General features: G+C 64.4%; 41 protein-coding genes. 26 read left to right on the forward strand and 15 right to left on the reverse strand.

Annotation, left to right across the window (positions count from 1 at the left end; all coding sequences use genetic code 11):
• On the reverse strand, positions 1-451 hold a 451-nt coding region (locus tag QOH60_RS24410; protein WP_526424461.1), incomplete at its 3' end, for a TetR family transcriptional regulator.
• A gap of 340 nt (positions 452-791) precedes the next feature.
• Here QOH60_RS24410 and QOH60_RS24415 point away from each other — a divergent pair.
• Genes QOH60_RS24415 through QOH60_RS24440 form a run of 6 tightly spaced genes read left to right on the forward strand, consistent with a single transcriptional unit; the run spans position 792 to position 7,018 of the window.
• Positions 792-1,589, forward strand: a complete 798-nt coding sequence (locus QOH60_RS24415; protein ID WP_526424462.1) for a glycosyltransferase family protein — start codon at positions 792-794, stop codon at positions 1,587-1,589.
• On the forward strand, positions 1,586-2,245 hold the full coding sequence (locus tag QOH60_RS24420; RefSeq protein ID WP_526424463.1) for a PIG-L deacetylase family protein: 660 nt from the start codon (positions 1,586-1,588) through the stop codon (positions 2,243-2,245). Before QOH60_RS24415 ends, QOH60_RS24420 begins: the two co-directional genes overlap by 4 nt.
• Positions 2,246-2,267: 22 nt before the next feature.
• Positions 2,268-3,371 (forward strand): NAD-dependent epimerase/dehydratase family protein, encoded by a 1,104-nt coding sequence (locus QOH60_RS24425; protein ID WP_526424464.1) that lies wholly within the window; start codon positions 2,268-2,270, stop codon positions 3,369-3,371.
• 1 nt (position 3,372) lies between these two features.
• Positions 3,373-4,947: a sugar transferase gene (locus QOH60_RS24430; protein WP_526424465.1), complete on the forward strand. Its 1,575-nt coding sequence runs from the start codon at positions 3,373-3,375 to the stop codon at positions 4,945-4,947.
• Between the two features lie 43 nt (positions 4,948-4,990).
• Positions 4,991-6,226, forward strand: a complete 1,236-nt coding sequence (locus tag QOH60_RS24435; protein ID WP_526424466.1) for a class I SAM-dependent DNA methyltransferase — start codon at positions 4,991-4,993, stop codon at positions 6,224-6,226.
• A gap of 15 nt (positions 6,227-6,241) precedes the next feature.
• A complete protein-coding gene (locus QOH60_RS24440) occupies positions 6,242-7,018 on the forward strand; it encodes a glycosyltransferase family protein (protein ID WP_526424467.1) in 777 nt (258 codons plus the stop codon).
• 113 nt (positions 7,019-7,131) lie between these two features.
• Here QOH60_RS24440 and QOH60_RS24445 read toward each other — a convergent pair whose 3' ends face one another.
• On the reverse strand, positions 7,132-7,686 hold the full coding sequence (locus tag QOH60_RS24445) for a dTDP-4-dehydrorhamnose 3,5-epimerase family protein (protein WP_526424468.1): 555 nt from the start codon (positions 7,684-7,686) through the stop codon (positions 7,132-7,134).
• A gap of 14 nt (positions 7,687-7,700) precedes the next feature.
• Between QOH60_RS24445 and QOH60_RS24450 the strand changes: the two genes are divergently transcribed.
• The 5 genes from QOH60_RS24450 (at position 7,701) to QOH60_RS24470 (ending at position 14,075) form a co-directional block, all read left to right on the forward strand.
• A complete protein-coding gene (locus QOH60_RS24450) occupies positions 7,701-8,858 on the forward strand; it encodes a transferase (protein WP_526424469.1) in 1,158 nt (385 codons plus the stop codon).
• Positions 8,834-10,501 (forward strand): lipopolysaccharide biosynthesis protein, encoded by a 1,668-nt coding sequence (locus tag QOH60_RS24455; protein ID WP_526424470.1) that lies wholly within the window; start codon positions 8,834-8,836, stop codon positions 10,499-10,501. The genes QOH60_RS24450 and QOH60_RS24455 overlap by 25 nt, the downstream gene beginning before the upstream one ends.
• Positions 10,502-10,579: 78 nt before the next feature.
• Entirely contained in the window at positions 10,580-11,920 is a 1,341-nt protein-coding gene (locus QOH60_RS24460) for an O-antigen polymerase (protein WP_526424471.1), read from the forward strand.
• Positions 11,898-13,022, forward strand: a complete 1,125-nt coding sequence (locus QOH60_RS24465; protein WP_526424472.1) for a right-handed parallel beta-helix repeat-containing protein — start codon at positions 11,898-11,900, stop codon at positions 13,020-13,022. Before QOH60_RS24460 ends, QOH60_RS24465 begins: the two co-directional genes overlap by 23 nt.
• Before the next feature lie 6 nt (positions 13,023-13,028).
• Entirely contained in the window at positions 13,029-14,075 is a 1,047-nt protein-coding gene (locus tag QOH60_RS24470; RefSeq protein ID WP_526424473.1) for a glycosyltransferase family 4 protein, read from the forward strand.
• A 25-nt stretch (positions 14,076-14,100) separates the two neighbouring features.
• Here QOH60_RS24470 and QOH60_RS24475 read toward each other — a convergent pair whose 3' ends face one another.
• Positions 14,101-15,459 (reverse strand): hypothetical protein, encoded by a 1,359-nt coding sequence (locus QOH60_RS24475; protein WP_526424474.1) that lies wholly within the window; start codon positions 15,457-15,459, stop codon positions 14,101-14,103.
• Positions 15,460-15,811: 352 nt separating this feature from the next.
• Here QOH60_RS24475 and QOH60_RS24480 point away from each other — a divergent pair, with 352 nt between their 5' ends.
• Positions 15,812-16,822, forward strand: a complete 1,011-nt coding sequence (locus QOH60_RS24480) for a glycosyltransferase family 2 protein (RefSeq protein ID WP_526424475.1) — start codon at positions 15,812-15,814, stop codon at positions 16,820-16,822.
• A 57-nt stretch (positions 16,823-16,879) separates the two neighbouring features.
• Positions 16,880-17,989 carry a glycosyltransferase gene (locus QOH60_RS24485; RefSeq protein WP_526424476.1) on the forward strand — a complete coding sequence of 370 codons (1,110 nt, stop codon included), beginning with the start codon at positions 16,880-16,882 and terminating at the stop codon, positions 17,987-17,989.
• Here QOH60_RS24485 and QOH60_RS24490 read toward each other — a convergent pair.
• Complete coding sequence (locus tag QOH60_RS24490; protein ID WP_526424477.1) at positions 17,986-19,398, reverse strand: glutamate-1-semialdehyde 2,1-aminomutase; 1,413 nt, start codon at positions 19,396-19,398, stop codon at positions 17,986-17,988. The genes QOH60_RS24485 and QOH60_RS24490 overlap by 4 nt on opposite strands.
• A gap of 189 nt (positions 19,399-19,587) precedes the next feature.
• Between QOH60_RS24490 and QOH60_RS24495 the strand changes: the two genes are divergently transcribed.
• The 3 genes from QOH60_RS24495 to QOH60_RS24505 all read left to right on the forward strand — a co-directional run bounded on the left by QOH60_RS24495 (position 19,588) and on the right by QOH60_RS24505 (position 22,250).
• Positions 19,588-19,992 (forward strand): transcriptional regulator, encoded by a 405-nt coding sequence (locus QOH60_RS24495; RefSeq protein ID WP_526424478.1) that lies wholly within the window; start codon positions 19,588-19,590, stop codon positions 19,990-19,992.
• Between the two features lie 1,096 nt (positions 19,993-21,088).
• Positions 21,089-21,829, forward strand: coding sequence for a hypothetical protein (locus QOH60_RS24500; protein WP_526424479.1), 741 nt, complete (start codon positions 21,089-21,091; stop codon positions 21,827-21,829).
• A gap of 22 nt (positions 21,830-21,851) precedes the next feature.
• Positions 21,852-22,250, forward strand: a complete 399-nt coding sequence (locus QOH60_RS24505; protein WP_526424480.1) for a PAS domain S-box protein — start codon at positions 21,852-21,854, stop codon at positions 22,248-22,250.
• 10 nt (positions 22,251-22,260) lie between these two features.
• On the opposite strand, the gene QOH60_RS24510 is transcribed toward QOH60_RS24505, so the two are convergent.
• The 3 genes from QOH60_RS24510 to QOH60_RS24520 form a co-directional block, all read right to left on the reverse strand.
• Positions 22,261-24,045, reverse strand: a complete 1,785-nt coding sequence (locus QOH60_RS24510; protein WP_526424501.1) for a putative bifunctional diguanylate cyclase/phosphodiesterase — start codon at positions 24,043-24,045, stop codon at positions 22,261-22,263.
• Between the two features lie 72 nt (positions 24,046-24,117).
• The gene (locus QOH60_RS24515; protein ID WP_526424481.1) at positions 24,118-26,250 is read right to left on the reverse strand and encodes an Rv1355c family protein; all 2,133 of its coding nucleotides are present in this window, start codon (positions 26,248-26,250) and stop codon (positions 24,118-24,120) included.
• Between the two features lie 86 nt (positions 26,251-26,336).
• Positions 26,337-27,047, reverse strand: a complete 711-nt coding sequence (locus QOH60_RS24520) for a Clp protease N-terminal domain-containing protein (protein ID WP_526424482.1) — start codon at positions 27,045-27,047, stop codon at positions 26,337-26,339.
• Between the two features lie 341 nt (positions 27,048-27,388).
• Here QOH60_RS24520 and QOH60_RS24525 point away from each other — a divergent pair, with 341 nt between their 5' ends.
• Together QOH60_RS24525 and QOH60_RS24530 are read left to right on the forward strand one after the other, a co-directional pair.
• Entirely contained in the window at positions 27,389-28,111 is a 723-nt protein-coding gene (locus QOH60_RS24525; RefSeq protein ID WP_526424483.1) for a hypothetical protein, read from the forward strand.
• Between the two features lie 92 nt (positions 28,112-28,203).
• Positions 28,204-28,605 (forward strand): PAS domain S-box protein, encoded by a 402-nt coding sequence (locus tag QOH60_RS24530; RefSeq protein WP_526424484.1) that lies wholly within the window; start codon positions 28,204-28,206, stop codon positions 28,603-28,605.
• A gap of 32 nt (positions 28,606-28,637) precedes the next feature.
• Here QOH60_RS24530 and QOH60_RS24535 read toward each other — a convergent pair whose 3' ends face one another.
• The 4 genes from QOH60_RS24535 to QOH60_RS24550 form a co-directional block, all read right to left on the reverse strand.
• Positions 28,638-29,297: a ScbR family autoregulator-binding transcription factor gene (locus QOH60_RS24535; protein ID WP_526424485.1), complete on the reverse strand. Its 660-nt coding sequence runs from the start codon at positions 29,295-29,297 to the stop codon at positions 28,638-28,640.
• Positions 29,298-29,403: 106 nt separating this feature from the next.
• A complete protein-coding gene (locus QOH60_RS24540) occupies positions 29,404-30,081 on the reverse strand; it encodes a TetR family transcriptional regulator (protein WP_526424486.1) in 678 nt (225 codons plus the stop codon).
• A 145-nt stretch (positions 30,082-30,226) separates the two neighbouring features.
• A complete protein-coding gene (locus QOH60_RS24545; RefSeq protein ID WP_526424487.1) occupies positions 30,227-31,090 on the reverse strand; it encodes a hypothetical protein in 864 nt (287 codons plus the stop codon).
• Positions 31,091-31,234: 144 nt separating this feature from the next.
• A complete protein-coding gene (locus tag QOH60_RS24550; protein WP_526424488.1) occupies positions 31,235-31,846 on the reverse strand; it encodes a TetR/AcrR family transcriptional regulator in 612 nt (203 codons plus the stop codon).
• A 173-nt stretch (positions 31,847-32,019) separates the two neighbouring features.
• Between QOH60_RS24550 and QOH60_RS24555 the strand changes: the two genes are divergently transcribed.
• Positions 32,020-32,316: a hypothetical protein gene (locus QOH60_RS24555; protein ID WP_526424489.1), complete on the forward strand. Its 297-nt coding sequence runs from the start codon at positions 32,020-32,022 to the stop codon at positions 32,314-32,316.
• Positions 32,317-32,360: 44 nt separating this feature from the next.
• Here the strand turns inward: QOH60_RS24555 and QOH60_RS24560 are convergent, their stop codons facing one another.
• A complete protein-coding gene (locus QOH60_RS24560; protein WP_526424490.1) occupies positions 32,361-32,702 on the reverse strand; it encodes a carboxymuconolactone decarboxylase family protein in 342 nt (113 codons plus the stop codon).
• Positions 32,703-32,916: 214 nt separating this feature from the next.
• Here QOH60_RS24560 and QOH60_RS24565 point away from each other — a divergent pair, with 214 nt between their 5' ends.
• The 3 genes from QOH60_RS24565 to QOH60_RS24575 are packed head-to-tail and all read left to right on the forward strand — an operon-like array spanning position 32,917 to position 36,430.
• Entirely contained in the window at positions 32,917-34,500 is a 1,584-nt protein-coding gene (locus QOH60_RS24565; protein WP_526424491.1) for a S53 family peptidase, read from the forward strand.
• Complete coding sequence (locus QOH60_RS24570; RefSeq protein WP_526424492.1) at positions 34,497-35,693, forward strand: zinc ribbon domain-containing protein; 1,197 nt, start codon at positions 34,497-34,499, stop codon at positions 35,691-35,693. Before QOH60_RS24565 ends, QOH60_RS24570 begins: the two co-directional genes overlap by 4 nt.
• A complete protein-coding gene (locus tag QOH60_RS24575; protein ID WP_526424493.1) occupies positions 35,690-36,430 on the forward strand; it encodes a hypothetical protein in 741 nt (246 codons plus the stop codon). Before QOH60_RS24570 ends, QOH60_RS24575 begins: the two co-directional genes overlap by 4 nt.
• Here the strand turns inward: QOH60_RS24575 and QOH60_RS24580 are convergent.
• Complete coding sequence (locus tag QOH60_RS24580; protein WP_526424494.1) at positions 36,402-36,908, reverse strand: DUF309 domain-containing protein; 507 nt, start codon at positions 36,906-36,908, stop codon at positions 36,402-36,404. The two genes, QOH60_RS24575 and QOH60_RS24580, sit on opposite strands and share 29 nt — an antisense overlap.
• A 102-nt stretch (positions 36,909-37,010) precedes the next feature.
• Here QOH60_RS24580 and QOH60_RS24585 point away from each other — a divergent pair, with 102 nt between their 5' ends.
• Positions 37,011-39,158, forward strand: coding sequence for an elongation factor G-like protein EF-G2 (locus tag QOH60_RS24585; RefSeq protein ID WP_526424495.1), 2,148 nt, complete (start codon positions 37,011-37,013; stop codon positions 39,156-39,158).
• Here the strand turns inward: QOH60_RS24585 and QOH60_RS24590 are convergent.
• A complete protein-coding gene (locus QOH60_RS24590; RefSeq protein WP_526424496.1) occupies positions 39,155-40,549 on the reverse strand; it encodes an NAD(P)-binding protein in 1,395 nt (464 codons plus the stop codon). The two genes, QOH60_RS24585 and QOH60_RS24590, sit on opposite strands and share 4 nt — an antisense overlap.
• A 49-nt stretch (positions 40,550-40,598) precedes the next feature.
• On the opposite strand from QOH60_RS24590, the gene QOH60_RS24595 reads away from it, so the two are divergent.
• A complete protein-coding gene (locus QOH60_RS24595) occupies positions 40,599-41,735 on the forward strand; it encodes an alpha/beta fold hydrolase (RefSeq protein ID WP_526424497.1) in 1,137 nt (378 codons plus the stop codon).
• A gap of 119 nt (positions 41,736-41,854) precedes the next feature.
• On the opposite strand, the gene QOH60_RS24600 is transcribed toward QOH60_RS24595, so the two are convergent.
• Positions 41,855-42,505, reverse strand: coding sequence for a nitroreductase (locus tag QOH60_RS24600; protein ID WP_526424498.1), 651 nt, complete (start codon positions 42,503-42,505; stop codon positions 41,855-41,857).
• 167 nt (positions 42,506-42,672) lie between these two features.
• Here QOH60_RS24600 and QOH60_RS24605 point away from each other — a divergent pair, with 167 nt between their 5' ends.
• A complete protein-coding gene (locus QOH60_RS24605) occupies positions 42,673-44,400 on the forward strand; it encodes an L-lactate permease (protein WP_526424499.1) in 1,728 nt (575 codons plus the stop codon).
• 10 nt (positions 44,401-44,410) lie between these two features.
• On the forward strand, positions 44,411-45,234 hold an 824-nt coding region (locus QOH60_RS24610), incomplete at its 3' end, for a fumarylacetoacetate hydrolase family protein (RefSeq protein ID WP_526424500.1).

Genomic DNA, 45,234 nt, shown 5'->3' on the forward strand with positions numbered 1-45,234 from the left:
TTGGTTCGATGTCCCTGCGAAGATCGCCCTCGCAACTCGCCAGTTCGGCCTGCCCGGCGATCGCGTCGATCCAGTCGTCGTGGACACGTGAGGCGACCGTGTTGCTGTCGCCGAGCGTCTGGATCAGGAGCGCTCCGGTGCGCGCCAGATTATCGGTGGCAACGATCTCCGCAACCGCGACCAAGCCGTCGATCGTTCTCTGCAGCGCACGCTCGTCAGGTCGGGCAGCGGTGCGAAAGCCGCGCAGCAGCTTGGCGCTGGTCTGTTCCATGATCGCCGAGGCCACCGACTCCTTGGAGTCGAAATGGTAGTAAAACGCACCCTTCGTCAGCTTTGAGCCGGCCACGATGTCGCGCATCGTGGCCGTGGCATAGCCGATCCGGCTGAACACGTCCGCGGCGGCCGACAGAATCGTCTGCCGCGTGGCCTCAGACCTCGCCTGGCGCACCATATCCACGTACCTCCAGGTCGGACGTTCGCTACGGGCGAATCGTCGGTTCTAACTTCCAGCTGGCAACTTTTCCCAGCTCATCGCATGCGTCGAAGCGAGGGTTCGACGGCGATTGGTCACAGTACTAGAAGTTTGTTGCAATCGCGAAAACATACTAAAAGTTGACAAAATAGCCGAGCAAAGAAACTATATGTCTGGTACATCTGTCATCGGGCGACCAACGGTCGACGTTGACGCCCATTTACCTAATGCTCGTCACGAGTTCACGGAGCCGCTTCATGGAGACCCAGTTAACCCACAGCCTCTTGGTGCCACGCCGGCGTCCTGAGGGGGCCAGGCCATGAAGGTGGTTCTGTTCTGCGGTGGCTACGGCATGCGGATGCGGACCACCGGAAGCGACGTCATCCCCAAGCCGCTGCAGATGGTCGGCCCTCGCCCGCTGTTATGGCACGTCATGCGGTATTACGCCCACTTCGGCCATAAGGACTTCATCCTCTGCCTGGGCTATGGCGCTGACAAGATCAAGGACTTCTTCCTGACCTATCGCGAGACCGAGTCGAACGACTTCGTCATGCGGGGCACTCACATCGAGCTGCTCGGCTCCGACATCTCGGACTGGACCATCACGTTCGTCGACACCGGGTTGGAGTCGCCCATCGGTGAGCGGTTGCGACGCGTCCGCGAGCACTTGGGGTCCGACCCGTACTTCCTCGCGAACTACACCGACGTGCTGACCGACGCTCCCCTCGACACCATGATCGATCGCGCGGTCAGCGTCGGGGCAACGGCCTCGATGCTGATCGTTCCCCCGCAGTCGACCTTCCACTGCGTCGATGTCGCGAGCACCGGCGAGGTCAAGGAGATCGCTCCGATCAGCCAGTTCCCGGTCGGAGTCAACGGCGGGTACTTCGTCCTGAACCAGGAAGTCATCGACTTCATCCCGCCCAACGGGGATCTGGTCGGCGACGCCTGCATGTCCCTCGCCGGCACCGGCAGGCTCATCGGCTACCGCCACGACGGATTCTGGAAGCCCGCGGACACGTTCAAGGAACGCGCCGAGCTCGACGCCGACTACAACCGTGGCGTTCGGCCATGGGCCGTGTGGGAGTCGCCCGAATCAGTCGGAGCGACATCATGATCGGGCTCTCGACGGGAGCGCTCGCGAACGTGGCGGTGATCGGCGCGCACTGCGACGACATCGCGATCGGGATGGGCGCAACGCTGCTGCACTTGACCGAGCACAACCCCGACGTGATCGTGCACGCACTGGTGCTCACCGGCGGCGGCACCGAGCGCGAGGTCGAGGAGAAGGACGCATTCGTCGCCTTCTGCCGCAATGCCGAGGTCCGGCTGGCCGTACATGATCTGCCCGACGGCCGCCTGCCCGGACACTGGGCGCTGGTGAAGCGCCGGCTGGCCGAATTCCGGCGTAGCTGTGATCCCGACGTGGTGTTCGCACCGCAGCGCGCCGACCGCCACCAGGATCACCGGATGCTGGCCGAACTCGCCCCCACCGAGTTCCGCGATCACCTCATCCTCGGCTACGAGATCCCGAAGTGGGAGTCCGATCTCCCCGACGCCAACGTGTACGTGCCCATCGACCGGCCCACCGCAGCACAAAAGGCCGAGTTGCTGCACGAGTGCTACCGGTCGCAGACCGACCGCGACTGGTTCGACCACGAGACGTTCACGGCCCTCTTGCGCCTGCGCGGTGTTCAGTCACACAACCCTTACGCCGAAGCGTTCGTCGCGGAAAAGACCGTCCTCCGCTTCGGCGCCGTGTCGGCCAACTAGCCCGAAAGACAAGGACATACCGATGCGCATTCTTGTCACCGGAGCCGACGGCTACCTCGGTTGCCTGCTGACGCCACAACTGATGGCCGACGGGCACGACGTGGTCGCGCTCGACACCGGCTACTACAAGTCGGGCTGGTTGTGCTCGCCCAGCGTGATCGCAGCGACGCCGCCGGGATACGACGTTGTGCCGCAAATGCTTTCGCGCGACATCCGCGACGTGACCGTCGCCGATCTACGCGGCTTCGATGCCGTGGTGCACATGGCCGAGATGAGCAACGACCCACTGGGCTCGCTGGTCGGCGAGGTGACCTACGAGGTGAATCACCTGGGCAGCGTGCAGCTGGCCAAATGCGCCAAGCGGGCGGGGGTGAGCCGGTTCGTCTACATGTCGTCATGCAGCGTGTACGGCGTCGCCGACGGCACCGTTGACGAGACGAGCCCAATCAATCCGCTGACTCCGTACGCGATATGCAAGGCGCTCGTCGAGCGGGATCTCTCGGCGATGGCCGACGACAATTTCTCGCCGACGTTCCTGCGTAACGCAACTGCATTCGGCGCGTCGCCACGGATGCGGTTCGACATCGTCCTGAACAACTTGTGCGGGCTCGCGTGGGTCGAGAACACGATCGCGATGTCCAGTGACGGGACCCCATGGCGGCCAATGGTCCACGCGCTCGATATCGCTGCGGCAATTCGGTGTGCGCTGGGCGCCGACCGTGAGACGGTGCACTCCCTGGTGGTCAACGTCGGTGCCGACGAGAACAACTGCACCATCCGCGAGATCGCCGGGGCGGTGGGTCGCGAATTCCCGGGATGCGAAGTCACTTTCGGGCCGGCAAGCGGCGACCAGCGCAGCTACCGGGTCGGGTTCGAGAAGATTCGGGAGGTGTTCCCGGACTTCGCCGCCCAGTGGGATGTGGCCGCGGGTGCCGCCCAACTGCACCGTGTCTTCGAGAGCATCGCGCTGGATTCCGAAACGTTCTACGGCCGGGGCCACACCCGGCTGCGGCAGATCGAGTATCTGCTCAAAACCGGCCAGATCGACGGGCAGCTGTTCTGGACAACTGCCCCGTCGGCGCCGAGCCCGAGAGTGATCGAACACAGTGGCCGGATAGGAGCCTGATATGTCGATCTCCGTGGTGCCCAACACAACTCCGCCAGCTTCCGGTCGGCCTGCGAGCCGCACCGCCCGGCAATGGCGCAAGCGCTACGATCCCGTGTACCTCGACCGCCTGCTCAGCGACGGCACCGAGGCCAAGGCGCAACGGCGACGCTGGGACCGGGCTCACCGGTGGCGCGTACTAGCCGTCGATACGGCTGTGATCGTTGCCGTGCTAGTTCTGGCCCAAATCGGTTGCTACCGAATCCTTCCCACGGATAGCGCGATTGGCCGGTCGAGCTCCGGTCAGTTGACCGTGATCTCGATCGTGCTTGCGGTCTGCTGGCTCGTCGCGCTGGGACTGCAGAAGTCACGGGACATGTCCCTGATCGGAATCGGACCTGAGGAGTACCGCAGGGTCGTATCGGCGACAGCCTGGGTCTTCGGTCTGGCCGCCGTGACTGCAGCTTTGGCCGAAGTGCAGATGCCGCGCGGCTATCTGATCATCGCGTTGACCCTCGGGTTGGTCGGCCTGGTGGCGGGCAGGCATGTCCTCCATCTCGATCTCGCGAGGCGGCGTACCGCGGGCAAGTTCATCACCAGGGTTGTCGTACTCGGCCAGCCCGAGTCGGTCCGCATGCTGTGCGAAAGCTTTCGGCGTTCCGCCGCAGGTGGATTCCGCGTCGTTGGCGCATGCGTGCCAGGCTACGACGGTCAGGTCGGCGGGGAACTCCTGATGCCGACGGGTCCGGTGCCCGTGCTGGGAGACCACTGCGCGGTGGAGAGCGCACTGGAGGTCACAGGTGCGGACGCGGTCGCGGTCACGTCGGTGGAGCACCTCGGCGCCCACAACATGCGGAAGCTCGTGTGGCGCCTGCAATCGCTGGACGCCGAGCTGATCGTCGTTCCAGGCGTGACCGACATCGCCGGGCACCGGCTGCGTATGCGGCCGATCGACAACCTGCCGCTCATGCACATTGCCGCGCCACGGCAGGACGGCCCGGCGTTGATCGCCAAGAGGCTGTTCGACCTGTCCTTCGCCATGGCGGCACTGATGGCCGCACTACCTATCATGGCGCTGGTCGCCGTCACCATCAAGCTTGACGACGGCGGTCCCGTCATATTCCGGCAATCGCGAGTTGGCCACCGGGGTAAGCATTTCCGCATCTACAAGTTCAGAACAATGCGGGCGGACGCTGAGGCATGCGAAGTAGCCGAGAGAGAGGCCACGGGACACAACGGGGTGTTCTACAAATCTGCGTGCGATTCCCGGATCACGCGGGTGGGCAGGTTCCTTCGGGCAACCAGCATCGACGAGCTGCCGCAGCTGTTCAATGTCGTCGGCGGATCCATGAGCATGGTCGGGCCGCGCCCATTGGTGCCCGGTGAAGGCGACTCGGTCGAGCACTTCGTGGAGCGACGGGGCCTCGTCAAGCCGGGAATCACCGGGCTGTGGCAGATCTCGGGACGTTCCGACGTCTCGGAGGAGGAAAGGATCAGGCTCGACCACTCCTACGTCGACAACTGGTCGTGCATCCAGGACCTGCACATCGTCTGGCGCACCGCGCGTGCCGTGCTGAAGCGTGATGGTGCGTGCTAACCCCGGCGTCAGAAGCCGGCCTCGACCCGACGGAGAGTTGAAATTGCTTTGCAGACTTTGCAGTTCGAATCGACTGGTGAGCGTCCTCGACCTGGGAGCAACCCCGCCGTGTGAGTTGTTCCTCACCGCAGAGACAATCGATCTTCCTGAGAAGACGTACCCGTTGCATCTTCGGCTGTGCCAGGACTGCCTTCTGCTGCAGATCCCGGCGTTGATCGAGCCGGAGGACACCTTCACGGAGTACGCCTACTTCTCGTCCGTCTCCGACAGCTGGGTGAATCACGCAAAGACGTTCGTCGACGACGCCGTCGAACGGCTCGGCCTGGGCGGCGAGACGCTGGTGGTCGAGGTCGCGAGCAACGACGGTTATCTGCTGCAGCACGTGGTGGCCGCCGGCATACCGTGCATAGGAATCGAGCCATCCGTGAACGTGGGCGCAGCGGCTCGGGACCGCGGTGTGCCTACGGTGACCACGTTCCTCAACGAGTCTTCTGCTGACATTGTGCGAGCCAAGCACGGTGCCGCAAAACTTGTTGTCGCAAACAATGTTTACGCCCACATCCCCGACCTGATCGGGTTCACGCGATCGCTGCGGGCGCTGCTCGCCGATGACGGCTGGCTGAGCATCGAGGTGCATCACGCGCTGAACCTGGTCGGGCTCGGGCAGTTCGACACGATCTACCACGAGCACTTCCAGTACTACACGGTGCTGTCGGCGATGCGTGCGCTCGCAACCGGCGGATTGTCGGTCTGCGACGTCGAATTGCTACCGACGCATGGTGGGTCGGTTCGGATCTGGGCGCGTCCGCATGAGATTGCCGAGCCTCCGAGTGAGCGGGTGACCGAAGTCCTTGCGATCGAAGACGCGATGGGCTTACACCAGGTCGACGGGTATCTGGGGCTGCGGCCCCGGGCCGAGGCGATCCGCCACAATCTGCTGCGGTTCCTGCTCGATTGCCGCGCCCAGGGCAAGCAGGTCGTCGGCTACGGCGCTCCGGGCAAGGGCAACACTCTGCTGAACTACTGCGGGATCCGCAGCGATCTGCTCGAGTACACCGTGGACCGCAATCCGTACAAGCACGGGCGATTCACGCCTGGTACCCGGATCCCGATTTACGACCCCGAGATGATCGCCAAAGACCGGCCCGATGTCGTGTTGGCGTTGCCCTGGAATCTTGAAGCCGAGTTGACCGCGCAGCTGAGCTACATCACCGAGTGGGGCGGCCAACTCGTGTTTCCTCTCCCGGACCTCCATACGGCCACCATGCCGGGGCCGTAGGAGTAGGGCAGACGAATGAAAGTTGTGTTGTTCTGCGGTGGCCACGGGATGCGCACGGGGCTCAGCATCGGTGACACCATTCCCAAACCGTTGCAGATGGTCGGTCCCCGGCCGCTGCTGTGGCACATCATGCGTTACTACGCGCACTACGGGCACAAGGAGTTCATCCTGTGCCTGGGCCACGGCGCATCGCATATCAAGGACTACTTCCTGTCCTATCAGGAGTCGGCGTCGAACAACTTCGTGATGCGCGGTACCGAGGTGGATCTGCTGCGATCGGATCTCTACGACTGGTCGATCACGTTCGTCGACACGGGCCTGGAATCCGGTCTGGGAGAACGGCTTCAGCGCGTCCGCGACTATCTCGGCGGCGACGAGTACTTCCTCGCCAACTACGCAGACGTGTTGACGGACGCCCCGCTCGACCAGATGATCGCGGCCTTTTACACATCGGGTGCCGCGGGCGCCCTGATGGTCGTGCGGCCCCAGCAGTCATTTCACTGCGTGGAGGTCAGCGAGAGCGGCGAGATCAAGGCGATCACCCCCGTGGCCGAACTCGCCATTCGGGAGAACGGCGGTTATTTCGTGTTCTCCCAGGCCGTGTTCGATGTCTTGGAGCCAGGGGCAGACCTGATGACCGGCGCCCTGAGGACATTGGCGCGACGGGGGGAGTTGTACGGTTACGACCATCACGGGTTCTGGCATGCCGCCGACACTTTCAAGGAACGCGCCGACCTCGACGCCCAATACGGCCGCGGTGACCGGCCCTGGATGGTGTGGGAAACCCGATGAGCTTGCGGACGCGAGGAGCGAAGAAGGAATTGCGGACGCGAGGAGCAGAGAAGGAATTGCGGACGCGAGGAGCGAAGAAGGAATTGCGGACGCGAGGAGCGAAGAAGGATCGGTCAGCGCAGGGTGGTCAACAGGTCGTTCCAACTCGCCGCGCCGGCGTCCCGCGGCGACACCACGGTCACGGGCTGCGGCCACGGGATCGCGAGATCGGGATCGTCGTAGGCCACCGCGATGTCTTCGGCCGGGTCGTGCGGGCGGTCGATTCGATAGCACACGTCGCTGACCGGCGTGAGGGCCTGAAACCCGTGCAGGAACCCCGGGGGGATGTACAGATGGCGAAAATCGTTGTCGTCGAGCATGAATGCCTGCTGCGCGCCGAAAGTCGGAGAGTCGGCCCGGATATCGACGACGACGTCGTAGATGGCGCCGTGGGCGCAACGCACCAACTTGGCCTCGCCACGGCCGCTGCGTCCGTGCATGCCGCGAACCACGCCCTGTGCGGATCTCGACTGCGAGTCCTGCACGAACGTCGCAGAAACGCCAGGCGCGCCGAGATATTCGTCGAACAGCTCGGCGTCGAACGTCCTGGTGAACAGTCCGCGGTCATCGCGGGCGGGACGGGGCACCAGCACGAATACTCCGTGGAGTTCGCTCGCTTCGATGCGCACGGGACCATGCTCGCATGAGGGGCTGCAGAGGGTGCGGAAGTCAGCGCCTGCGTCGAGTATTGGACCTGGGGACGGTGCCGGCCGCCGACCACTTCCCCTGGGCCACTGCGCCGAAGAGCACGTCGGAGGCGTCGCATCCGCTCGCGATGGATCTGTGTGAGGAGTGTGCCCTCGCCCAGCTGGCAGACGACGACACCACAGCCGAGGAGCCGCGCGGCATCGAGCCGCAGGCGCTGCGCGACCAGGCGCACGACGCGGTGTCGCGAATCGCCGCGGGCGGCTGGCTGCGTGGTTGCACCGTCAGGGAATTCGGCAGTCCGCACGGCGGAACGTGGTTGCCGCTGCTGACGCAGCGCGGATACCGAGAAGAGAAGGTCGCCGACGTGGTGCTGGACTCCTTCGGCATCATGCACGAACCTGCCCAGCGGGCAGCATTCCAGCGGCGTGCGGCGGTGACCGCGCCGAAAGGGGTGCTGCTGCTGCAGTTCCACTCGCTGGTGTCCATCGTCAGCCAGTGCCAGTGGAATGCTTTGCGGCACGGTCACTTCGCGTATTACTCGCTGACCGCGCTGAAGCGACTCATCGAGGGCGCCGGAATGAGCGTGGCAACGGCATGGGAATTCGATTTGTACGGTGGCACGGTGTTGGTCGCCGCGGTGCATAAGCCCGTTGCTCCCGACGAGCGTGTCCGGGCCATCTTGGACTCCGAGGCCAGGTTCGGGATCGGCCACGCCGACGTCGTCGCCGAGTTGCAGCGCGCGACTGATGGACACACCCAGTGGCTTCGCAGCTGGCTCGAAACCCAGGCCGACGCCAACCGCAGGGTGTACGCCTACGGTGCCGCGTCACGCGCGGTGGCGTTGTTCAGCCGAGCCGGAGTCGACCGGCGGCTCCTCGCGGCGGTCGCCGACGCGTCGCCGGCCAAGCAGGGCCGCAGGATGCCGGGGACCGACGTCCCGATAATCTCACCCGAACAATTGCTCGCCGCCGAGCCGGACCGGGTGCTGCTGACGCTCCCGGACCTGTACGAAGAAGTCCGGCAGCAATATCCGCAGCTGGACCAGCGGTGGGTCGTCGACAGTTGGCCCGAAGACACCGCGGCACTGACTGATCACGCACTAGACGAGGAGCAGGGGAGGCGATCGGCGTGGAACGCCATAGCGGTCCGGTAGAGCAGGGTTGCTCCCAGTTCCCGGCCGACGCCACCATCCCACTGCGGATTCCGGTCAGCGTTGCACGCGAAGCGATCGACGCGCAGCGCGGCAACCTCTGCGCGGAGACCGGGCCCGTGCGGATGCCGAAACCCAGACCGTGGACGGCTAGTCGGACGGCCGGTTACAGCTTCCCCGAAGAGGCCAAGCGGATGCCGTTTCCGGAGGCGCCTGCGCAGTCGAATGGTGCCGCATGCCACCGGTTTTCCCGTCCTGGTCGCCCGCGCGGCAAGGCGAGTGCGAACAGGGAGTTACGCCACAGCTTCACCTGGCGAACGCTGGCCGCGGCGGGCGGCATGGTCTCGACTCTTCTGCTTTCCGTGGTGGTCGTCCGGAATCTCGACCCAGCAGAAGCCGCGACGTTCTTCGCCATTCTGGCCGCGCTGGCGTTCGGGCCCAAGATCGGGTGCCTGGGCATGGGGCCCAACATCATCAGGCTGCTTCCCTCAGAGCCGGATCCATTGCTGCGGCGACAGCTCGCAGGCACGCATCTGAGGGCCTCGCTTCTTCTGTCGGCAGTGAGCGCGCCGTTGATCGCGTTCGTCGGATGCAATGCGTTGATCGGTCATTCGGACTTCCTGCCGGTCTTCGTGCTGGCCACCGTCCTGATCGTCATCGAATCGCTTCGGTTGATGCTGAGCGACATCTTTGCCGCAGTGGGGCGGGTGCGCGCCTCGGTGGCCACCATGCACTACGTCCGCAGCATGTTGGTACTGCCGTTTGTGACGCTCGTGCTGGTGGTCATGGGCCGGTCGTCGTTGCTGTGGGTGGTGTCGGTATATCTCGTTGTGGCTCTGGTGCAGTTCGTGTTCGCGCTCGTGGCTTCGCGCCACCATGTTGCGGTTTTCGGCGGGTCCTTCACCTGGTCGACCATGCAGCAGGCGATCGGCCAGGGCGCTCAACTGGCGAGCCTGGACCTTTCGGAATTCCTCGTCATGCAGGGGACAATCTGGCTGGCCACTGCGACTCTGAACCCGGTCGCGGCGACACAGTACGCGGCTGCGGTCACGCTGGCGATGCAGGTGACAGTGCTGGAAAGTCTCGCCGCGCTCGCTGCCAGCGCTCCTGCGGCGCGGCTGTGGGCGGCGGGCAAGAAGGATCAAGTGGTCCGCATGCTGTCCAACGCCTCGACACTGAGCACCGTCGTGGTGCTCGTCTTCGTCGCACTGCTGGCGGTTTTCGGCCCGTACGCTCTGGAACTCGCCTACGGCCCGGGAATGCGCCCGGCAGCAACCATGCTGTTGATCATCGCCATCGGCGGCATCTGCCAGGCGTTCTGCAAGAGCAGCATGATCTACCTGATGGTCAGCGGTCACCTCGGTGCGGCCGCACGCACAGCAACGCTGGTCACCGTGGCTGCTATCGGCGCCGCCGTGGCGGCAGTCTTGCTGAGCGGGCCATTCGCGCTCGCGGTGGTAACCTCCGTGAGTGTCGCAGCAACCTCGTTGTTCCAGTGGCTTACCGCCCGGGTGATCCTGGGCCGCGCTCCGAATGCTCACTTCCATGTGCTTCGGGCGGCAAGAGAACTCGCCAGTGACCGCGATGGCGAGGCTTCCGATGCCGACTCCGGTGATGGCGGTGCCACATCGAGCCGGGCGGCGTAACGCCACTGACACCACGAGCTGCTGCACCCAAATGCATTTGGCAAGTGCGGCTTTGGTGGGACTGGTGGGTGTGTCCAGATGGTGGTGATCGAACGCGATGCCGTGAGCACGACGACGGCGCCGGCTCCCCGCGTGTGGTGGCTCTCGCCGATCGCGGTTTCGCTGATCGTCGCGGTTGTCTCGATCATCCCGACGGCCATGCTGACGGACGCAGAGTTCCGCGCGCTGTGGAGAAGCCCGAAGGCGATCACCACGCACACACTTCTGCTATTCGGTTGCGGGGCAGCGGCAATAGCCTTCGGTGCCCTGATCGCAATCGCCGCGACGCCTCACATCCGGACCCTCGCGAGGCCGTGGCCCGGTTTCAGCGACCAGACCAGCCTGATGCTGCGCCGGGCAAGCATCATCCTGACGACCGCGACCGTGATCGGCTACGCGGGATTCGCGGTGCTGATGGTGCGTGCCGGAATCAACCCCTTCAGCTTTGTTTCGGGCTACGGGGAGGGCATCCAGGTCAGAGACCTCATCGGCACCATCCCGGGCGTCACGACGCTGACGCAGTTCGGCATCGCAGCGGCGGTCATCTCCGCTGTCCTTCTCACGCGGCAGTTTTCGCGCGCAGAGCTTGCCAGGCTGCTCACAGTGCTGGCGCTTGCACTCGTTCGCGCCTACGTGTTGTCAGAGCGGCTTGCGATTCTCGAGCTCGTGGGTCCCGTCGCCGTCATCTTCGTGGCAAAGCTGGCTGTCGGCGCCAGACGCGGCCTGGTTCAACTGGTCCCGCTGGTGGCGTTGGTCGTCGTCGTGCTGACGTTCGGTGTGTTCGAATACTTCCGCTCGTGGACCTACTACCGCAATCACGGCGGGACGTCGTATACCGACTTTGTACTCACCCGGTTGGCGGGCTATTACTCCACGGCTCTGAACAACGGCCACCTTCAGCTGCAACACATGCAATGGCCCGGCCGGTTGCCCTACGACACCATCGAGGCCTTCTGGGTGGCACCGGGGATCGAGAAGATGGATCTGTACGAGAAACTCAGCGGGCATGTGCCGCCTCACACTCGCGGCGCGGCCGACCCGCTGTACGACGCGATGCTCGCCCACTTCGGCAACCCCGAGTTCAACAACGGAAGCGGCTACGTCGGTCCCTTTCTCGATTACGGGACATTCGGCGGCCTGCTCACGTTCCTGCTCATCGGTATCGTGGCCGGCCTGCTGTATCGCGGGTTCCGCCAAGGGTCTCCGTTCGGGCTGTTGATGTACCCCGTGATTTTCACCGGACTGCTCGAAATCCCGCGCTACTTCTACTGGTCTCAGGGAAGAGCGACGTACGCCTGGATCGGCCTCGTCATCGTCGCCGCGCTGATGTCCAGGACCGAAGCAAGAGAGAGAAGACATGAAGTTCCGGCAGCTCCGTAAAGGTGGGCGGAGCAAGGCGCTGCCACCCGTCGCTGCAGCTTGTGCTGTCGTATTCGTGCCGTGGGCGTTGTGCGCCGTGTCCAACAGCTTGGCAGGCGCAGACAGCACAGGCGCGCTGCAAGCTCGTCTGGACGCGGCACCTCCAGGGGGATACGTCAAGCTCGATCCGCAGGTCTACCAGCATCATGGCGTCCTTAAACTCCGCGTTCCCGGGGTGCGCATCGACGGCGGCGGGGCCACATTCGAATCGACCAACGACGCGACATCGGCGGTCCAAATCACCGCTGACCGTGTGCAATTGACTAACGTCACACTCACCGCGCCCACCCAGGGCAAACGATACGAAGACCTCGATCAGCACAAGCTCGTCCTGTCCGGGGCGGGAGACGTCGTCGAGAAGGTCACCATCGCCGGCTCGGCTGCAGCAGGGATCTTCGTCAACGGCGCGCAGGGCTTCACGATCCGCGATGTGCGCATCACCGGCACCCGCGCCGACGGCATTCACATGACCAAAGGGAGCGAAAACGGGGTGGTCGAGGGCGTTGACACGGACGCCACCGGCGACGACGGCGTGGCGGTGGTGTCCTACGAGTCGGATCGCCAGCGGTGCAGCGACATCCGCATCAGCGGCGTACACGTCGCCAGCACCAGGTTCGGCCGCGGCATCGCAATTGTGGGCGCCCGCAATGTGAACGTCGACAATTTCTCCGTCGCTAATACCAGCGCGGCGGGCGTCTACGTCGCCACTGAAGCCGGTGACTTCCACACCGCAAGCGTCGATGACGTGACCATCGCGGGCGGCAGCGTGGACCGCGTCAACTACGACCCCCACATCGTTCAGGGTGCGGTCCTGGTGTATGCCGGAAATGCAGGCACGGGCGCGCGGAACATCCAGATATCCGGCCTGACCGTCACTGCCACCGATCCGTCTGCCCAGAGAAACGTCGCGGTGCTTGTCGGTAAGGGATCAATCGGCGCTGTGTCATTGCGCGACATCAACATTAGAGAATCGTCGTTGCCCCCCTTTTTCACGAATGCGCCGGCGGGCAGCTACGCGACCTCGGGATGGACGCTGGACTCGAACCCCATCACGGTCGGCTGAGCGACCGTGCAGCCCGTATACGTCAACGGAAAGTGGTTGGCGCAGAAGCTGACCGGAACTCAACGGTATGCGGGGGAAATGGTGCAGGCGATCGTCGCCGCGAACTGTTTCGACCTCGTGATCCACGTCCCCGCGGACGCTGAGATACCGCTATGGGCGAACGATCCACGGGTGACGATCCGTCGCTCGCGGTTTTCGGGCGTCGTGTTCGAGCAGCTGTATCTTCCGTTCGCCACCGCAGGCAAGCTGCTGTTGAACTTCGCCGGTCCGGCGCCGATGCTCAAACGCCGGCAGCTGGTCACCATGCACGACGCCACGCCTTTCCGGTACCCGCGAACCTACCGCCGCGCATTCGTCGCGTTCTATTTCGCGATGTACGGGCTGCTCGGCCGCACCGCCCAAATGCTCTCGACCGTATCCCATTTCAGCGCGGGTGAGTTGTCACAGACGTTGCGCATCAACGTAGACCGCTTCATCGTGGCCGGGTGCGCGGCCGACTCGCTGCGCTCACTTGCGCCAAGTCGGCCGGACCTGTCCCTCAACGGGGATGAGTATCTCGTCGTCGGTACCCAGGCGCACCACAAGAATCTCGCTGCCCCCTTGGCTGCCATCGCGGCATCTGGACGCAAAGTCGTGGTCGTCGGCGTCGCCGGTAGTCAGCAGGTCTTCAGCGCCATGCCTGTGCTGGAGCACAACGCAGTGATTTGTGGGCGCCTTACCGATGCCGAGCTCGCGTGGTTGTATCGCAATTGCCGCGCGCTCGTCTTCCCTTCGAAATACGAGGGATTCGGCCTGCCTCCGCTGGAGGCACAGACTCTGGGCTGTCCCGTCGTCTGCTCAGACGCGGCATCTCTACCCGAGGTGTGCGGCGACGGTGCGCTGTATTTCGACCCCGATGACACTGAATCGCTTGTGTCGCAACTCGATCGACTTGAGTCGCAAGAGGGTATTGCTGACGAGTTGCGGAGTCGCGGATCTGCCAATTCTCAGCGGTATTCGTGGAGTTCGTCGGCGCAGAAAGTCATCGAGCACGTACGGCGCAGGGTCTCGTAACGGCGACGGCTCCGGCGCATCCCGGCTATTTACTCGGAATAGACAGACGCTCGGTTTTATCGGTTTGGTCGTCTCCGGTGGGGACCACCGAGGAGCGCCGTGTTCGCTTGGCCTGCAGAGGGGTTCGGTGTTTGGTGTTGCTATCGCGCCGGCTTGACCCCCTCGTGCACACGGCACAGACGGGCAGATCCCGGTCGGTGGCCAGCAACGCCGTCGTGCGGACCTCGTCGATGACGTCGCTGCCGATTCGGGCCACGACGACGACCTGACCGGCGACGTCTGCCGCCTGCGGCAGCAGGGGCGAGGTGTCGATCGAGCCGCCGTCGATCACGCTGGCAGTTCCGGAGGCAAGGCCTGCGCGAAACGCCTCGACGCTGTCAGGACTGCCGGAAAGGTCCACGAGCCGCACCTCGGAGTGCTCTTTGCCGGCGGCCGCGATCAGGCGAGCGATGTCCGACGTGCCAGATTCGGCGGATGCTCCGACGACGAGAATGGTCCCGGCTCGAGCGGCCGACAGCTGGTTGTTGAGCGTGCGCGCAAGCGCCGTGTGCGCGGCGGACCCGGGTGCCAATCTGCCGAGGGCGACAGTCGGCACAAGCACACGCTGCACTACGGGATCGAGCGCCGAAGGTGATGTCACGACCCCGACTCGCCTGCGCCAAACCAGCGCACCGCCGAGCAGCGCGAGCCCGCCCAATAAGGCGCCACCGACCACGCCCAGCTGCCACTTCGGCACGCCACCTGTGTTCGTTTCGCTCGGAGGCGAGACGACCTGAAACGGGGTCAGCCGTTGCGTTTGGACCTCGATCCAGTAGAGCTGCGCCTGGAGTTGGTCCGTCGGAGTCTGTCGATCCGTCCTTGTGTCGCCGGGAGGCGGTGCAGGGTCAGTGGGCGAAGTCTTCTCCCGCACGAGAATCGCGTTGATGCCGTCGATGGCGGCCTTCCCACGCTCGCTAATCAGCTGCCGGGCGTGACCGTCATAGACTTTCAACGCCGCGTTGACAATTCGCGCGGCGCCATCAAAATTTGCGTCGGAAGCTGACAAAGTGACAATGGACGACTGTGCGTCCTGCGTTGCCGACAATTGTGGTGGATCAGATTCGTTGAGCTCTTTCGCCACTGCTTGGCCAAAGCCCGCAGAGTTCAAGTACGTGATCTCGCCAGAGATGTAGCTTTGCTGCGGGTCGGGTGAAGGACTGCTGGCAGTCATCGTCTGCATGACGTCGACCGGTGGATAGATCCGTATCAGCGCGCTCGCCTCGCGAGTCGTGCCGGCGTTTAGGGCGAGGCCCCCGATTACCGCACCCAAGCAAATCCCCGCCACAGTGGGCTTCCACAACGGCGTCGTCAATCGCGACACGACCGTCCGTAGGGTTTTGCGCATCTCGGCTCCAAATCTTCGGTTTCACATCCTCGGCCAGACCCGCAGCCTTGCCAAGAAGCCGCGTCGCACCCGGCCCGAGCCTCAGCGCGTAATCATCGCGCACTGTAACACTCGAACCAGCTGTTCTAGATCAAAGTCGTGCTCGCGATCACACAGCATATCCCAGCGCAGCAAATGGCCCCGCACACCGCCCCGACCCTGGCGCAGATAGGCCGCGCCGGAAGGGAGTTAGCTGGATAGCGACGAATCCGATAAACTGTTTCGGGTCCTGTCGAATGGCTCGGAATCGTCGCGCACCCATGCGGAGAGCAGCGTTTCAGCGGACCTATCGAAAGAAAGGACTATCGGCGTCGTGGCAAGCGTTGACGTTGCCATTCCGTCCTATCAATACGCCCCGTTTCTTCGTGATTGCGTGATGAGCGTGCTGTCCCAAGAGGTAGCCGAACTGCGCGTGTTGATCATCGATAATGCGTCCACTGATGGCAGCGCGCAGATCGCAGAGGACCTCGCGGCGGCAGACCCGCGCGTCACGGCGATCCTCAACGATCACAATCGTGGCCTGCACGACTCGTGCAATCGCGCCGTCGACTGGGCCGATGCTGACTACTTCGTGCTTCTGGACGCCGACGATCTGCTCGCCGCAGGCGGGTTGGCGGCGGGCGTGGCCTACCTCGACGACCATCCCGATGTCGGGATGCTCTACGGCGTCGAAGCCAGGTTGACCGACGGGCTGCTGGATCCCGGCCGATGTGATGCTCCGCATCCGCGGTGGAACATCGTCACGGGTACAGAGTTCATCCGCAGGACGTGTTGGGATTCGTTCTGCGACATCGGTGCGCCCGCGGTGATCGTCCGCACCGAAGCCCAGAAGAAGGCAGGCTACTTCCGCGAGAGCCTGGTACGCACGTTCGACTTCGAGATGTACCTGCGGCTGGCCACCGTCGGCGCCGTAGCGAGCACGAACCGTGTGCTTGGCGTTCGCAGGGTGCACGCGGCCCAGCTATCGACGCCGTACACCGAGCAACCACTGCGCGACTTCATCGAGCACGAGCTGGCATTCACTTCTTTCTTCGCGCACGAGGGCGCCGAACTCCCCACGGCCGGCACCCTGGAGGCGATGTCGCGCCGTAAGATGGGCGACTATGTCTACTGGTGGGCGCTGTGGCGGTTCATCTGCGGCAAGCCCGATGCGAGAGAGGGTTTCGAGTTCGCCGCTGCACGTCGACGCGTCGCGAATTGGTGGCCACCAGTGATGTTTCTGTTCAAGAAGAGGTGGCTCCGCAGCGCCTGGCGTGCAGTGCGGAGGATGACGCACAAGCCCACTCCCCTGCCGCCCTCGTATCGAATTCCCAAGTACCGCTGACTGAGCGAACTGTCAGTACAGCAAACGCAACGCAAGTCGAAGGCGGAGGCGGAGGCGATGACCGATACGCGAATCGCGATCGTGCATGAACGGTTCACAGAGGTCGCGGGTTCCGAGCAGGTCGTCGAGCAGTTGTCGCTGCAGTGGCCTTCGGCCCCCGTCTACGCCACATTGGCCCGGCCATCTGGGGTGCCGGCGGGCTTATCGTCCCCTCCTCGGACCACGTGGCTCGAATCCGCCTACCGACTCATCCGGGAAAAGTCCTACGCGCCGCTGACTCCGTTTTTCCCACGCGCCTTCCGCCGGATGGATCTGCAGGCGTTCGACGTCGTCGTGGTGAGCCATCACGCCTTCGCCACACAGGCCGTATTCGCCACCGACGCTCCCGTGATCGCCTACGTGCACAGCCCGGCGCGCTGGGCCTGGGACCGATCCCTGCGCACTCAGGAGGCCGGCGGGATGGCAGGTCGAGCCGTCCTCGTCGGCCTCTCCCGGATGGCGCGCAAAGGCGAACTTTCTGCGGTTCAACGCATTTCACAGGTCGTCGCGAATTCGACCGCTGTGGCGCGCCGCATCGAGCAGTGGTGGAAGCGCGATGCGGTGGTCGTCCATCCACCGGTGGACACCGAGGGTTTCACCCCCGACTCGTCTGTCGAGCGAGAGGATTTCTTCCTCCTGGCGGGCCGGCTTGTGCCCTACAAACGTCCAGACCTCGCGATCGCGGCTGCGCGTAAGGCCGGAGTGCGGCTGGTTGTCGCAGGCGCGGGACGTTCGATGAAACTGTGCCAGGAGATGGCCGGGGACGACACGACCTTCCTCGGCCGGGTTTCCCACGACGAGCTGCTCAGTCTGCACCGACGCGCGCGGGCGTTGCTGATGCCGGGCATCGAGGATTTCGGCATCGTTCCGGTCGAGGCGATGGCCACCGGCACGCCGGTCATCGCTCTCGGTTCCGGCGGCGCGCTCGATTCCGTCATACCGGACAAGACCGGGGTACTTGTGCCACCCGGCGGTGACCCGGATGTCGTCGACGGATTCGATTCAGCCATCAAGGGTTTCGACTCGTCGCGCTTTGATCCGAGTCAGATTCGGCAGTGGGCCGAGAATTTCTCCCACGCGAATTTCCGTGCCCGCATGCAGCAGGTGATGGACGACGTCGTGGGCTAGGAGCCGAGCCGGCGCGGGTGCGCGGATCGCCTCAGGGCAGGCGCCACTGGGGCGCCGGTCAGAAACCCGTCCGTGGAGCCCGCATCGATGGCGCGAGCGTAGACGTGAAGTGCCTGCCCAACCCCGTCGATTGTCTCCTCGATCTCGGCGGCGGTGTGGGCGGCCGACACGACAAACGACTGGCCGAGCACGCCGCGCTGCAGGAGCTCTTGCAGAAACAGCGTGCGGAAGGCCTGCGACGGGTGACCTTGCGCGTCGCGGGTTGCAAACACCAGGCAGGACGGCCGGCCGAGAACCTGGAAGTGATCCTTTAGGCCCATCGCACGGGCGATCTCGTTGACGCCGGCGGCAAGACGGGTGCCGGACGCCTCCATCCGGCCGATCGGGTCGCCGTCCCGGTAGGCCCCAGCCACCGCACGAAATGCCGCCAGCCCTGCGGTTTCCGCGCCGAAGGTGGTGGAGAGCAAAAACACCCGGTCGCGGTCGGTGTTCAGGCCGCCAAGTTCCATGAGCTCGCGGCGCCCCGCAAGCGCCGATATCGGAAAGCCGTTGCCCATCGCCTTGCCCCAGCACGACAAATCCGGCGTGACGCCATACATCGTTTGGGCCCCGTGCATCGACCATCGGAAGCCGGTGATGATCTCGTCGAAGATCAGCACCGCTCCGTGATGGTCACACACTGCTCGCACGCCCTCCAGGAATCCTGGAGCAGGCTCGGCCATCGCGGTGGCTGCCTCCATGATCACCGCCGCGATCGAGTCCGGGTGGTCGGCGAACAGCGACTCGAGGGAGTTCAACTGGTTGTATTCGAAACGCAGACTCTGTCCCGCAGCAGCTCGCGGGATACCGCTGGACATTTCCGTAGTGACGATGAACCAGTCGTCGACGGCGAAGAACGGGTGGTTGCACACAGCGATGGCGTCGCGGCCAGTTGCGGCGCGCGCCAACCGAATTGCGGCCGTGGTCACGTCCGATCCGTTCTTGGCGAACTTGACCATCTCCGCACCGGGAACGAGATTGAGGAAGTCCTCGGCGGCCGCAAGCTCCAATTGCGTTGGGCGCGTGAAGTTGACGCCGTCAGCGATGGCGGCGGACACCGCCTCGACGACGGGACGATATCCGTGACCCAACACCACCGAACGCAGTCCCATGCCGTATTCGATGTACTCGTTGTCGTCGACGTCCCACACGCGCGCGCCATCACCTCTGACGAGAACCGGCGCCATGTCGACGGGGTACTGGTCATCGCCGCGGGCATAGGTGTGCGCCCCTCCGGGGACGAGCTCATGCAGGCGCGCCTGCATCGCGTTCGATCCGGCGAACGAACGGGACGGCGTCTGCGGCACTGAACCCCCGGTCGTGGCCGGCCGACCGTTCGATGCGCAGTTCTTGTCGACGGTTGCGGTCATAGCAAACCGATACTACATGTAGTGGTCGATTTTTAGATCAAAGGTATGTAATGCTTGCCGTTGTGATACTCTTTGTTTCGTCCGGTCCCAGGCCGTTCAGCAACGAGCGCCGTGCACAAAACGGTCCGACATAGCAAACACGGTGATCGAAATGACCCTCATCACGACGACAGACCTCTCGGTGATCTCGTGACCGAGCCGTTCGCGGTGCTGTTGAACCGCCTGTTCCAGACCGTCTACCCGCCGGGCCGAGGGCCCCACACCTCCGCGGAGCTGGTCGCAGCGCTGCGGTCCCAGGGGATACGGATCTCCGCCCCGTATGTCTCTCAGCTGCGTTCGGGGGCGCGGACCCGTCCCTCCAAGACCGCTGTCGAGGGCATTGCCGATTTCTTCCGCGTCGATCCCGACTATTTCTCTGACGACTACTACCGGCGCCTCGTCGACGAGGAGCTGGATCTCCTCGCCGCGATGCGTAACGAGGGAGTTCGCCGGGTCGCCGTCCGCGTTGCCGGACTGTCACCTCGCGCCGTGGACGAGATCGCGGGCCGGGTCGAAGAGTTGCGTGCCAGGGAGCAGCTCGATACCGCGGGATGATCGTCGAGCCGAGGACGCACTGCACACGACGGTGATCCTAGCGGCCCGGATCGGCCGGATGAGGCGGTCCCCGGGGTGGCCGAAGACTTAGCCGATTAATTTGCTGATGCAAGCAACTGTCGTCAGAGTGAGCCATCAGGCGGCCCTGCTGAAGACCTAGGCGGGCAACGACGAGTACCCGGGAACGACGTCCGCCGGGACTGGTCACACTCTCTGACGATTGATTCGTCTTTGGACGGGATATTCGGACTGGCTCGCCATGCACCCGTGTCGACCTCGCTGGCGGCCACAGGGGCTCGTGGAGCTACTGCCCCGGGCACATGCAGGGGCGATCGTGGCTCACGCGGTCCTGCGCGCCGACACGTCGTGTCTGTCCCCTTCGACTGTGCACGCCCGGGCAGCCACTGGGAGCGGGGTGGGTGCACCCAGCGAATCACTGGAGAGAATTCACACGCACCCATTGCAAACAGTGGTGCGAGAACGCGGATGAGTCGGGCGTGCGAGACGCCACGGCGCGACCGTGGCGGATTGATGCGATTGATAAATGGATTTGCGGTACCACGAATAACGTTTGCCACGTCGTCAATAATTGTCGGTGACAGCAATTTCTCCTGATTTCCTACAGCTACTCGCGGACTTGCGCGCGGGTGAGGCCCAGCGATCCGGCCGAAAAATACTTGCCGGTTTAGCGCCGCGTATCAGCAACTCGGCGGTGTTCGCTCGCAGCGTCGTGCCAGCGTTGTTCGGTGACCGAATCTTGTTCTGAGACATGCGGATAACTACGACCACACCCCTACAAAACGCAATGTCAGCTGGGACGATGGCTTACTTGCGAAGCCTGCAACCGCCCATTATGCGGCGCCCGGATAATCGATCTTGATATTGGAGTTCGTGGCTATCGCCCGTCTGCATTTGCTTAGCAAAGATTCCGGGCGGTTGTGCGGAAAATGCGGGGCATTTCACCGGTTCGGCATTCATTGTATTTTGCTTACACTGGCGTAAAACGAGTGCATTGGTATTTGGCGGTGTCAGTTTTCCGTCAATTAATCAACACGCGCGTCAATAGAAAACCATGAGTATGGGCCACGGAGGGCAAATGAGCGATTTGTTCGACGTCAATACCAGCCCCCGGCCATACCTCCATAAAAAGGTGGAATGGTTCGACGAGGACAGCCAATGCGTGCTCATGGTCTCCCTACCGCACCTTGATCCCGACTTGTGGTCGGAATACGGCCGCGGCGCGGTGAAAAGTTATCGTCGCCACGGCGTCGAGTGCGCTATCGACGTAGATGCCATGGAGACGGGCGCCGACACAGCGATGTTCTTCAGTGCCCGGGACCGATCGGGCGCGATGGTCGCGGGAGTGCGCGCCAAGGGTCCGCTACGCTCGGCCGACGAGTCGCACGCGGTAGTGGAGTGGGACGGTCAACCCGGCCAGGCAGCGGTGCGCAAGATGATCACCGACCGCCTGCCGTTCGGCATCCTCGAAATGAAGTCCGCATGGGTTACCGACGACAAAGAGCGCGGGCCGCTGCTGACCAACGCCCTTGCACGCAGCGGTTTTCATATGATGGCGCTGCTCGACATTCAGTTCTGCATGGCAACAGCGGCAGCCTATGTGCTCAATCGATGGCGGTCATCCGGCGGCAACGTCGCACCGATCCCGGCCACCCCGTATCCCGACGAGCGTTACCAGACCAAGATGATGTGGTGGGACCGGCAGACCTTCGCCCGGCACGCCGAGCCTGGACAGGCCGCGAAAATCCGGGTCGAGACACGGGCCATCCTCGCCCACGCTGGATTGTTGCTGGACAGACCCCGACACGCCGTGCAATGAGTCTGGTGGGCATAATCGCCCCATGGAACGTCGGCGCCGACAACAAGCACTGTCTCCGCTGGAGACATTGCGCCAGATGCCAGCACTGGTCGTGCTCGAGCGCCTTCCCGTCGCCACGATGGCGATCACCGAGGACGGCGCGATCGCGTTTGCGAACTCGGCGTGCGCTAAAATGCTTGGGTACGACCAGGACGAGCTTGCATCGCTTCGCTTTCTGGAAGTCTTTCAATCCACCCCCCTCGATGAGTCGCCTATCGTCGCCGTGCGTGAGAGCGCCGACCTCGTCGTCGAACTCGCTCACAAGGACGGTTCGACCGTCCGGGCACGGATGAGTAAGTCCGCGCTTCAGCGCAACGATGACGTGGTCGCGCTCGCCGCGTTTCACGACCTCACCGAGGATTTCTGGAACGAAGGCGAGTAGGCGGCGCCGGCTATGCCAGCGCGAGGGCTATCCGGCCGTGGGTCAGCAGTGTTTCCATCTCGTCACTGGGTAGCGGGCGGGACAGCAGGAAGCCTTGCGCCCGCCAACACCCGTGGTCGAGCAGGGTCTTCGCCGCGGCTTCGGTTTCGACACCCTCGGCGATCACCTCGAGGTTGAACGCTTCGGCCAGCGCGATGATTGCCCGGATGATCGCCAGATCGCCGGCATTGGTGCCCAAGTCACGCACGAAGCCCTTGTCGATCTTGAGTGCGTCGACGGGCAGCGACTTCAGGTGCGAGAGCACACTGTATCCCGTGCCGAAGTCGTCGATGGCGATCTGAACGCCCGCCTCCTTCAGCCCGGTCAGGGTGATCCGCGTGGTCTCGATATCTTGCACCATAACGCTTTCGGTGATCTCGAGACATATGGATTCACCATCGAGACCGAACTCGTCAATCGTGGCGGCGACGGCTTCGACGAAGCCGTCGGCGACAAGCTGCACCGGCGAGACGTTCAACCGCAGCAGTGTGTCCTCGCCCAGGCCGCGAGCCCGCCAGACGGCGAATTGAGCGCAGGCGTTCCGTATCACCCATCGACCCAATTCCCCTGCGAGATTGATGGATTCCGCAACGCTGATGAACGCATCCGGTGACAACATCCCCCACGTCGGATGCTGCCAGCGCACCAGGGCCTCCATCGCGAGGATCCGTCCCGTGCGCATGTCCACTTCGGGCAGATAGTGCAGCGTCAATGCGTCGCTTTCGATCACGCCCTGCAGGTGTAGCTCGATATCGTTTCGGAACTCGCTGTGCAGCGAGATCTCGTCGGTGAACATCGCCACCGTATTGCCGCCCGTGTTTTTGGCCGAAATCACGGCCTGGTCGGCGTGGCTGAGCAGATCTGACGCGCTGTCGCGCCCCGGAGTTCCGAGCGCGACGCCGATGCTGACCGTGCGCGCGAGGGTTTCGCCGCCCACATCGACATGCTGGCGGAGCCTGTCCTGCAGGCGGCGCGCCAGTCGCTCCGCACCCGTGACGGTCATCGTCGCGGTCGGGACCACAACGAATTCGTCCCCGCCGAACCGGGCGATGAACATCGAATCGCCCGCGTCGTCGCACAATCGGTCGGCGAACACCCGGATGAACCAGTCTCCAGCGGTGTGCCCGAGGTAGTCGTTGATGACTTTCAGCCGGTCCAGATCGACGAACAGCAGCGCAACCGGCCCGGGCCGGCCAGGCTGAAGCCGCGCGGTCAGGTGCGCCACCAGCGCCCGGCGGTTGTACACGCCGGTGAGATCGTCGTGTTCGGCGAGATGGCGCAGTCGTTGTTCGGCGTCGATACGGCCGCGCAATTGAGCGAACAAGGTGGCGATCGCCTCGAGGGCATTGAGTTCGGCACCGGTCCACTCGCGGTCCCCGAATTTGACGAAACCGAGAACGCCTGTGGTCATGTCACCGGAAATCAACGGCGCCGCCGACATCGACGTGGTGGGAATCTGTCTGCCGTCCTCGATGCGGCGCTGATACTCCTCGGTAGCGGGCTCGGGCCGAAAGACCATCGGTTTCTTGCCGTGTTCTGACTGCGCGAAGACGGGATCGGCGTCGGCGAAATACACGACCGACAAGGGGTCGGGGTCCGGCACGTCCGGGCGCGGCGGCCACTCAGTCACCAGCACCGACGCACGTCTGTCATGGTCGTTGTGGCGCAGAAAGCTGACGTCGACGTCGAAGTACTCGACCAGGCTCGCGAGCACCTGCTGGCTCACGACGACCGCGTTTTCAGCGGTCGCCGCCATCAGCTGGGTGGCCACCGACGTAACGAGCAGGTCGAGACTGATTGTCAGCTCAAACTCCGGGCTGTGTGGTCATTACGTTGATTTGTGAACAGTATCGCCGCGGCGGCGGCTGCGCACCGACGCCTGCGGACCGGTGAACAGTCTGATCACCAGCACCAATGTCTCGTCGCCGGGGGTACCGAACAATTTCCGGAAATCGGTGTACAGCCTTTCCAGGACGGTGGCGTGGGAGGGAGAGAGCTCAGCAAGTTCGATTTGCCGCTGAGCGTACAAGAAGACGGGCGAAATCGGCTGAACTGCCAATCCCCGTCGGTGTGCGGTGACCCACACCGCTTCTGCTGCGGATCCGCCGCGGGCATAGTCCGCCAGGGAACCGCCTCGCACGCCCACCACACCAAGCGCTGAGCTGGCCTGCACGCGCGAATAGGTGGGGGCGCCCAGTGCCACGCCGCCGCCAAGGGCGACGAGTTGAGCCATCACTTCTGGTCGGCGGACGATGTCGAGCATCGCCAGTTCGCCATTACTCAATTCCAGGCTGCGCACGTCGATGCCGGTATCGGCGTCGTCACTCCAGACCATCTCTGCCGCCATATCGGCATGCAGCTGGGGCGTCAGGTACCGGATTCGGTCCGCCTCAGCCAGGATCTCCGCAGCCGCACACACGTCGTCGGCTTCGGTGAGCAACCGGAGTACGGCGCCCTCGCCCACAGCTGCGGATTGCAGCGCGGCGATCGTCTCGGCGTCGATTGATCGCGCGGTGCCGTGGTGGCGGTTCGTCTCCCGCTCCAGCATTGCCTGATACAAGTCTGCGAGTTGGCCATCGCCTTTGTGGCCGTCGAGCGAGAGGACCACCTTCAGCGGCGAACCTCCCTCATTCGCAATCACTTTGACGTCGCCGAGCACATCGTGGGCAGCAGCGGCCACGCGCGCGTTGAAGGCAGCCGCGCCGACCGCGACGGCGCTACCGCGAAAAGCCACGTCCATCGCGGACCCACGGCCCGCCTGCAGCGCAATGCTGACCGAATCCGGTCCGGCGACCACCCGCCACGGCTGCGCATTGCCGCCAGAGGGCGCCCGTACCGCGGCGGCCGCTATCGCTTCGGCAGCGGTCTCGAACTCTCGTGCCGGATCCGGCTCGGCAGAACACGTCGCGGGGGGATCGTCGGCCACGTCCGGCTCCGCGAGCCCATCGAGCGCCGCGGCGACGTCGATACTCACTCTCCCCGACGGAAGCGGCTCGCCGAGCCCGAACCGCCGGACGGCTTCTGCTACGGCCGCGCCGCCGACGGCGACATTGCCCGCGAGCTGCGGCCACGTCGCCACGGTCTGCCCGATCTCGACCAGCGATGCCGCCCCGCGCGCGGTCAGCCGCTCGGCGTCGACGACCCGCAGGACGTGGGGAATCTTCTCGGCGCTAGTCAGGCCGGACAGCATGTGAGCGTCCACGTTGCCGAGCAAGCCGTGCAGCACGGGCCGGTTCGGCTCCAGGTCGTAACGCTCCACGTCCAGGATCCCGCGATCGCTGGTAGCCATCAGAACGGGAATCCGTTGCTTGCGAGCGGATTCCCGCAGCAGAACCTTTACGTCCAGCGAATCGCATTCCTCGACAACCAGGTCGAGGCCGTCGAGGAACCCCTCGACGGTATCTCTCGACAGAGCCTGCGTCGTCACCTCCACGGGCAGGTAAGGGTCGATCTCGGCGATCCTGCGCGCCGCCACCACCGCTTTGTTGATCCCGAGATCGGAGACCGCCGCCGGCACCCTGTTCAGATTCGTCAGCTCGAGATCATCGAAATCCGCGAGCCGCAGCTTTCCGCACAAGCCTTCCGCGGCAAGGGCATACGCCACGGTGTGCCCGACACTCAACCCGACGACCCCGACGCACAGTCCGGCAAGGCGATCCTGTTCTTCGGCCGTGATCAGGTGACGATTGCGGTCCAGCCGCGTGTGCCGAAAGGCGCGAGGCCCGAGAACGGCCACGATGCTGCGGCGCCACGGGTAGTGCACCCATCGCGGCGATTCTTGCAGCAGTTCCGCCGCCGGCGACGGCGTCAGACGCGCCAGACAAGCCTGCTGCGCCGCGAGCGCGTCGATGACTTCGATCCCGGGGTCGGACCGAAGTCTCTCCAACGCGGCGCTGTCGTCAGCGTCGGCGGGGTCCAACACACGCGCACTGCGGTGCGCGGAAGGTATTGCGTTCGTCACGGCTGGCTTCGGTGAGGAGTAAGGGTCGTGGGTGGGGGTGTAACGCAGAACCCGTGTCGGTATACCCGTCGTACCCTGGGTCACCGCTAGCTCACATTACGTTCCCTTCGGAACTCAGACCAGGCGGGACGGCGAGGTGCGACCCGCCCGGGGTCGACACCGAGGTCGGTGAGGAACCTGGCGGCAGCCGAACCGTCCTCGCAGAGCAGTCCCCGCAGGATGTGCCGGACGTCTATCAGTTGGTCTCCCTCACGCTGCGCCTCACGGACGCAGACAGTGAGCGCACGTTTCACGTGCGGCGAATAGGGCAGGTGGGCGGCTCGCGGGGTCATGGCCGGCCCGATCACTGCCTCGACGTGCTGACGGACATCCGCCCCAGTGACGTGGCTCTCGCAGAGCACCTCGGTCACAAGTTCCGGGCAGTCGTCGATGACGGCGATGAGCAGGTGCTCGGTGCCTACATGGTCGCTGTGGTGCAGATAGGCCTGCAGGTGGGCGTCCGAGATCACTCTGCGACCGGCGGGGGTGAAGTTCTCGGAGAATCGCCAACGCTCCGGCCGGACCAGCGGTACCACCTGTTGGCGGTAGTTGGGCAACTCCTCTTGGCAGCAGCTATCCAGTTCGGTGTCCTGGTCTCCTGCCGGGCTGCCGGCAGACGACTCGTCGCGACAGCGAGCGGGCTGTCGATCGACTGATTCCTCGGTGCGACGCCGCCCCGGCCAACGTTTACCAATGCAGATGCCGACGGCGACCGCGATAACCGCCGTTGCGACGAGTTCAAGGACCGATGTGACCACGATCTGAGTGTAAAGGGGAATCAGTCTTTTGTCAGCCCCAAAACCGACTAAAAGTATTTAGGGTTGCGTAAAAATTGATGTTAGTTAAGGTCTGAAAACTCGTTCCTGCAGCTCAGGGCGATTCAGGTGTGAGCTGGGCAACAGTGCGAGGTTTGCTAGGTGTTAGCTGACGGTCCAGTTAACTGAGCCTTGACAAACTTCCTCCTCTCCACAGGGGCTGGAAACATACTGATTGTGAAAAATTTGATATCGTCGAACTGTTCTGGTTCCGCGTAGCAACCGACGCGAACATGCGGTCGGACGGAGCGTTACGGCGCTGACGCCGTTGGGAAGGGAGTTCGATGACTGTCCTATCGCCTCCGGCCAGCACCCTCGACGTCAGTCTCGATTGGAGTCTGCGCTGGTGGGAAACCGACGCTGAGTGCACGCTCGTCGTGTCACAACCAAGTCTCGAACCGGACTTGTGGTCGCGATACGGGGCCGGCGCCGAAGAGAGTTACCGCAGCCATGGCGTCGAGTGTGCCCTCGACGTCGAGGCCCTTCGAAGTGGCGCGGACACCGCGATGTTCATGGCTGTTCTGGACACGAACGACGACATGCTCGGCGGGGTGCGAGCTATCGGTCCGCTGACGGCACCCGAAGACTCTCACGCCGTCGTCGAATGGGCCGGCCAGCCCGGCGAGCGAGCTGTCACAAAGATGATCGCCGACCGCGTGCCGTACGGCGTGCTGGAGATGAAGTCGGCCTGGGTCGCAGATGACGCGCGCGGGGGCAAGGCGGTCACCGATGCTCTCGCCCGCAGCGGATTCTCCATGATGGCGCTGCTCGGCGTTCAGTTCTGCATGGCCACCGCGGCGGCATACGTGCTCAACCGTTGGCGTTCGTCGGGCGGCGTGGTGGCGCCGATTCCCGCCGCCGCCTATCCAGATCATCGCTATCAAACCAAGATGATCTGGTGGGACCGGTGCGATTTCATCCGGTACGCCCAACCGGGACAGGCCGCCAAGATCATCACCGAGAGCGCCGACTTGCCGCGCACCGATCGCGCGTTGGCTCTTCGGTAGGCAGCCGGCGCATGGCCGAAACACAGATACCAGGGGGCTGTGAGATGGCGTCAAGTGAGCAGCCAGCGGGCGAAGTCGGAGATAATCAGCGCATGGAACGCCGGCGCACTGAGCATAATGCGCAGGACCCGATCGAGATGCTGCGGACCCTACCGGCATTGGTGGTGCTCGAACGCCTGCCCGTTGCCACGATGGCGGTGGCAGAAGACGGTGCGATTGTGTTCGCGAACAAGGCCTGCGCCGACATGCTTGGCTACGTCAACGGCAGCCTGGCGGAACTTCGGTTTAGCGACATCTTCCATGCGATGCCCGCCGATAACTCGGCGGTCAGAGCTGTACGTGCGCACGCCAACCTGGTGGTCGAGCTGGCTCACAAGGACGGATCCATTGTCCGCGCCCGGATGAGCAAGTCGGCGCTGCTGCGCGGCGACGATCCCGTGGCGCTTGCGGCGTTCCACGACCTGACCGAGCAACTCTGGACCGAAGAACTCTGATTCGGTTGTAGCTCAACGCCTTCGAATCGTAACTAGATGGTCAATGCTGGTTGACGATGCCGCATCGACTCGCGCGCGAGGTACTCGCGGAAGTACGGTAGCGATGCCTCGGAGGCGATAGCCGGCAACAGCACCTGCCACAGCCGGGTCAACCGTTCGGTCAGATCGGTGCCCCCCGACAGCGGCGTCGAGATCATCTCGGCGCCGAGTAACGATGAGATCACCAATTCAGAGATCGCGTCGGGATCAACGTCCTCGCGCAGATCTGTTTGTTGTTGCGCCAGAACCGCCTTCGTGCTCATCGCGGTGAGCCAGCTGCGGTACGCCCGTGACGCCGCGTCGGCGAAATCGCCCATCGTGCGGGCCAACTGGACCCCGGTGCGCGCGCGCTTGTCGGTGCGAAGGAGATCGGCAACGACGAACACCCCATGGATCATGCTTTCCAGGGCGGGCGCAGGCGAAGCGGAGACGGAGTCGAACGCGGCGAAGACGGACGCTGCGCTCTCGTCGATGATCGCGCAGGCCAGCGACTCCTTGGAGTCGAAGTGGTAGTACAGCGCGCCCTTGGTCTTCTCGACGCGATCGATGATTTCGCCGAGCCCGCTCGCCGCGTAACCGCGCTCGTTGAAGAGATCCACCGCGGCATCGATGATCTTCCTCCGGGTGGCCTCAGATCTTGCCTGACGCGCCAACGGCTGCGTACCTCCAAGGCATCTGGTGTGACCGGGACGGGCTCGCCGGCTTCACCAGACTAACAGCGGCGCACCTCTGCGCGGCTCTGCTCGCAGACGTGTTGACTCAAGCGGAATCGAATGGAGGAAGCGGCGGAGTGCTGGACGCCAGGTTCGTACGTCGCTTGATGAACTGAGTCATGTAGCCGATCTGCTCACTCGACACCAGGCTCGGCAACAGCAGCAACAGGGCCTGTTCGAGGTCTCCGAAGAACCTGTGCGGGTCACCCAACTCGCTCGTCTGCCGTAAACCCATGTACAGCGATACCAGAAGCCGTGATGCGGCATCGGGGCTGACTTGGTCAATCACGTCGCCCTCGTCGACTGCCTGTCGCAGGATCAGCGCGAAGCCGTCCAGCCATTGATTCAGCAGCTTGGCCTTCATCACGCCGGCCCGCCCGATCTCTTCAAGCAGGTTCATCCCGGCTCGTGCCATCACGTCACTGACGTCCTGGACCGCAATCAGATACCACAGGTCGACCACTGTCTCGAAACCCGACAGCCTCCGCCCGAACACCTCGTTCGCCGCGCGCTTGGCGAGCTCGCCCTGCTCGTCGATGATCGCGGTCGCCAACGCATGCTTGGACCGGAAATGAAAGTACATCGCGCCCTTGGTAACTCGCGCTTCGGCGAGAATATCGTCAAGGCTGACCTGGCTGTACGGGCGGTGGGCGAACTGATGCGCCGCGGCAGCGAGAATATGCTGGCGCGTTACGTCGGCTCTTCTCTCGCTGGGTTCTGTCACGGCGGGCCCCGAATCCTTACGCGTGCGTTGGTATGACTGCTGGTGGGGGGAATAGGTGTCTGGTGTCGCCGATTGTCCCACGCGCAGTCGCGTGGCGAGGTAGAACGCGCGCGGTGTGGCTGGTTTGCCGGATGATTTCAAACCCTCAGGGCGTGCCGGCCAGGACCTGGTAACTACCCGGGGGCGTGCTCAGCGTTCGACTGAACTCCCGGACCTTCCTTCCCAGCGCCATCGCACCCATGAGCAGCGCGCTGTCGCGATGAAAGTTTGCGAAGTGGACGATCAGCGTCGCCCGCGATGCGTTTTCAGGGCACGGCATGGTCGCGTGGTAGGAGCGATATCCCCAGAAAAAGTATGCGTTGCCGGGTTCGAGGTCGACCATCTCAACGCGGTGGTTCCCCGGGGCTCTACTCAGGAATCGCCTGCGGCTCAGGTCATTTTGCGCGGCGAACTTCTCCAGCACATTGGTGATGACTGAACGCCGGTAGGGTCTGCGGTTCGGGCACAGGACCAGCTCGCCGCGCCGCCCAGGTTCAGCGTCGGGGATCACAATCGGAACGACCATTGTGAGCACCGACCCGTCGTAGTGAAAGCCGGGCGGCTTGTTGGCCGGGCCGGGGCCGTTCACGAGTCGCAGATCTGCCTGCAGGCCGGCATCAGCCCGTTGCGACATGCCCGCCGCGGCTACCACCGATTCCAGCAGCGTCCGCAGGCGCATGTCTCCGATGAGGCGATCTGCGAACGTGTGGCCACGGCCGTTGGCGACCCGCGCGACCAGCAACTCGTGGGCACCACGCATAGGGAATTGAGTTGCGATGGCATTGCGCGCCTCGCTGAGCCAGTGGTCGGCGACGACGCCGCGCAAGCAGGCAACGCCCGACGTCTCTATATCCGCCGCCACATCGTGGCCCGAGGGGTCGAAAAGGTCCGAAAAACCGGCGAGCGGCGTCGGCGCGGCGCCTGAGCAGCTCGTTTCGACCGGCGGCGCGGTCGCAATGACCAGTGACATCCCCAAGGTCCTCACAAAGTAGTGAATACCGAAAGTATGGTAACAAGCTATTTTCGGGCACACAATTATTAGAACCCTGCTAATCACCTGATACGCGATCAGGCGCAGAGCTGGCCCCTTTAACCCGTGGCAGCTCGCGGTTCGCTAGACGAGGGGCGGTGGCAGCTGGCCAGTGATGCGCCGATAGCTCTCGCTCAGACAGCGACTCATCAGTTCGGGCACCCGGCAATCGCGTGATGGATCGACCCTCAGGCGTAGTCCGGGATGCGGGTTGTGAGCGCCGGCGACGACCGCCGACCAGGTAGTCACGACCCGCCGCACCCGGCGCGGATCCGCTGTGACTCCGAGCTTTCGAGCCAACACGGGCGCCAGCGTTTGCTTGCGATAGGCCGACGAAAGCGCTTGCAGCTCCGGCTCGGCATTGAGCACGTGTGCCAGCGCCGCCAACCGGTCGCGGGTCACGACTCCCGAGCCGCCGATGATGCCGTCGATCACGTTGATGCTTGCCACCAACAAAGCCTCGACGAGGTTGTCGTCCTGCGTCAGTTCGGGCAGGGCGTTGGCAACATCGTCGAGAATCGCTGCGTGCACCCAAACAACAATGATGTCGGACGTCATCTCTAGCAAGCCGGCCGTCACGTGTGGCGCGACCCTGGCCGCCTCACAGATCTGAGCCAGCGTGGTCACCGAAAATCCTTGCTGCACAAAGAGACCCAAGCCAACATCGATCAGCTTCTCGCGGGGTGTCTCGTCCATTTCCAATAGGAAGGTATCACCGGCGGGCAAACTGGTGGCCCTCTCGGGCCCGCGCATTTCAGCTGGTTCGAAACAGCCAAGCTTGACCAAGATCCTGCCAACAGGAACTAATCCTTCTCCGTCGCATGGTTATTGGAGCGGATCGGCAAGACGTAAGAGGGAGAAGGAAGAAAGTGAAGGAGTTTTCAATTGTGGCGACGGCCGCGGCAGGTCTGGCGGCGGTCACCATCGGGTTAGCCACACCTGCCGACGCCGCACCCACGGGTTCGGGGTCAGCGCAGGACACGATCAACGAGCTTCAGGCCAATGGCTACAAGGTGATCCTGAACAAGCTGAGCGACGCTCCGCTGGATCAGGCGAAGGTCGTCTCGGTGCGGCCGGGACGAGAGATCACCCAGCGGGTCACCGGATCCGGCGGCGATTCGTACGACAAGGTTCTCTACACCACCGTGTACGTCGACGTCCGATAGTTGGGCGTCACATAATCAGACACCGTGGAATGAAGGGACGTCCGTCAGGGCGTCCCTTCATTGCTCTCAGGACCAATAAGGACGTCGGCGGCCAGCATTGACGCGGAGATCGCGGCGGGGAATCCGCCGTAGAACGCGACATGCGTGATGAGGGCTGAGATCTCGTCGAGCGTGAGGCCGTTGTCGACGCCACGACGCAGGTGCGCGGGCAGCTCCTCTGGACGGTAGAGGACGATCAGCGCGGCCAGGGTCGCGATGCTGCGATCTCTGGGACTGAGGCGCTCGTCGGTCCAGACATCCGAATACAGCGGGTTGTTGACGAGCGCCGTGAGTTCGGGGGTGAAACGGCGCGCTGCCTCGCGTGGCGAGGATGGATATTTCGTCATGGGGTTCACCCTAGGGTGACGCGGCTACGGTCACGGGCGGCCGGGGTGACGAGTAGCAAACCCTTCGCCCCACGTCGTCGTAGCTGCCGGAATGCGCATTTTCTTGTAGCGTCGATGAGGCTGTTCACGTCTGATCGGGAATGGCTATTTGCGTTTGATCGGGATTGGTAGGGAACCGGAGATTTTGCGTCGTACTGTCCCCCCGCGTGAGCACATGTTCCGGATCTCGGCACTGCTCACGGTCTTTGTGCTGCTGGTGGCCGCCTCGGATCTGCGGTCACGGCAGGGCGACCAATCGCACGTGATCGACGGCCCGTACGCCTATCTACTCGCGAGTTCGGCCGATCTCGGTCCCGCGCAGTCGAATCGGGTGCAAATCACCGCCGCATTGCACGACGCGCACCGGCCGGACGCGCTGATCGATTGGGCGCAGAACAATGGACTCTTGGTGCGCTGGCGCCCTGGAGACGATTGGGCAATCCTCGAGGGTGCGCCGGCAGACGTCGCCGATTCGTTCGGGGTGCCGGTGCATGACTACCGCGGTCGTCGCGGCCAGGTCTTCTATGCGTCGTCCGAGCAGCCGTCGATTCCGTCTGGGTTGCGCAGGGAAATCAGCGAACTCGGCCGGATTCTCGGATACACCCCGCATCATCTGGAGCTCCCCCGGTTCCCTCGGACCGAACCTCGCCGATCAGGCTTGACCCCGGCCGAACTGTTGTCCGCATATAACGCCAATGGACTTGCCGCAGCAGGGTTCACGGGCAAAGGAACCACGATCGTCTTCTTCGAGTTCGACGGTTTCGACCAGGACGACCTCGACTCCTTCGCCGACTTGTCGGGATTGCCACTCTTCAGGCCGATTCTGGTCGGCGGGCAACCAGACGTGCCGACTGGCGAGACCACCATGGACCTCGAAGTCGCCCATGCGATCGCGCCTGATGCCCGCCTCGTCGTGGTCAACGCCGTTCCCACGCTTCAGGGCGACGGCAATTTCGAGAAGATCGCCCGCATGTTCGAAGACGCCGATCGGCAATTTCCGGGCGCCGTCTGGAGCTTGTCGGTCGGCTGGGCGTGCGACAAGCTCCTGACCGCTGCGGATCTGGCGCCGATCCGGTCTGCACTGACGAAGGCGGAGTCGCATGGCACGACAGCTTTCGCGGCGAGCGGAGACAACGCCGGGCTGCAATGCAAGGGTGGCGACGATTGGTCGGCGCCACCCGGCCCGTCCGACATCGGACTCGACGCCGTCTCCTCCGTGCCCGAGATGACCGCGGTGGGCGGCACGGCGTTGTCGCTGGACGAGGTCGGAGTGTGGCTTGCCGAACAGGCCTGGTTCAATTCACCGCTCTCCACGGGCAGCAGTGGCGGGGTGTCGGCATTGTTCCCGCGTCCCCCATGGCAGCACAGCCTCTCGGCGGTGCGCGATCCCGACAAGTCGCACCGCCTCTCGCCCGACGTCGCGGCGGCCGCCGACCCCCTCACCGGAGCGCGCATCGTGTTCAAGCAGCAGGTGCTGGTGGGCGGGGGAACTTCGCAGTCCGCGCCGATTTGGGCCGCGCTGACCGCCGTGATGAACCAGTTCCTGATCGCCTCGGGTGGCCATGCAATCGGTGGGCTGAACCCGCTGATGTACCAGATCGCGTCGGGGTCGCCTCGCCCGGCGTTTCGCGATGTGCGGCTCGGTGCGAATGCGGTGGACACGGTTACCCCCGGCTACGACGTCATCACGGGGCTGGGCTCGCCGCACACGGAAAATCTGGCGCGGAATATCCTTGAAATACAGCAGAATTCGCAATGAGCGCGCCTGAAGAAGTCCCGACCACGTCGTGCAGCGTCTGCGAGATGGACGTGCCGGCTGGAAAGTTCTGCGGTTACTGCGGAACCCACCTGTCGCCGCGGCGCGGGGACGGACGACCGTGGTTGCGCCTGCGCACTTTCGCGGCGGGACCCGGCGAACACGTGCTGGTGCCGTCGGTGGCCAGTTCGCTGTTCCCGCACCTTGGCAAGCACTCCCGAAGGCCGTTCCGGCTAGGTGTCGTCGTGCTGGTGGTCGCTCTCATTGTGTTCGCCATTCTGAAATGGCAGGCCCCGCTGATCGCTGTGAGCGCGCTCGGATTGCCACTGCTGTTTCATCTCTACCTGCAGGAGTCGGACGCTTACCAGGTCCTCCCGCGGCGTGATCTCGTCATCGTCGCGATAGTTTCGGTGGGACTCGGCATCGGATGGGCCTGGTTCACCGGCGGAATCATCGCTGACAGCTACGATGTCGCGTTCGGTGCCGGCATGGAGTTCAAGCAACCGCTGTGGGAAGGACTGGTCATCCCCGTGGCCGGGGCCGTCCTGCTGCTCCTGCCGACCGTCGCGGCACGCCTGCTTCGGGTGGGCACGCAAGAGACCTTGGACGGCTTTCTGATCGGCACGGTGGCGGCGCTGAGCTTCGTCGCCGCTGCGACTCTGACCCGGTTGGCGCCTCAGTTCGAAACCGGGCTGACCGCAAGCGACCTGCCGGTGTCGGTCTTGATGACCGAGGCGGCCATCCGCGGTCTGCTCATGTCGCTGATCGCCGCGGCCACCGGCGGCGCGGTCGGTGCGGCGCTCTGGTTCAAACCCGACCCCGCCCACAAGCACGGCGGAGAGAAACTCGCGAGTCCGCTGACATCTTTGGCTGTGGTTCTGGTCGCGTACGCCGTGCTCGGTGTGGTCGACGCGTCGCCGGCGACCCAGAGCTGGGAGTTCGCGGCATACCTGATCGTCGCGGTGTTGATGGTGCTTTGGCTGCGGGTGGTGCTGCACATCGCCTTGCTGCGCGAAGAACACGACCCGATCACCCCCGGCGAGCCGCTGCTCTGCGAGCACTGCGGGACCGTGGTTCCCGACATGGCGTTCTGCCCGGCCTGCGGCGTGGCCACCCGCGCGTCGTCTCGAGTGTCGCGCAGCGCGCGCCGCGAGACCCGGCCGGTGCGGGTCGAGCCGCCGCCGGAGACCTCGTGACCGCAACCGCATCAGCGGATCATGAAGTCCGCCGCGGGTACGCGCTACCCGGCGAGTCGTACACGGCGCCACCCCTTCGCAGGACCTCACACCGAAGGCTGTTCCTCCGGCTGGCTGCCGGGGCCGGGCTTCTGATCGCGGCGCTGGTGCTGGTGTTCACCATGTTCACTCCGAACCCCCCGCGCTATGTGTGCCCACCGGATTGTGGGCAGCCGCCCTTCGGGAAGCCGGTGGAACGCCTCCCGCGCTTCACTCCCGAAAACGGCGAGTTCACGGTGGCTTACCCCGGTGAGGGCACGGCATATCGAGTGACGAAGCAGCCCAACGGGGTCACCGCGGATTACACCGGCGGCGATGGCGGCACCCTGCAGTTGTTCAGTAAACCCGCCGGGGGCCGCTCGCCCCGAGACGTCCTTAAGTCACTGCTGAACGAGGACTACCCCGACGCCGTCAAGGACTACGAAATCCCCAATGCGATGGTCGGTTACCACCTTGGGTATGGGGAAGTCGACGACGTCTATCCGCACGACCCCGCCGGGAAGTACACCCGATTGCGGATCGTGGTGTTGGTCGCCGTCAAGAACGACCTCGCGTTGGTCGCGGCGGGTATCGGCCCATACCACGAGTTCACTCCCGACTTCGGCCTCGGTCAGCCGTCAGGGGCGAATCTCGAACTGGCGCTGGACATGTCGAAATACGTCAACAGCTTTACCTGGCGCGGCGATCCGGCTCGATGAGCATCAGCCGCGGCTGCATCCGACTCCGCGCCGGCGTGACGCCCGAACGCAGATCGTCGATCAGGATTTCGGCGTAGCGCACCAGACCCTCGGCGTCGATCCGGTGCGGCGCCGCCCGGTTGTCCGCCAGCTTGCCGGCTGCGCGCTGCAGCACTGCGATCCCGCCTGCCACATTGCCGCGCTGGACGTGGGTGATACCGACGGCGAGCTGTGCGAGGCCCTGCCACAGCGTGCGCTCCTGCGGTGGGCCGTTCTTCCACGCCGCCTCGAGCACCTCGTGGGCGTTGAACGCCAGCCCACGGTCGATCAGATCCTGTGCGTAGCTCAGGGATTCGGCGGGCGGCAGGTCGAGGTCGTCGGGGATGCGGGGCACCCCGTCGCTGCCGTGCGGGAGGGGCCTGCCCAGCTCGTCGCGCGGCCGCGCGTTACGGGCGTTGCCGGACTCGTCACGGTCGCGCTGCGGCGGCACGTCTGACATTATCTGCTCTTCATCTCTGATCCTTGTGCTCGGCCGGAGCTAGGGGAATTGTGGATCACTACATCCGGAGACCGGCAACGACGCAGCGACACGGAGGCACGCGTGGCAGACAAGACGAATTCGGTTAAAGGGGGTGGTGCCGCGCCCACAGCGGACACGCCTTCGGCCATCCGCAATGTGGTCCTGGTCGGACCGTCGGGGGCCGGAAAGACCACCCTCGTCGATGGCCTGCTGGTCGCCTCCGGTGTCTTGCCGCGGGCCGGCAGCGTTGTCGACGGCACCACCACCTGTGACTTCGACGACGCGGAGATCCGCCAGCAGCGCTCGGTGGGGCTGGCGGTGGCGCCACTGCTGCACGACGGCGTCAAGGTCAACCTGATCGACACACCCGGCTACGCCGATTTCGTCGGCGAGCTGCGCGCGGGGCTGCGCGCCGCGGATTGCGCGCTGTTCGTCATCGCCGCCAACGAGGGTGTCGACGAACCCACCAAATCGCTGTGGCAGGAGTGCGACCGCGTCGGCATGCCGCGCGCGGTGATCGTCACCAAGCTCGATCATGCACGCGCGAACTACACCAGTGCGCTGGCGGCGGCGCAGGATGCCTTTGGCGACAAGGTTTTACCTCTCTACCTGCCCACAAGTGGCGGCCTCATCGGGCTGCTTTCTCAAACGCACTTCGTCTATTCCGACGGCAAGCGCAGCTCCGAGGAACCGGACGCGTCGTATGCGGACGAAATCGAAGAGCACCGCGGAAACCTCATCGAGGGCATCATCGAGGAGTCCGAGGACGAATCGCTGATGGAGCGTTATCTCGGCGGCGAGGCGATCGACCAGGCGGTCTTGATCAAGGACTTGGAGAAGGCCGTCGCCCGGGGGTCGTTCTTCCCCGTCATTCCCGTGTGCAGCGCAACCGGCGTCGGCACGTTCGAACTTCTTGAGGTCGCCACCAGCGGGTTCCCGTCGCCCCTGGAGCATCCGCTGCCGGAGGTGTTCACCCCCGCCGGCGCCGACCGCAACGGCCTCGTCTGCGATCCGAATGGCCCGCTTCTGGCCGAGGTGGTGAAGACGACGTCGGACCCGTACGTCGGCAGAGTCAGTCTGGTGCGGGTGTTTTCGGGCACGATAAGGCCCGACGCGACGGTGCACGTGTCCGGTCATTTCTCGCAGTTCTTCGGCGACGGCTTCAGCAGCGGTGCAAGCCACGTCGACCACGACGAGGACGAGCGCATCGGCCCGCTGTCGTTTCCGCTGGGAAAGCAGCAGCGGCCGGCCTCGACGGTGTTGGCCGGCGACATCTGCGCCATCGGGCGACTGACCCGCGCGGAGACCGGGGACACGTTGTCGGACAAGGCCGAACCGCTGGTGCTGCGACCGTGGTCGATGCCAGAACCACTGCTGCCCGTCGCGGTCCAGGCCCACGCGAAAACCGATGAGGACAAGTTGTCGCAAGGTCTTCAGCGGCTGACTGCCGAAGACCCGACGCTGCGCATCGAACAGAACCAGGAGACGCATCAGATCGTGCTGTGGTGCATGGGTGAAGCACACACCGGCGTGGTCCTCGACGGGCTCTCCAACCGGTTCGGGGTGTCGGTCGACACCATCGAGCTGCGGGTCCCGCTGCGAGAAACGTTCGGCCAGAAGACAAGAGGACTCGGGCGACACGTCAAGCAATCGGGCGGTCATGGTCAGTATGGGGTCTGCGAAATCGAAGTCGAGCCGCTGCCGGAGGGGTCGGGTTTTGAGTTCGTCGACAAGGTCGTCGGTGGCGCGGTGCCGCGCCAATTCATCCCCAGCGTTGAGAAGGGTGTTCGCGCGCAGATGGAGAAGGGTGTCTACGCCGGCTATCCGCTCGTCGACATCCGGGTGACGTTGTTCGACGGCAAGGCCCACAGCGTCGATTCCTCGGACATGGCTTTCCAGATGGCGGGCGCGCTGGCGTTGCGCGAAGCGGCGTCGGCGTCCAAGATCAGCCTGCTGGAACCCGTCGACACGGCATCGGTGGTAGTGCCCGACGACCTCGTCGGCGCGGTGATGAGCGATCTCTCGAGCCGCCGCGGCCGCGTCCTGGGCACCGAGCAGGTCGGCGAGGGCCGCACGATGGTGAAAGCTGAAGTGCCAGAAGTGGAACTGACCCGGTATGCGATCGACCTGCGCTCGCTGTCGCACGGCGCCGGATCCTTCACCCGGTCGTTCACCAGGTATGAACCGATGCCGGAGCACGCCGCGGCGAAGGTGAAGACAACCGGTTAGCTCAACGGCACCGACAGCAGTCTTTCGAGATTTTTAGTGGCGGCGTCGACTGCCAGCCCGATGAGTCCCCGCACCTTCTCTCGCACGCGCGGATTGTCGGGCATCGGTGGATTCAGCTGACCGACCACGTCGAGCCGGGACACGGCGAGCCACGCCGAAAGTTCCGGGTCGTCGAGCCAGCGCATCTGATTGCGGTTGTCCGCGATCGCCAGCCGTAACCAGTCCAGATCCGAATCTGGATGCGGCACCGGCGTGCACAGGTCGTTCTTGACCGCGTCGTCGTCTCGCGTCGCGCCGACGTGGGCGATCATCGCGGCGCTGAACACCTGCTGGCAGCCGCGCACGCTCTGCAAGGTGATGCGGTCGGTATCGAATACCGCGGTCGCCGGGCCGCGCACTGCCCCGTCCGCCGTGCAGTCGATGTGCAATGTCGACGGGCCCGTGTGGATTTCGCCGAACTCGAGCAGTATCTTGCCCGGCTCGATCTGTGTCACGTGGCCCAGCCGGGCGACATCGGCGATCCGACGGAGCTGGTCGAGTTCGGCGACCGTCACCGTGGCGCAGCGATACATCGTGGGCCGGACCATCGGATCGAGACGAAGCAGGTTCCCGGCGGCCTCGAGCCGGGCGAACAGGTCGTCGACCGACGTCGCGTCCCTGCTCGCCTCGATACGCGCCCCGATTGCGCCCTGGCTGTTGCCCGCGAACGTGGGTCCTGGTTGCAGCTGTGCCCGGTCCAAGAGCCACGCGTCGCGCGGCACGATCCATGTGAGCCTGTCCGGTGCCACACCATGGCCCAGAAGCCACAAGCACGTATCGATGCCGGTTTTCCCCGCGCCGACGATCACATAGCGGTCAAAGCCGCGCGCTCGGATCGGGAGAGCGTTGGGCGGTATGCAGGCAATGGCTTCAGCCACTGCATATTCCGGCGGCCGCATCGACGGCACGACCGTGCCCATGTAGGTGGCGTCGACGACCGCTCGTCGTGCCGTGACGGTGTACGTCTGGCCGCCGAGCGTGCTGAACCGGCAGTCGCCGTGGTATTCACTCATCGGGTAGTACGCCACGCGGCCCGTCGGCAGCAGTTGCTGCTGCATGACCTGATCGAAATACGCGCAGACCTCGCCGCCGGTGGCGAGTTCGTACAGCCCCTTGTTCCAACCGGCGGCGTCCACCGCGCCGCTGCCGAGGGGCCGCGAGTTCACTCCGTAGAACGCCGACGGTTGGTGCAGGCGGACGAACGGATACGCAGTGGTCCAATGCCCGCCCGGTTGGTGGCCGCGGTCGACGACGACGGCGCTGGCGTCGGTCTCGGATACGAGGGTGTCCGTGAACGCCATGCCCATGGCGCCTGCACCCACCACGAGGTAGTCGGTTTCGATGTCGGCCATTACGCCGGACCATAGCAATTGGTCCATGGGGTGAGGTCAAATGGGAACCATGGCCGCCATCAACCCATTCCGCATCGATATTGCCGACGCTGATCTTGATGACCTGAGCCAACGACTGGAACGAACGCGATGGCCGGAGCGCGAATGCGTCGACGACTGGACCCAGGGCATCCCGTTGAGTTACACCCGGGAACTCGCCGCGTACTGGGCCGCCGACTACGACTGGCGCGCACGTGAGGCCCTGCTCAACCGCTTCGACCAGTTCACGACCGAGATCGACGGCCTGGACATCCATTTCATCCATCAGCGCTCGCCTCATGACGACGCGTATCCGTTGGTCATCACGCACGGCTGGCCCGGTTCGGTGGTCGAGTTCCAGAAGGTGATCGAGCCGCTCACGAACCCGACGGCGCACGGCGGCACGGCCGACGACGCGTTCCACGTGGTGTGCCCGTCACTGCCGGGGTACGGGTTCTCCGGCAAGCCCACGCAGACGGGATGGGGCGTCGACAAGGTCGCCGAGGCGTGGGAGTCGCTGATGACCGGACTCGGTTACCAGCGCTACGGCGCGCAGGGCGGTGACTGGGGTGCGGCGGTGACCACAGCGATCGGCCGCAACGGCGAGAGCAACCACTGCGAGGCCATCCACCTCAACATGCCCCTCGGCTTTCCGCCGGCCGGACTGAAGGATCCGACGCCCGAAGAGCAGGACGCGCTGAAGAGCGGCAAGCATTACCAGCAGTGGGACTCGGGCTACAGCAAGCAGCAGGCGACGCGTCCCCAGACCCTCGGGTATGGCCTCGTCGATTCCCCTGTGGGGCAACTGGCCTGGATCGTCGAGAAATTCTGGGCGTGGACGGATTGTGACGGGCACCCCGAGAACGTGCTGACAAAGGACGAGATGCTCGACAACGTGATGCTGTACTGGCTGACCGCGTCCGGTGCGTCGTCAGCGCGAATGTATTGGGAAAGCTTCCAGTCCTTCGGCGCGTTCACGCGCGTCGAAACCCCCACTGGTATCGCGTCTTTCCCGAAGGAAGTCCTTCGGGCACCGCGCAGCTGGTGCGAGCCGAATTACAACATCACCCATTGGACCGACATGCCTCGCGGCGGCCATTTCGCCGCGTTCGAGCAACCCGACTTGTTGGTCGGCGACCTACGCACGTTCTTTGCCACGGTGCGGTGAGGGCCGCCGCTCTTCAGTCAGGCGCCGACGACCCGGCCACTCTCGACGCCGTGAACCGGACGAATGCGTTGGCACTGTTCCCACGGCTCGCGGCGGCACCGGTCACCGCCTGAAGGTCCTCACTCCTCGAGAAACGTGACGTGCTTCTCGACGCTGTCGCGGCTCACCCGCAGCGTGTTCGCGGGGAAGTCGGGGTCCGGGTAACCGACCGCGAGTCCGCACAGGATTGTCCATTCCTGCGGCAGGTCGAGCTGCGCGCGGACGATGTCGGGGTACCCGGCGATCGACACCTGCACGCACGTGCCGAGACCGCGCGCGGTGAGCGCCAAAAGCAGTGTCTGCAGGAACATTCCGACGCCCACGCAGTCGGCGGGGCCCAGATCGCGGTGCATGCAGACGACTCCGCCCAGCGGCGCGCGGAAGAACTCCCAGTTGCGCAGCACAGCGTTCTGCCGGGCTTCGGTGTCGTGGCGCTCGATTCCCATCGCGCCGTAGACCACGGCGCCGAGCTCACGGCGTAGATGCGCATGCGAGTCGGTAAGCCGCGGCACGATAGGCGGCTTGGCCCGCGCCTCGGCCAGCATCGCCGCGACCAGCCGGTCGCGGGCGGCGCCCGACGTGAAGACGAGCTCCCAGGGCTGGATATTGGAGTTCGACGGCGCGCACATCGCGAGCGCGAGCGACTCCTCGACAAGGATTCGAGGGACCGGGTCAGGCAGGAACATGCGCGTCGAACGCCGCTCGCGGATCGTTTCGTCGAGATCGAACATCTGACTCCTCCGTGCGGAATCGTCGCACTCTTGGCCTCCGGTCGGGCGAACATCCGGACGTGAAGTCGACGAACGCACGGGCATCGAACCTGCGGGCCTGGAAAACAGTTTCACCTGTGTAAGCAGTGTGCGACGCGGGTAACACTCTCCAGCGAGAGGCGGTTGCCATGTACCAGCAGGTCCTTGATCCCGTCGCCCACTCCCTGGCATGGAGTTCACTTGTCGCTGCGGTGCCGTTGCTGTTGCTGTTCGTCATGCTCGGCGTCCTGCGGATCACCGCTTGGATCGCTTCGTTGATATCCCTGGCAGTCGCCCTGCTGATCGCCATCTTTGTCTACGGGATGCCGACCGGGCAGGCGTTGCTGGCCGGCACCGAAGGCGCGGCATTCGGGTTCTTCCCGATCCTGTGGATCGTCATCAACGCGATCTGGGTGTACGAGATGACCGTGCGAACCGGACACTTCGACGTGTTGCGGCGCTCGTTCTCCCAAGTGAGCGACGACCAGCGGGTGCAGGCCATCCTGATCGCGTTTTCGTTCGGGGCGATGATAGAAGCGCTGGCCGGCTTCGGCACTCCGGTGGCGGTCACCTCGGTCATGTTGATCGCGCTGGGATTCAAGCCGCTCAAGGCGGCTGTGCTCGCGTTGGTCGCCAACACCGCACCCGTGGCGTTCGGCGCCATGGCCACCCCGATCATCACGCTCGGCACGGTGACGAACCTCCACAGCGACACGCTCGGCGCGATGGTCGGGCGACAGACCCCGATACTGGCGCTGTTCGTACCGTTGGCGCTCGTCGCGATCGTCGACGGCTGGCGTGGCATTCGCGAGACATGGCCGGTCGCGGTGGTCTGCGGGATCGTCTTCGCCCTCGCCCAGTACGCGACGTCGAACTTCCTCTCCGTGCCTCTCGCCGACGTGGTTGCGTCGTTGCTGTCCGCCGGCGCCGTAGTCGCGATGGTGCGTGTGTGGCGTCCACGACGGATCTACACCGAACCAGCGCCTGTCGCCGGCGGGGCGGCCGACGAGCCGGCGCCGGAGTTCGAATCGCGCGTCGCGGACGCGAGGAGCGAAAAGGCCACCGCGGACGTGAGGAGCGAAAAGGCCGCCGCGGACGCGAGGAGCGACACAACCACAACCCAACGCGATACCCGTGGCGAGGTAGCGAAGGCCTACGCGCCCTACGCGATCATCATCGCGGTGTTCGTCATCTGTCAGATCCCGGCGGTCAAGACCCTGCTCACCAAGGCCACCTTCAAAATCCAGTGGCCCGGCCTTCATCTCGTCAATCCGAAGGGAAAGCCCTTGTCGCTGACCGAGTTCAAACTCGACCTGTTGACGACGCCCGGCACGCAGATGCTCGTGGCGGGGCTGCTGACGATGGTCGTTTTGCGCTTGTCGATTCCGAACGCTGTGAAGGCATACGGCGCGACGCTGCACCAGTTGCGCTGGGCAATTATTACCGTAATGGCGGTGCTCGCACTGGCTTTCGTGATGAATGCGTCGGCTCAGACCATCACGCTCGGCACGTGGATGGCCGCCGCGGGCGGGGCATTCGCGGTGCTGTCACCGATTCTGGGCTGGCTCGGCGTCGCGGTCACCGGTTCGGACACATCGTCCAACTCTCTCTTCGGCGCGCTGCAGGTGACTGCCGCCAACCAGGCAGGACTGTCGCCGGTGCTGATGGCAGCCTCGAACAGCTCGGGCGGAGTGCTCGGCAAGATGATCTCCCCGCAGAACCTCGCTATCGCCGCGGCAGCGGTGAAGATGGACGGCAAGGAAGGCGACATCTTCCGCCGCGTCATTGTGTGGAGTCTGGGCTTCCTTGTGGTGATGTGCGCGTTGTCGGCATTGCAGTCCTCGGACGTCCTGTCCTGGATGGTGCCCGCGCACTAGCGTCGACGGCATGAAGTGGGTGACCTACCGGACCGATCAAGGTGACCGCATCGGGGTCTTATCCGAAGACATCATTCATGCCGTACCGCCGGGCCCAACGCTCATCGACCTCGTCGCACGAGGCGCCGACGGACTGCGCGCGGCCGGAGAGCAGGCGTTGCGCGAACCGGCAGCCCTCGCGCGGCTACCCGAGGTGGTGCTGGCGGCGCCGATTCCCCGGCCGCCCGCCATCCGCGACAGCCTCTGCTTCCTCGACCACATGCGCAACTGTCAGCAGGCACTGGGCGGAGGACGCGTGCTCAAGGACACCTGGTACCGGATCCCCGCGTTCTACTTCGCCTGCCCGTCAACGGTTCTCGGACCCTACGACGACGCTCCGATCGCTCCCGGAAGCGCCTGGCAGGACTTCGAATTGGAGATCGCGGCGGTGATCGGCAGCGGCGGACAGGACTTGTCTGTCGAGCAGGCCGAAAACGCGATCATCGGCTACACGATCTTCAACGACTGGTCGGCCAGGGACCTGCAAAACCTCGAGAGCCAGCTTGGCATCGGTCAGGCCAAGGGTAAGGACAGCGGGATAACGCTGGGGCCGTTCCTGGTGACCCCCGACGAACTCGCGCCATACCGCCACCACGGCCGGCTGAGCCTGGCCGCGACAGCCCTCGTCAACGATAAGGAGATCGGCAGCGGGTCGACGGGCGACATGGATTGGACGTTCGCCGAAGTCATCTCGTACGCGTCGCGCGGGGTGGTGCTGAACCCGGGAGACGTCATCGGCTCAGGTACGGTGCCAAGCTGCACGCTCGTCGAGCACCTCGACATGAGCGCACCCGA

It is taken from the genome of Mycobacterium sp. (genome assembly GCF_032159765.1).
Taxonomy (GTDB): Bacteria; Actinomycetota; Actinomycetes; order Mycobacteriales; family Mycobacteriaceae; genus Mycobacterium.

Bases quoted from the DNA above. Each gene is read 5' to 3' on its own strand.
- QOH60_RS24605 (WP_526424499.1), top strand. From the start codon at position 42,673: ATGTACCAGCAGGTCCTTGATCCCGTCGCCCACTCCCTGGCATGGAGT.
- QOH60_RS24580 (WP_526424494.1), bottom strand. From the start codon at position 36,908: ATGTCAGACGTGCCGCCGCAGCGCGACCGTGACGAGTCCGGCAACGCC.
- QOH60_RS24565 (WP_526424491.1), top strand. From the start codon at position 32,917: ATGTTCCGGATCTCGGCACTGCTCACGGTCTTTGTGCTGCTGGTGGCC.
- QOH60_RS24500 (WP_526424479.1), top strand. From the start codon at position 21,089: ATGAGCGATTTGTTCGACGTCAATACCAGCCCCCGGCCATACCTCCAT.
- QOH60_RS24595 (WP_526424497.1), top strand. From the start codon at position 40,599: ATGGCCGCCATCAACCCATTCCGCATCGATATTGCCGACGCTGATCTT.
- QOH60_RS24560 (WP_526424490.1), bottom strand. From the start codon at position 32,702: ATGACGAAATATCCATCCTCGCCACGCGAGGCAGCGCGCCGTTTCACC.
- QOH60_RS24530 (WP_526424484.1), top strand. From the start codon at position 28,204: ATGGAACGCCGGCGCACTGAGCATAATGCGCAGGACCCGATCGAGATG.
- QOH60_RS24425 (WP_526424464.1), top strand. From the start codon at position 2,268: ATGCGCATTCTTGTCACCGGAGCCGACGGCTACCTCGGTTGCCTGCTG.
- QOH60_RS24450 (WP_526424469.1), top strand. From the start codon at position 7,701: ATGAGGGGCTGCAGAGGGTGCGGAAGTCAGCGCCTGCGTCGAGTATTG.
- QOH60_RS24570 (WP_526424492.1), top strand. From the start codon at position 34,497: ATGAGCGCGCCTGAAGAAGTCCCGACCACGTCGTGCAGCGTCTGCGAG.
- QOH60_RS24490 (WP_526424477.1), bottom strand. From the start codon at position 19,398: ATGACCGCAACCGTCGACAAGAACTGCGCATCGAACGGTCGGCCGGCC.
- QOH60_RS24550 (WP_526424488.1), bottom strand. From the start codon at position 31,846: ATGGACGAGACACCCCGCGAGAAGCTGATCGATGTTGGCTTGGGTCTC.
- QOH60_RS24545 (WP_526424487.1), bottom strand. From the start codon at position 31,090: ATGTCACTGGTCATTGCGACCGCGCCGCCGGTCGAAACGAGCTGCTCA.
- QOH60_RS24590 (WP_526424496.1), bottom strand. From the start codon at position 40,549: ATGGCCGACATCGAAACCGACTACCTCGTGGTGGGTGCAGGCGCCATG.
- QOH60_RS24505 (WP_526424480.1), top strand. From the start codon at position 21,852: ATGGAACGTCGGCGCCGACAACAAGCACTGTCTCCGCTGGAGACATTG.
- QOH60_RS24475 (WP_526424474.1), bottom strand. From the start codon at position 15,459: ATGCGCAAAACCCTACGGACGGTCGTGTCGCGATTGACGACGCCGTTG.
- QOH60_RS24510 (WP_526424501.1), bottom strand. From the start codon at position 24,045: ATGGCGGCGACCGCTGAAAACGCGGTCGTCGTGAGCCAGCAGGTGCTC.
- QOH60_RS24440 (WP_526424467.1), top strand. From the start codon at position 6,242: ATGAAAGTTGTGTTGTTCTGCGGTGGCCACGGGATGCGCACGGGGCTC.
- QOH60_RS24415 (WP_526424462.1), top strand. From the start codon at position 792: ATGAAGGTGGTTCTGTTCTGCGGTGGCTACGGCATGCGGATGCGGACC.
- QOH60_RS24525 (WP_526424483.1), top strand. From the start codon at position 27,389: ATGACTGTCCTATCGCCTCCGGCCAGCACCCTCGACGTCAGTCTCGAT.
- QOH60_RS24465 (WP_526424472.1), top strand. From the start codon at position 11,898: ATGAAGTTCCGGCAGCTCCGTAAAGGTGGGCGGAGCAAGGCGCTGCCA.
- QOH60_RS24600 (WP_526424498.1), bottom strand. From the start codon at position 42,505: ATGTTCGATCTCGACGAAACGATCCGCGAGCGGCGTTCGACGCGCATG.
- QOH60_RS24420 (WP_526424463.1), top strand. From the start codon at position 1,586: ATGATCGGGCTCTCGACGGGAGCGCTCGCGAACGTGGCGGTGATCGGC.
- QOH60_RS24430 (WP_526424465.1), top strand. From the start codon at position 3,373: ATGTCGATCTCCGTGGTGCCCAACACAACTCCGCCAGCTTCCGGTCGG.
- QOH60_RS24460 (WP_526424471.1), top strand. From the start codon at position 10,580: ATGGTGGTGATCGAACGCGATGCCGTGAGCACGACGACGGCGCCGGCT.
- QOH60_RS24485 (WP_526424476.1), top strand. From the start codon at position 16,880: ATGACCGATACGCGAATCGCGATCGTGCATGAACGGTTCACAGAGGTC.